The organism is Roseiconus nitratireducens, assembly GCF_008629675.1.
GTDB lineage: Bacteria > Planctomycetota > Planctomycetia > Pirellulales > Pirellulaceae > Stieleria > Stieleria nitratireducens.
The window spans coordinates 1-57,671 of the sequence record NZ_VWOX01000002.1; the positions used below are offsets into that span (position 1 = coordinate 1).

Sequence of the window (57,671 nt, forward strand, 5' to 3'; positions counted from 1 at the left end):
GGTGAGCGTGGGGTGGGGCGCGGGGCTCAGGCGAGTGCGCCGCGAATCCGGTCGACCAATCCGTTGTCGCGATCGCCGCTTCCGGGCAGCAAGAACGTCGACGCTGCGAGGTAGCTGTTTCGGAATTCCGGCGACAGCGCGTAGAAATCCTCCAGCACGGCCGAGCTGAATTTGTAGTCGTGTGAATCGTTGCCTTTCAGAAACACCAACTGACGGGCGGCATGGATCATGTCCTCCGCCTGCCCACCGGCATTCAGATAATTCAGCGCCTCACGCGAGGCTTCGCCGCGATTGCGGCTGACGGATTCAAAGATTGTTTGAACCGAAGCCGGATCGTCACCCGCCGCAGCGTTCCGGAACTCGTCAATTCGCGTCTCGGCCACTTTCCCACGTGATTGCATCGATTGACGGAAATGCGGGATGAAGGCGGCGTTTTGCAGCAACAATCGCAGCCGGGTCTTCCGGTTCTTTGCCGTGCGGTAGGCATACTGCATCGCGTTGGTGGTGGTCGATGAGTGGAGCGCGATGATGCCGGGTTGTTGCATCAGCATCTCACCGGCGGAAAGGAACAGGGCATCACTAATCGACTGGGGGTGGATTCCGGATTGGATCATGGCAGCCGTTTCTCGCACCGCCTCTTCCGGGCTGGCGTCTCGAAGTCGGCCAAGATGGTCCAACGCCGCGGTGGCATCGACGGATCCGCCGTTCCACGATTGATCGAACTCACCCATGATCGATTCGGTCACACGGCAGGCGGAATCGGCGGCCAAGTCACTCTGGGAGGGATTCGGTTCGCCGTGGTGGTTCAACAGGGCGTAGGTCAACGAGCGAAGGACCGGCTCGGCATATCGCCAACCGATGCAATTGAGCGTCCGAAAACCGTTGGCCACAAAAATCGCCTTGTGGCCGATGCTGCGAAAATCGCGACATCCATAATGGGCCATCAACTCGAAGACATCGTTTGCGCCAGCCGAGCGAACCAATCCGGCGACCGCGGCATCGGCCGCATCCACGTCCCAACGATCCATCGCCTGCTGAAACGCCTTGCGGGCACGGTGGGGCGGCGGGACGGATGATTCATCCACGGGCGCCATCGTCCAGTTGCCTTCCTCCACGTCACGCTGCTGCGAGGACTTGAAGTAATCGAGTGCCCAAAAGATTGGTAACCACCGATCCTGGTCCGATGAGGCAAGACTGGCCAGGTGGGCCGAATTGACAACCAGGACCGCGTGGAACTTGAACCCGACACTTGGTCGCGGTTGCACGTTCCGGACGCCGGCAAGCAGTAGCGCGGTCAATACTTCGCGATACGTCGTTCCGGATCGGATCTTTTGCGCAAAGGTTTCGACGACCTTTGACCGCGGCGTGTCCTCCAGCAACCGCACCAAGGGTTCGATGTCATCGTGAAATTGCACCGCATCCTGCTTCAGGGAGGCTTCGGCCGCACTGACCGACGGCAAGTGAGCGACAATCTCCAGTTCCTTGAGCGCTAAGACGGCTGTCGCTCCACCGCAGGTGCGTAAAAATCGGCGACGCGGCGTGGATGAATTCTGAAAATGCATGAGATCGCTCCGGTGCCAGGCGAAAGGGGGGGAATGGCAGCGTCTTGACGCAGCCATTCATTGTATCGCATGCGTCGGGACGACTTGCACCTTGTTCTGGACATGGTTGTCGACAGAAGTCACCTCACCCTCCCGTTTGCGGGAGGGTCGCGGAGGAGCTTGCGACGACGCGGGGAGGGCTGTCCCTACCTCATGAGTTATTGGCATTGGCTTTCGATTCTGCCCTCCCCGGAGCCTCGTTCCTCGCCTCCGACCCTCCCGCAAGCGGGAGGGTGAAGATGATTCTCTGCTTGTCTAAATTGGCGTCGCTATCAATGGGCTTCCGCGCGATCGGGATTAAATCGCCGCAAACGTTTTCCGCAGCATGGCCAGGCTTTTTGGGATCGCCGTTTCGTGCGATTCCTTCCCTTCAAACTCCAACGAAATGTAGCCGCGGTAGTCGACGTCGCGGAGAATCTTGGCGACGCGGTCGTAATCAATCTCCAACGTGTACCACGTGCCACCCCCGTAGTACGTCTTGGCTTGGACGTACACCGTTTCCGGAGCCATCTTCTGGTACTGCGCGTACTGGTCCTCCAAGAAATTCCCCGTGTCCAAAGTGGCTTTCAACCAGGGGGACGGGACGTCGCGCAACACCCGCAGCACGCCGTCGGCGGTGCGTCCAAGTCCCCAGTGGTTCTCCAGTCCCATCACTACGCCGCACTTCTCCGCCGCCGGCAAGCACTGCTCCAAGCCCTCCTTGACCCAACCGAATCCGTCCTCATCGGTATAGCCTTCCAACACCGGTTCGATGCCTTTGTTGGCCATCAGGGTGTCGAAATCACCGGACGTTCCCCAACGGCCCGTGTTGACTCGGATCGTCGGAATCCCCATTGCGTAGGCCAGTTCGATGCAATGGATCGTGTGTTCAACGTTTTTCTTGCGAACGTCCGGATCCGGCGAGACAAACGTTTGGTGCGTGGACAGACCACACAGGTCCATTCCCTGACGAAACGCCCGCTGTTTGATCCGTTGCAAAGTGGCATTGGATTCGTCTTCCATTTGCACATGCAGGACTTCGACCGCATCGAAGCCGGCATCTGCCGCCAGGTCCACACATTCTTCGATTTTCAATTTGCTGTCGTCTCGATAACGCCAATAAGAATAGGTGGAGACGGCGATCGGATTGGGGCGACGCGTCGCCGTGGCGTCGGATTCCGCCGCTTCACAACGGTCACGACCCGCATGAAGTAAACCGGCACCGCCCGCTGCCGCGGCGGCAATCACGGCACGTCTGGATAAGGATGCTCCCGCCGAAGACGGTGTTGAGTGGAGAGGGGGCTGGCGCATGGGGGCAATACTCTGTGTCAATGAAAAACGGCGTCACTGGAAAGAGGCCGCGGGGCAATAAAAATCGGCAGCGGAATCGAACGACCCTTCGCACGTCGGTGGCATCGACGATCCGACCCCAGGCCTGTCTGCGCCCAGCATACCTGTTTTGCTTCTGGCAAACCTCAACCGCGTACGGTGATTCACGTCGGACCGGAATCACGGACCGATCAGTCGCTCACGGTTCCGCGTTCCAAGGGAGAACACGGCCACACCATGCCGGCTTTCGGGAGTCAGCGGCCCCTCACCGGTCCGCTTGGAGGGGGGCCCGATGACGGGTTTTCAATCAGCGGACTATCATGACTTGAGCTTCCAGATCTGAGCGAAAAGCTGAGAAAACCGATGTATCGAAACTGTGCCCTTGTCTGTCTTTGTCTCGGGCTTCCCACCGTTGGCCGTTCGGCTGAACTGACCGTTCCCGCGTCGACCGCCTACCTTCAGCCCGACCCAGCCGCGGCGAAGGTGTCTCCGCGCGGAATCCGGCAATGGAGCGATCCCGGTACCACGGTTTGTTGGTACGGAGAATTTCGTGAGCCGGGAAAACTCAACGCGACGGTAACCATTGAGATTCCCAACGGACAGACCGAACGTTTGGAATTGACCATCGCCGGAACCACGCACGTCGCGAAGGTGACCGGAACAGGTGACGATCCGATCGACGCTGACTTCGGTGAGTTTGAGATTGCCGAATCGGGCTACCAGCAACTGACGTTAAAGTCGGACACCAAGCCGGGACAGAACATCGGAACCGTTCGATCGCTGAAGCTATCCGGCCCGGCAGTCGAGAACGCCCACTTCAACCTTGATCCACGACGCAACGCTTCATCCGTCCACTTGATGTATCCGGTGTCGGACGAGGTTGAAATCTCGGCGTTCTACTGCGAAGTCACCGCGGTGGAAGATCCGATCTGGACGTTCTACATGGCATGCGGCTGGCACCGAGGCTATTTCGGAATGCAGGTCAACAGTCCGACCGAGCGGCGGATCATCTTCAGCGTTTGGGACAGCGGCAACGAAGCGATCGACCGCGACAAGGTCGAAGACAAGGATCGCGTGACGTTGGTGGACAAGGGCGAGGATGTCTATACGGGCGACTTCGGCAACGAGGGGACTGGCGGACACAGCCACCTGAAGTTTTCCTGGAAGACGGGCCAGAAGCAACGGTTCCTGGTCACCGCTGAACCGGAAGACGAGACGTTCACGGTCTACTCCGGATACTACTACCGCAACGACCTGAATCGCTGGATGCTGATCTCCAGTTGGAAAGCACCTCACGAAGGCGGCTACCTCCGCCGGCCGCACAGCTTTAGCGAGAACTTCGTGGGTGCCAACGGCAACCTGCGTCGCAAGGCGCTCTACGGCAATCAGTGGATTCGGACATCCCGTGGCGACTGGATCGAGTTGAACGAGGCGCGTTTCTCACACGATCCGACCGGACGGGAAAACCGGCGGGACCGATTCATGGGTGTCGAAAAGGGCGATTTTTTCCTGTCTCAGGGCGGATTCGTGGAAGGCTTCACCGAGTTCGGGACCGCATTTGCCCGGCCGAAGGTCGGTGCGACGCCGGACGAAGCCACCTTGCCACCCCTGCCGGCGGCGATTCAGTGACCTGCCGGCGGCGATTCAGTGAACCGCTGAAGCTTGGGATTCAAACCCGCTTGCGTTTGCGCTGAACTTCGATTTCGGCCAGTGAGTAGACGCGGCCGGTGCCGGCTCCCGGGCAGACTTCGCAGGTCTCCTTCCATGCCTTTTTTGATTCCAAGTTGGAATCCCAAAACGGCCAGGTCCGACATTGGGTCGGCCGCCCCTGGTAGACCAGGCAGGTGCGTTTTTCAGGGTCCAACAGGATGCAATCGCCGTCGGGATATTCGCGGAGACTTTTCTTTGCCCCGACGCGTCTGACGAAGCGGCCTTCGAAGGCTTCCACCGTGATTTGCATCGATTCGGCCATGGCTTCGATTTCGGCCTGGTCAACCCAGACGTAGCCCGGTTCACCGCTGCAACAGGCACCGCACTGCGTGCACTCAAATTGCAGTCCGTCTCGGTACCAGGGACGCTTAGCGGAGGAACTCATCGGCGTGCGGCGGTGATAACGCGGCGGGGGCAGTCGAACGGAACCGTCCGCGATCGATGCGGAACGAGCGCTGATTGTATCGGCTGGACGCTTCCTGCGACCAGCTGGGCAACGGGAGAAGTAAAAACCGTTGGACAAACTTTGGCGACGTGGCAAAGTTTGACGAGTCCAATCTTTGCACCAGGAGGCCGTCTGCCCCTCCCTGCTTCGCGGGCGAGCCTCTCGGTGCGGTTTCGATGGACTGAATCACTGCCGTGTTGGCCTGGATGCCTGAACGGTTGACCTTCGCCGGGAAACTGCCCTGTGAAGGTGAACACCCACCCTTCCCGAAGCATCGCCAATGGAGCTGCGAGCCGTGAAGCTGTCTTTCCCGCTTGATCCCGTCGGCCCCTCGTTGATGACGCATAACCGAGCCCTTCACAATCCGCCGATCGCCGTCCCGCGTGCCGGACTCCCCTCCCACCGGCCGGGACCGATCGCCACGGATTACTTGCTGGTTTGCGAAGCCCATTCGACCACGCTTGATGATGGGCGATGGCGATTCACTCTCGAGGCGGCCGACGGGGAATTGATTCTGGACGCCGAAGATCATGACTACGGTGATCTGAACCGTCTGACGTTGTTGGCCGCGGTCCGCGGTCTGGAATCGTTGGAAGGTGCCTGCGGGGTGACGTTGCTAAGCAACAACCGGTACCTGATCCGATCGCTGTCGAACTCCTTGCCGCGGTGGCGGCAAAACAACTTCATGTGGGAACACTTCGGTCGCAGAATCGATGTCCAACATGCGGATCTGTGGCGACGCGTCGATCACGCCTTGGCGATTCACCGCGTGCAGGCCTGCCTGGTCAGCTCCTGTTTGGTGAGCAACGGCCAAGCCGACGCCGATGGTGGATCAGCAGCCAAGCCGGTCGCTGACCAGTCGGCTTGCTACCGTGTCGATCAACCGCACGGGTCCGGCGCGGGAGGCCCCAAAGCAGGAGGTCACGTGCCGTCACCAAGTGACCGGCTCCGCCGATTGCTGCTGGGCCGCCAGAGCACTCCCCGGCCCGAATCGATTCCCCGGCGTCGTGGACGGTTCACCGCCGAAGACCTGGAATCCCTCTGAACCGACAAAACGCTGCATGGACCGCACACTGCATGGACCGCTGTGAGACGCTTGATCGGAGCACGGCCCCGACAAAGCCCAGGATTTCCTGGCTCGCAGCATTCGCACCCTCAACGGCTGACGCCATTTCGCTTACGGATCGAACATGAAGACGGATATTTCTCTCGCGACACTAGGACAGCTGGTCGAGGGTCAATTGCGGGACCCCTCCTCCATTCTGGGTCCCCATTTGGTGGATTATCGCGGATCGCGTGCGACTTCGATCCGGAGTTTTCTGCCCGACGCGCGTGCCGCCTGGGTCATCGACCGTGTCAGCGGCAGCCGACGTCCGATGCGACGGCTGCATCCTGCCGGCTTTTTCGAGGCAATCTGTGATGCGTCTGTTATGGACTCGGCGAACCGTCATAATGGGGACGCCGCCTTACCGACACACTCGAGCTACCGAATTCAAATGGCAGATAAGAAGACTGGCACCCTGATTGACATGCATGATCCCTATGCCGTGCCATCGATCCTGAGCGACTACGACCGCTACCTGCTGGGCGAAGGCAAGAACTACAGGATGTATGACACCCTCGGAGCCCAGCTCCGCCGTGTCGACGAAACCGACGGAGTGAACTTTGCGGTGTGGGCCCCCAACGCCCGCATCGTGCAGATCGTGGGGGACTTCAACTCCTGGGACGGTCGCGGACACGTGGCCAAGTTGGACCAGTCGGTCGGAATCTGGGAACTGTTTGTGCCGGGCGCCAAAGCCGGACAGAAGTACAAGTTCCGCATCTTGGACCATCACGGTCAATGGACCGACAAAACCGATCCTGTGGGATTCGCCGCGGAACTGCCTCCGCTGACCGCTTCGATCGTCACCGACCTGAATCAGCACGTCTGGCAGGACGACCAGTGGATGCAGAAGCGGCGGCATGCCGATCCGATGCATTCGCCCATGAACGTTTACGAGTGCCACCTGGGAAGTTGGCAGAAGGGCCCGGGGCGGACGCACGGTTGGCTGGACTATCGCGAACTGGCTCATCGGCTGGCAGACTATTGCCGACGAATGAATTTCACGCACGTCGAACTGTTGCCCATCACCGAGCACCCGTTCACAGGTTCCTGGGGTTACCAAACCGTCGGTTACTTTGCGCCGACCAGCCGACATGGGACCCCCGAAGACTTCATGTACTTTGTCGACTACCTGCACCAACACGACATCGGCGTGCTGGTCGATTGGGTGCCGGCACACTTCCCCAAGGACGGTCACGGGCTGCGCCGCTTTGACGGAACGGCTCTGTACGAACACGCCGACCCGCGGCAGGGCGAGCACCCCGATTGGGGAACCATGATCTTCAATTTCGGGCGCACCGAGGTCCGAAACTTCCTGGTGGCGAACGCTCTGTTCTGGATGGACAAGTACCACATCGACGGCTTGCGCGTCGACGCGGTGGCGTCCATGCTGTACCTGGATTACAGCCGTGAAGACGGCCAATGGATTCCCAACCAGTACGGAGGTCGTGAAAACTTGGAAGCGATCGAATTCCTGCGGGAATTTAATGTGGCAGTCCACGAGAATCATCCGGGCGCCGTCACGATCGCGGAAGAATCAACGGCTTGGCCGGGCGTCTCCCGTCCGACCTATGACGGCGGTCTCGGATTCACCTACAAGTGGAACATGGGGTGGATGAATGACACCCTGACGTACATGCATCGTGAGCCGGTGCACCGTCGCTTTCATCAGAACGACTTGACGTTCAGCATGATCTACGCGTTCACCGAGAACTTCATGCTGCCGCTGTCACACGACGAAGTGGTCCACGGCAAAGGATCCCTGATCAGCCAGATGCCGGGCGACATGTGGCAAAAATTTGGCAACCTGCGGCTGCTGTACTCCTACATGTGGACGCACCCGGGCAAGAAGCTTCTGTTCATGGGCGGCGAACTGGGACAGTGGAACGAGTGGAATCACGATGACGGGCCCGACTGGTTGCTGTTGGATTTTGAAACTCACCGGGGCATCCAAGAACTGGTCGCGGATCTGAACCGATTGGTGATCCAGAACCCGGCCCTGCACGAGCTGGACTTTGACGGTCAAGGCTTCGAATGGGTCGATTGCATGAACGCCGATGCGAGCACCCTGGTGTTCCTGCGAAAAGGCAGGGAAGACGCCGATCCGTTGCTGGTGTGCTGCAACTTCACGCCCGTTGTGCGCCACGAGTATCAAGTCGGCGTTCCCGTCGGCGGATTCTGGAAAGAGATCTTCAACAGCGATAGTGACCGCTACGGCGGCAGCAACGTCGGGAACTACCCCGGCCGAGAATCGTTGGGCAGGGGACATCACGGCCGCCCCGACAGCATTTTGGTGGACATGCCGCCTTTGGGCGTGACGATCTTCCGTCCCCAGCACTAACGGAACAGCGCCGCTTTGAATCAGAAACACCGCGATTTGCGGTGCAGTGAACGGCAAGGCGCGAGCCGCCGGTTGCGACAAGAAGACCCGCGGCTAGCGCCACGCGGCTCACCCAAAGTGGCTCCCTCCAGCAAAGTTTTGTCAGACTCTCGAATTGGACAGCGCGCCACATTCAATCAGAAACACCGCGATTTGCAGTGCAATGAGCGGCAAGGCGCTAGCCGCCGGTTGCGGCCAGAAGACCCGCGGCTAGCGCCACGCGGCTCACCCAAAGTGGCTCTCTCCAGCAAAGTTCTGTCGGACTCTTGAACTGGATAGCGCTGCTTTGAATCAGAAACACCGCGATTTGCAGTGCAGTGAGCGGCAAGGCGCGAGCCGCCGGTTGCGGCCAGAAGACCCGCGGCTCAATCGCTTGCATTGTCCCTCTCGATCGTCGCGAATCTGAATCCACTCTCCCGCTTACGCGAGGCTGAAGGTTGTTTGCGAATGTTTGCACGTGTGTCGACGCAGATGCCCCGGTGACTGAAGAGTCACCTTCCCCCCCACGGGCTACCGGATCTGATTCGATCACGTCCTGCCGTCGGGACCGCGCAGTGGTAAACTGGAAGCATCTCGCTGCACGCCGATGCTTTGCTTGTCCGTCGGATTCCAAACATGCCCATTCAAATGCAACTCGCTCGGATCATCATTTCCGAGCTCACCGAAAGCCAGATCATCTACTTGCGCGAAGTCGACGGCGATCGCGAATTCCCCATCTTGATTGGAATTTTCGAAGCCACCAACATCGACCGTCGCGTCAAGGAGGATGGGTATCAACCGCCACGGCCCCTGACCCATGACTTGATCGTCAAAACGGCGGAAACTTTAGGGGCGACGGTGGAAAGCGTGATCATCAACGACCTGAGTGACCAAACGTATTTCGCAAAGCTGCGGCTGAAAACGGCAGACGACGAAACGATTGAGATCGATTCGCGCCCCAGCGATGCGATTGCCGTCGCGGTGACGTTCACGCCTCCGCTGCCCATCTACGTCGCCGAGCACGTTCTCGACGAAGCCGCCTCAAGCACCCCATGATCTCCTGCCGCGGTTGAATTCGCCCCCTTTCTTGTCACCCGGATGATGTCGTCCGCGGGACGCGTCAGCGAGCTTCATGAAAACGTTAGACAACATCGACCAAGCCAGGTTCTTCGTGACGCGTCTTCGCCGCGACCAGCAAACGGTCGGGCTGGTCCCGACGATGGGAGCGTTGCACGAAGGGCACCTTTCCCTGGTGGCCGAAAGTGTCCAGAAGTGTGACCGAACGGTCGCGACCATCTTCGTCAATCCGACGCAATTCTCTCCCGGAGAGGATCTGGACAAGTATCCGCGCACGCTTGCTGAGGATCTTCGCTTCCTGGAGGCTGCAGGCGCCGATGCCGTTTTCCTGCCGTCCACCGAGACGATGTACCCGCCGGGGTTCAGCACGATGGTGCGGCCGCCGCGCGTATCAGAACCGTTGGAAGGCCGACACCGGCCGACCCACTTCGAAGGCGTTGCCACCGTCGTGTTGAAGCTGTTCAACATTGTTCCGGCCTCCGACGCCTTCTTCGGACTGAAGGACTACCAGCAGTATCGTGTGATCGAAGCGATGGTGCGAGATTTCAACCTGCCGATCGTTCTTCATGGGTGTGAGATCGTTCGCGAACCGGACGGGTTGGCGATGAGCAGTCGGAATCGTTATCTGGACCCGGATCAACGCGTCCGCGCTCGGTGTGTTCCGAGGGCGCTTCGCGCGGCCGAACAAGCCTTGTCGGCAGGTGAACGAGATGCCGAAGCGATCAACCGGAAAATGCAAGCCATCCTGGACGGCGACGATGATTCTGAAGGAGTTGACGCGATCGACTATGCGATGCTGGCCGATCCAATCACTTTGGAACCACTGAAGACGGTCGGCGACCATGCGGTCGCGCTGATCGCGGCCCACGTCGGAACGACGCGGTTGATCGACAACCTCCGCTGGAAGGTTCCTGAGGAAGATGATTCCCAGCCAGCCACGCCAACTGCCAAACCATTGTCCGAGTGAACCACTCACTCGCCTTCCATTCATTCATTCCCAGTGATCACTCCATGATTGAACGTATTTTGGTGACCGGCGGCGCCGGATTTCTCGGATCCTACCTGTGCGAGCGATTGGTCGATCAGGGGCACGATGTGATCTGTCTGGACAATTTTTTCACCAGCCAGAAATCCAATGTCGCGGCGTTGCTCGACCGGCCAAACTTTGAACTGATCCGGCACGATATCACGCTGCCGATCTTTTTGGAGGTCGACCAGATCTACAACCTGGCCTGCCCGGCTGCACCCGGCCACTACCAATACAACCCCATCAAGACGATGAAGACCAGTGTGATGGGAGCCATCAACATGCTGGGCATCGCAAAACGCTGTGGGGCCAGGATTCTGCAGGCCAGTACGAGCGAAGTCTACGGCGACCCCGAAGTTCATCCGCAGGTCGAATCGTATCGGGGAAGCGTCAACCCGATCGGGATTCGCGCTTGCTACGACGAAGGGAAGCGGGCCGCGGAAACCCTGTTCATGGATTACCACCGCAGCAACAACGTGGACGTTCGCATCGTGCGGATTTTCAACACGTTCGGACCGCGCATGCACCCCTTCGATGGCCGGGTGGTTTCCAATTTCATCCGTCAGGCATTGGCCGATGAAGACATCACGCTGTTTGGCGACGGCTCGCAAACCCGATCGTTCTGCTACCGCGATGACCTGGTGGATGTGATCATCCGGATGATGAACCAGGACGATCTTGTGGGTCCCGTCAACATCGGCAATCCGGGCGAGTTCACGATCCGCGAGCTGGCCGAAAAGATCATCCAGCTGTCCGGTTCCTCCAGCCAACTGGTTCACCGCCCGCTACCGTCGGACGATCCGACGCGACGTCGACCGGACATTAGCCTGGCGAAAAAGGAGTTGGGTTGGGAACCCAAGGTGCCACTGGAAGAGGGCTTGAAGCACACGATCGCCTGGTTCAAGTCGATCGATTTGAGTGACTACCGGCCCCCGACTCCCAATTATGCATGACGCGTCGGTCTGGCGGCCGGAAGCTCGGCACGATCCGGCGGACGTTCCGCAATTTTGACTCTGGGGGTGTTGCTGTGGCGGCCGGTCGCTGTGGTTAGAATTGGCCTCACGAGGTCCCACCAAGCTTTCCCCAGCACTGCGGTCATCCGTCATGTCTCGATTTGTTGTCATCGGCCTTCTCTTCACACTCACACTCGCCGTGCAGGCGACGGCCGCGGAACGGCCGAACATCGTGCTGATGTTGTGTGACGACATTCGCTGGAACGCACTCTCGTGCGCCGGCCACCCCCACCTGAAAACCCCCAACATTGATCGGCTGGCTGACGAGGGGATCTATTTTGAGAACATGTTCTGCACCACCAGCCTGTGTTCTCCCAGCCGCGCGACAATCCTGAGCGGACTCTACGCCCACCAGCACGGCGTCACCAACAACTTCACCGATTACCCGGCAAACCTGGACAGTTTTCCCCGGCGGCTGCAGCAGTCCGGGTACCGAACCGGTTACATCGGCAAATGGCACATGGGCGAGAAGAGCGACGAACCTCGACCGGGATTCGACCACTTCGTCACTCACAAGGGCCAGGGCAAGTATTTCGATACAGAGTTCAATTTCAACGGCAAGGAGCGCCGCGTCGTTCCCGGATACTACACAACGGTCGTCACGGACATGGCGATCGAGTGGATGAAGCAGCAGCAAACCGACGACGAAGATCAACCGTTCATGCTGATGATCGGTCAGAAGGCCCCGCACAGCTTTTATTTTCCGGAACCGAAGTACGAGCACGTCTTCGACGACGTCGAAGTCAATTATCCCCATTCTTCATTCAAGCTGGACGACAAACCCGAATGGATCCAAAAGCGGTTGAGAACCTGGCACGGAATCTACGGCCCGATCTTTGATTGGCGAAAGGAGTTCCCCGACGATAAGGCTAGCGGGGTCATCGATTTCGCTCGCATGGTGCGTGCTTACTGGGGGACGATTCTGTCGGTCGATGACAGCGTCGGTCACCTGCTGGCGTTCCTGGAACAGCAAGAAGCCCTGGACAACACGATGTTCATTTTCATGGGTGACAACGGGCTGCTAGAAGGCGAACACGGGATGGTCGACAAACGCACGGCGCATGAAGCCAGTATCCGCGTCCCCATGATCATTCGTTATCCCGGCTGGACCAAGTGGTCTGGTCCGGTCCGCGTGCAACAGCAGGTGCTGACGACCGATGTTGCTCCCACGATTCTAGATGCCGCCGGCGCCGAAGCGATGAACGATCTGCATGGGGCATCGGTCAAACCCCTGATCGCCGGCGACGACCAGAAGTGGCGTCGCGAGTGGCTGTATTACTACAACTACGAAAAGCAGTTTCCCTACACGCCCAATGTGCGCGCGGTCCGCGGAGACCGTTTCAAATACATTCGCTATCCCCACGGTGACGGCTCGGACGATCGACACATGGCGGAGTTGTATGACATTGAAAACGATCCCGAAGAATCGACCAATTTGATCAACGACCCGGAATACGCTTCAACCGTCGCGGAGATGCAACAGCGTTTGATCAAGTCGATGCAGGCAGTGGGAATCGATCCTGCGAAAGACGAGATGCCGATCGATGCGGGCATCGGAACGAAGCTTCCCGACAAAGCGATTCGATAGCACCGTCGGGTCAGGCTGATCATCAATTGGGGCATGCCGTGCATGCCGGTGCGGCGAGCAACGAACCTGTCATGCACAGCATGACCTACTGGAGTTGGGTGTTGGCTCACCGGCCGCCGCCGCCGGTGAGCGGCATGTGGGTGTAGTCCGTGACGACCCATTGCTCATCAGGCTCTTTCTGAAACGTCAAGATGACTCGGCGCGTGACGGGGATATTTTGCATGCCGCCGCGGGCCTGGCTCAACCGCACGCTGGCGTCCAGATCGACCGTCGCCTCCGGAGGAAAACTGCCCTCCACCATCCGGATCTGAATGTTGCCGGCTCGAACACGGGTGAATTCGTACTTCGGTAGTTCGGCCAGCGCCCTTTGCCGCGTCTCCGGGTCGCCGATCACGCTGACCGCGGTTTGGTGATCGTTCGCCTCGACCGCTCGAGCCGTTGTTTCGATCAGCCTCAGGATCTGTTCCCGATCGGTCTCGATTTGTCCGGCGACGTAATAGGACAACGGAATCATCAAGACAAAGGGGATCGAGCCGAGCGCAAACCGGCGATCGCCTGATTGCAACCACGCGACGATCAGTGCCACGGCACAAATCCCCACCATGATCGCAAGCAGGGTGGGTTGTTCGGCAATGATGTTCCACATGGTGATCGTCTGAATCAGCTGGGGGAAAGCGAACGACAAACAATCGCGCCGGACATGCCCTCCCCGCGTCGTCGCAAGCTCCTCCGCGACCCTCCCGGAAGGAGGGTGAAGCAAAGCTGCACGACCTCCAAGCGGGAGGGTGAAGTGGCGAAACGCGGGTCACAATTTCTGGCTGGACGACCCAGCTAGCAGGATACCACGAATGAACCTGCGGAGCCGGTCAGGAGAGATCGCCGGCTTTGATCAGGCGGATCAAATCTTCGGTTTCCATCTTCGCGGCACGATCGGTTCCGTCCAGCACCCCCGCAACCAGTTCGCGTTTGTCCGCATGCATCTCCAGGATTTGTTCCTCGATGGTTCCTGACGCCACCAGACGGTAGACCGTGACGGGACGATCCTGACCGATGCGGTGGGCGCGGTCGGTCGCCTGATCTTCCACCGCGGGATTCCACCAGGGATCCAGGTGGATCACATAGTCGGCCGCCGTCAGATTCAACCCGGTCCCGCCCGCTTTCAACGAGATCAGGAACAGATCACCCTCACCGGCTTGAAATGCATCGACGCGCCGCTGGCGTTCCTTCGCGGGTGTTGCTCCGTCCAGGTATTGATAGGTGATCCCACGCTCATCCAGCAGTTCACGAATCAAACCTAAGTGTTTGACAAACTGACTGAAGATCAACGCTCGGTGATCCCCGTCGCGAAGCTCATCGATCAACGAACTCAGCAGCGTCAGCTTCGCACTTCCGCGGCTCCACATTCGGTCGACCAACCGCGGGTGACAGGCCAATTGACGCAATTTGGTCAACCAAGCCAAGGTTCGCATCCGGTGTTCGCCGGGCTGGTCGATCCCGCCGGAAAGTTCCGCCAACGCCTCCATTCGGGCGTCGTCGTAGCGCTGTCGCTCTTCCCCGCTGAGGTGCGCCTGCAGGGTAATCTCGGTCCGCGGTGGGAGTTCGCGAAGAACCTTTTCTTTGGTCCGGCGGAGGATGAATGGGCGAACCAAACGGGCCAAAGACTCGCGTCGTTCCGCATCCTTATGACGCTCAATCGGATCGGCGAACCGGTTGCGAAATCGGTCCCAGGATCCGAGTAAACCCGGGCTGATCGTCCGCATCAAACTCCACAGTTCGCCCAAATGGTTTTCCAGGGGCGTTCCAGAGAGGGCGATCCGCCAATCGGCATCGATGTCACGAATGGCCCGCGCCGTCTTCGTCTGCGCGTTCTTGATGAATTGGGCTTCGTCCAGCACCAGGGTGTGCCAGTGCCGCGACGCGAACCGCCGCGCGTCTCGTTGAACGAGTTGATAGCTGACGATCAACAAGTCACCGGGGCCGGCAGATTCGATCAAGTGTTGACGATTGCCTTCACGATACAGCTTTGGATTCAGCCCCGGAGAGAACCGCTCGGTTTCTCGAACCCAGTTGTCGCCGACACTGGTCGGGGCCACCACCAACGCGGGCCCCTCGGCCGCCCGTTCGACCAGCACGCCTAACGTTTGAACCGTTTTCCCCAACCCCATGTCATCGGCCAACACGCCACCGACGCCCCAGCGGCTCAACCGAGACAGCCAACGGAAACCTTCCAACTGATAGTCGCGAAAGCTGACATCCAGCGTGTCCGGCGGCTCGGGATGGAAATCCGCCAGCGACTCCAGTCGATGGATCGTTTCGTGCCACCGTGCGGTCGCTTCCAACGGAACATCGGCACCGATCAATTCCTGCACCGCCGGCACAGCGGCATCTGCCACTTTCAAGTTGCCGCGATCCGAAACCAGTGTGTCGCCAAGCTGTTCCAATCGTTTGCGGAAGGCATCGCTAATCTTGGCAAACTCTCGGTCACCCACGCGGACCAACGCCCGGCGCTCGGTCACCGCCGCCAGCAGGTCCGCCAACTTGATTTCACGACCATCCACCGACACCGTCCCGCTCAGACCAAACCAATCCTTCGAATCGTCGATTTGGACGCGTAATGCCGACGGCGTGATCTCTCCGCGAACGCGGATGGTTTCGCCTTCCGGCCAGATCATGCGGGGGGCCGAGTCGCCGGCTTCGTAAAGCCGAGCCAACAGGTCCAGGGCCTGATCATCGGTCTCAGCCACCCAGCTCCAAGGTTCGTCCGGCGACAGCGAGTCGATCCCGAACCGCGTTACAACTTCGTTGGCCCGCTGACGTTCCGATTTGGTATCGCGTCGCAATCGGATCGGCCCCTCCTCGGTGATGGCCGGAACAATCGCGGGCTCCTGACCGGGACGCAGCATGTCCTGCAAACGTGCGTCAAACACCGACAGCCGGACGAACATGCCGGCCCCACCGCGTGGCCGCATCTCAAAGACGAGCTCCGCCTCAACCTCCTCCAACGGTCCGGCCAATTGATCGGGCAATTCGACCCGCACCAGACTGCCGACCTCGCCGATCCGCATGGTCAGCTGGTGAGCGGTTTCATCGTCCAGCAAGACTTCTTCCAGATCACTCTTCAGCAGATAGGAAATCAGCCGCGTGGCGCGGCGATCGCGAAGCGCCGCGAGAACCAGGCGGTTCCCCTCGGTTTCGGCAATCAAAACGACTGGTTGAGCCGGATGCAGATTTCCCAACACCAATTCGCACCGGCGGATGTCCAAGTCGACTCCCGGGACGCGAATCCCGACGCGGTACAACGTCTGCCGCTGGGACGGTTCGGATTCCCTCTGGATTTGAAGCTCACCGGATCGCTCTTCATCGTCAAGCGAATCGATCTCCACCGGTTCCAGGACGATCGAAATCTCTCCCCGAACGACGTCGATCGGAGTCGCCGACGCGTCATCCCAGGCCACGTTGGGGTGCCCGACCAGCAGGTCGACCGCCTGGAACAGGTTGTAGTGTTCCCGGTTCATGTCGTAACCGGGCTGGGACGTCAGGGCTGCGACTTGACCGTCGATCGGATCCGTCTCGGTCTGCTGGCGCAACAGTTCGAATGCAGGCGTTTGTCGCCCCTTGGACCAGCCCTTGGAATTCTTCTTGGCTTTCTGAACGAACGGATTGATCGTCACGGGCCCGTAGAGCTGGCTGTTAGCGATCTTGATCCGCCACTGGACTCGCGACGTGGCGTCCTTTGATCGGCCGTGCGCCTCATCAGCCAACTTCAACAGCTGGCCAACCACCTCCCGTCCGGCGGCAACGGTGTCGGTTTTCAGCTCGCTCAGGAACAGCAACACTTCCTCGCTGGTCCGCCGCGACAACTGCTCATGCATCCACCAGGCAATCGCCAGCGTGCAGCTGCATTTGGCCCGCCCCGGCATCGACTTGGCGACCCGCTGGAACTGCTGGCAGTCACACCGCACCTCGGTCTGCAACGAAAGATCCAGTGCGGAATCCCGCGGCCCGTCATCATCCAAATCCGGTGTCACCGTCAAAGTCACCAGATAGGGAGGCTTCCGGTTGGGCCGCAGCCGGAACTCAAATGTCAACGTGCCGTCGACCTGTGAGAACTTGGGGGCATCCACCTTCAACATCGCGGCTCGCTTGTCCAACGACTCATCATGATCGTCGACCAGCCTTGATATTGCTTCTCCCAAGACCATCCCGAATGCGGTGGGCAGGTTGTCCGCAATCAAATCCATACTCAAATCCAGTTCCCCACTCCGCGGTCTCGTTTCCAATTCCAGTGACCTAGTGCCCGCCGGGTGTCATTCCAAAACCCGTGGCCAACCCGCTATTCTATCGATACCGTCGCCGACCGCGATGCCCTTGCGGCTGCCAGCAGCGGCCAGTCGGGAAATTCTTCATGGTCCCCTAACGAGTGGAAACGAATGCCCAAATTGACAGTTGAAGGCGTAGGAACGTTCGAGATCGAGGAAGGTAAACGCCTGGTCAAGGCACTCGTCGAAGATGCCGGAACCGATCAGCTTCACGCTTGCGGCGGTGTAGCGAAATGCACCACCTGCCGTGTCGAATTCGTCGAAGGTGAGCCCGAAAAAATGACGCAGGCGGAGAAAGACACTCTTCGGGCGCGTGAGGTGACCGGAGCGGGTGTCCGTTTGAGTTGTCAAATCGCCTGTGAGCAGGACATGTCGGTCAAGTTGATCAGCCGGCTGGAGGGCAGCGGCCGGAAAGATGCCGGATCGCCCGTCGCCGACCAGATCGAACCGCCGCCGGTCTGGACCGAGAAATGATTCCCTTGTCGGCTCCGGACGGCGGACAGGCTGCCACCGTTCCGCCAGCCGGTTGAACAAAACTCGCATCCGCCGAGAGCATCCGCCCGTGGGGGCCCAGCCACCACGCGCTGGTGAATCGAACGCTCTGATGGACAGCGGAACATTGCGTGAGCCGCGTTGCGTTAGCGGCGGGTTCTTCGCACCAACCGGCGGCGAGCGCCTCGCCGCTCAGTGCACAACGGAGTCTTCACACGGCACGCTCATGCCCCGTTCGATAAGGACCGTGGTGACGAGGCCCCTGCTCAGTAGGTGCCCAGGGGACGGCGTTCGACGCCTGCCAGCACGTGCATCAGGGCCGCGCGTAGTTCGCGGACTTTCAGGGGCAGCGCCAGCATCTTTCGGCGTGGGCCGCGCTTTGCTTCCGAAATGATCCGCGTTTGCCGCCGGTCGGCCAACAGGATCGAAGGGATTTCGCAGGTGTGCTCGTCGCTGGCAAACTTGTTGTAGGCCTCCAAGGCCAATGATCCGAGTTCCGCAGCGCTGAAAATCACGCAATCGGCGGGCGGCTCTTCCCCCGGTTCGAATCGTGCCAGGGCACGGTTGGGATCCTGGATGATCAGCACGCGGTAGCCGCGAGATTTCAGCCGCTCGCGAATCGCATTTTGCAATCCCGCCTTGGACTCTACCAGCATCACGACGTAACCCTCCCCCTCATCGGTCGGAATGTCGTCGTCCTCGTATTGCGCGCCGATGCCTTCTTTGTTATCCGCCGCCGCAGCGCTGCTGGGGCCCTTCTCCAAAATGTCCATCGTCCGTTTGACTTCCGCCTGCAGCGCCGCAGCCGACTGGATCCGCTTTTGCGGATTGAACTCCATTGACCGCTGGATCAGTTGGTTGACGACACCGGGGACGTCGGGAACCAGTTCGTGGATGGGTTTGATCTGTTGGAATCGCGAAACGTTCAATCGCGCCAGTCGGTCCCGCGTTTCTGTCAATGCGGGCTCGCCGGCAATCATGTGGTACAGCATGTTGCCCGCAAAAAAGACGTCGCTGCGGGGGTCGTCCTTGCGAACACCGGTTCCCCGTTCCAAGGCGGCGTAGTCGATGGCCCGGGCGTTGGGACAGTCCGCGATTTGATCGGGATTCTTCCGGTCACTCAGTGACGCCAATCCAAAGTCGACCAACTTGGCTTTTCCGTCAGAGGAGATCAACACGTTGGAGAGCTTCAAGTCGCGGTGCGAGATTCCCTGGCCGGCGGCATGCGCCAAGCCTCCCGCGATCTCGTGCATCAACCTCAACGCCAGGTCGACCGGAAGCTTTCCACGGATTCGAACCAGATCCCGAAGCGTCTGGCCTTCGACGAACTCCATCACCAAAAAAGGATTTCTCGCGTCGGCAACCACTTCGAAAATGCTGACGATGTTCGGATGCCGCAATTTCAAGCCCATCTGGCCTTCACGAAGGAACTGTTCCATTTCCTTCGGTTCGTCACGAAACCGCTTTCGCAAGACTTTGACGGCGAAAACTTCTCCATCCTTGCTGGCCCGATAGACCCGGGCAAAGGTCCCTGCACCGATCAGGTACAGCACCTTGTAGTCACCGTAGAAGTAACCGCTGCGGTCACCCTTCAAGATTTTTTCGGTCTGCAGCGTCGAGACGAAGCCGCGTCGCTGCATCAGCTTCACCACATCCTCCATGGTGGTGTTTTCGCCTCCGCTCAGCTCGCCATAGGCGCGCTCCACCTCCTGCCGAGAGGCGAGACCAAGGTCCACGATACGGCGAGCGAAGCCTTCGGGAGTGAGGTTTTCCATATCCGAACAGCAGTTGCAGAAAATTGGGCGAAGGTGCAGATGATATTTGCCCGCAAATGATCATTCCGCTCTGGTCACGAGGCAACGCACTATTTTGCAACAATTTACCCGAAAAGACATCGGCATTTGCGGCCAAATGCGATGCTCCGCGGCGGGAACGCACCCCATCCCCGCCGGTTGAGGATCAAGTCGTGCTCGGCGCACGTGCGACGCCGGCGTCCGACCGCGAACGCCGCGGGACTGCCAAGCCGCCATCCCCGAAGATGGGGGGCTACTTTGCCAGCTGTTCCAGCGTGGTCAATGCCGCCTTGGCCTCTTCGATGCTACCGATCTCCTCGACCACCTTCTTCAATTTGATCAACGATTCAACCGAGACGGTGTCACCGGACTTCTTGGTCGCGGGACGCGTCATCGAAGTGGTCTTATTCTTGGAACCGGCCGGACGGCCACGACGGCGTGCTGGCCCCTTCTTTTTCTTGCTGGTGGACTTCACGGTGCTGACGAATTGAGCACTGACGTCAACGCCTTTGGATTTCATCGCGTCGACGATCTCACGAGGTTTTGCCCCGGGGTGGTCCTTCAAATAATCACGGATTTCTTTGGACTTGTTGGGGGTGCTCTTCTTTTTGGCCATAATCTGTTTGTCTCCGATTCTGCCGGATGATCCATCATCCACAGCAAAATAACCCTTTAAGGAAATTCAAAGCCGTCCGCGACCAGAGACCAAATCTCTCTTGATGACATCATCGGATAGTCACAGCATCGAATGTGCTGACCAAGAAAAGCGCGAGTTGCCCCCAAGTCTCACCGTAGTCGGTCGAACGGCAACTTCACGTAAAATAGGGCTAAGTGTTGCACTGTCAATCGTAGTAGACGCCCTGCTTGGGAACATGTGCGAAGATTATGCGAATGTGCGGTCATACCTACACTTTTTTGCGATCCGTGAACGCTTCCGAGACGCAAGTTACATCCGCTGGACCACGTCGATCCCCAGTAGTTGCAATGCCTGCCTGATCACGCGTCCCGTGAGCACGACCAGGGCCAACCGGGTGGTTTGTACCTCGGCGGATTCCGCATTCATCACGTGGCACTGGTCGTTGAACTTGGAGAAGGCCTCGGCCGTTGCATAAACATATTCGACCAGATGGTTGGGGCCGTAGTCGGCGTACACGCTGTGCAACGCGTCATCAAACTGCAGTAGTTTTAGCGCCAGAGCACGTTCCGCGGGGTGATTCAGGTTGATCCCATCGGTTTGAACCCGCTGTGAGACATCCGATTCGTCCACACCAACTCGGTTCAGGATGCTGACGGTTCTGGCGAAACTGTACTGCGCGTACGTTGCCGTGTTACCGGACAGTGCCACCATCTTGGCCAGGTTGAACCGATAGTCACTCGCCCGGTCGTGTCCCAAGTCCGCGTACTTGATGGCTCCGATTCCGACAGCCTCCGCGACGCTTTTCTGCTCGGCTTCGTCCATCGGCGGTTCCAACTTCACAAGACGGTCGGGGTCGCACACCACCTGATAGGCGGCGTCGACGGCATCATCCAACAGACTTTCCAATCCGATCAATGAGCCGCTCCGCGTTTTCATCGGTCGGCCGTCCTCGCCCAGGACGGTACCGAAATTCACATGCACCAACTTGACCTGATCCAATCCGGTCAATCGGGCAACGGCGAACAGCTTCTCGAAATGCTCACCCTGCCGGGTATCGACAACGTACAGGATCTCGTCCGGATCAAACGTTTTGAGTCGAAATCGGAGTGTTGCCAAATCGGTGGTTGCATAGAGATAGGCGCCATCGCTTTTGCGAATGATCATCGGCGCATCAAAGTCATCCAGGAAGACGCAGATCGCTCCGTCACTTTCGGTTGCCAGCCCGTTCGCTTGAAGGTCTTCGACAACGTCCGCAAGCATCGGATGGTAGTAAGATTCACCATAGGTATGATCGAAACTGACATGCAGGCGGTCATACACGCGCTCGATTTCGTCTTTGCAGAATGGCAGAAACTCGTTCCATAGCTGTAGGTTCTCTGCATCGCCACGATGCAGCTTGGACGTCTCATCCAAGACCGCTTGATTGATGTTCGGATGCGCACTCGCCTGCTGTCCAACCACCGGATCCGATTCGACGGCAGCGATGGACTCCTGCGCCGCGCGGAGGGCCGCTTCCGCGGCAGAAAGTTTCTTTCCTGCCGCATCGGCCAATTTGCGTTTCTTTTTTGCGTCTTTTCCTTCCGCCTGTTCCGCCTCCGCGACCGCGGCGGCCCGTTCGGCCTTCAGCTTTTCGATTTCCGCCTTCAGCTTAGGCAAACCGGCAACCGATTTCTGGTAGCCCATCAACTGATGCACAATGCGGTAAAGCTTTGCCAACTCTGGGACCGGGTTTTGGCTAACCGTCTCCGGGTCTCCGAAATGTTTGTACCCGTAGATGATGATCCCGAACTGGGTTCCCCAGTCTCCCAAATGGTTGTCCGTGATCACCTCGTGCCCCAGAAATCGGAGCACCCGCGCTAGTGAGTCCCCGATCACCGTGCTGCGAATGTGCCCCACGTGCATCGGCTTGGCGACATTGGGAGACGAGTAGTCGATGATGATTTTTTGCGGCGATGCGGCACGCTCCACCAGGCAGCGCGGATCATCCAGCATGCGCACCATGTGATCATTCAGGAATTTGTCCGCCAGTCGCAGGTTGATGAACCCGGGACCGGCGATGGTGGGCGGATCACAAAGATCATCAATCCTCAAATGATCGACGATCTGTTGGGCCAACTCCCGCGGGTTGAACCCAGAAACCAGCTTTGCCAGCGGCATCGCACAGTTTGCCTGGTAGTCACCAAACTTGGGGTTTCCCGCTGGCCGGATCAGAGCGGCGTAGTTAGCCAGATCGTCAACCGCCGAAAGGCAGTCGCACGATTCAAGTGCGGAGCGGAATCGAGACTGAAGAAGGGCTAGGACCTGCATTGTTTTTCCTAAACATCGTCACCGACAACCGGCGGTGATCGGAAGCATCCAAACGGTCAACACCTTCCCGTTTGCGGTGGCACGGGGACGACGGGCTGTCGGGGCGGTGCCGAAGTGAAGTCATCGATCGAATCACCGGGGCACCCAACGGACCTCCTCCGGGGCGGCAACCGGACAGCCCGGGTGTGATCCCGCCGGGGCTACTCGCCCGGAACCTCGATCCCCAACTCAGTCAGAGGAATCGTCTTGGCATCCGCCCACAAAGACTCCAGATCATAGAATTCGCGCGTCTCCTCATCGAACAGATGAATCACGACGCTTCCATAATCAAGGACAATCCAGCGGCTCTCCTCGTAGCCTTCGATGCCGAAGCGTTGGTCGCCCAACTGCTTTTGCAAGGCATCGTCGATCTGCTCGCTGATCGCATGCAATTGCCGGCGACTCTGTCCGGTGGCGATGACAAACAGGTCAAACTCGGACGACTGGCCGCACACGTCCAGCACCGTCACGTCCTTGGCCTTGTTGTCCAACGCGACGCGGGCAGCAGCAGCGGCCAGCTTGCGACTGTATTCGGTGCCGTGGGGGCGGATGGTCCGCGAAGCGGCGACCATCGGATTGGTAGTGGCATCTGCCGCGGGGGAAGGAGAATTCTCGCGGAGAGACTCGCTATCATTTGGGTGGTTCATGGACAAAGTCTATCAGTTTTGGATTTTCTGTCACGGGTCACACGTCGTTGCGAGCAGACAGGCATCGCAATGCCGAGTAAACTGGCGGTTTCGACTCTCTGGTCGCGTCACCGAAGCGGACGCTCCTGCCGCGGTCGCCATGTTCCGGTCGGCCCGGCATCGACGGTCCGGTCTTCGGTTTGGCAGCCAGTTAGCCGTTCCCACCGTCACCGGGCACCCGCCATCAGGCGATGCTGTCCGCCCGCCAAACAGCCCTAAACCACCCGAAGCGATGAAAAAAACCGATCGAACCTCGCCCGCGGAATCCGCCTCGCGCCAGCCGAACAGTGAGTCGTCTTCCCGACAACCTTCTCGACGCGAATTCTTGTCCAAAGGATCGGCCGCTTCCGCGGGATTGGCCGGGGCAGCTGTGCTGGGACGAGCGGTCCGAGGCGCCGAGCCGGAGGCCGGATCATCCGAGCCGGTTCGGCTGGGAATCATCGGACTGGGCGGACGCGGAACCGGCGCTCTGAACGATACCCTCTCGATCAACGACAACGTCCGCCTGGTGGCGACCGCCGATTTGGATCCCAAGAAGCACCAGGTGCTGAAACGGCTGGATAAATACGGAGACAAGGTGGCGGTTCCCGAGAACAAACAGCATTCGGGTATCGATTCCTACAAACACATCCTGGACGATGCCGACGTGGATCTGGTGCTGCTGACCACCCCACCCGGATTCCGCCCGCAGTACCTGCTGGAAGCAGTCATGTCCGGCAAACACGTGTTCGCCGAAAAGCCGACGTGCGTTGACCCGGTCGGGTACCGCATGTGCCTGGATGCGCATCAAAAAGCGTTGGACAACAACACGGCCATCGTGACCGGTACCCAGTACCGCCGACAAACCAACTATGTGGAAGCGATCCGACGGATCCACGAAGGTGCCATCGGTGACTTGATCAACATGACGGCCCGGTATTGCAGCCGTGGCATCTGGTACCGTGCCCGCAAGGAGGAAATGACCGATACGGAGTACCAGCTTTACAACTGGATGCACTTCATCTGGCTTTCGGGCGACCAGATCGTCGAGCAAGCGGTCCACAACATTGACACCATGAACTGGGTCATGAATGCCAACCCGGTCTCGGCGTTCGGCGGCGGCGGCCGTTTCACCCGTCCGGAAGACAGCGAGATGTGGGACAGCATGGCGATCGACTACACCTACCCGGGAAACCGCCAAGTCTCGTTCATGTGCCGCCAGATTCCCGGAGCCGCCGCCGACAACAGCAACGTGATCTACGGCAGCGAGGGCATCGCCACGATCCTGGGCGGCAACGGAGGGGCGACCATCACGGACCGCGACGGCAAAGAAATCTGGTCGATGAAAGGCGACATCGGTGCCGCCTACAAACAGGAACACAAGGATCTGGTCGATTCGATTCGATCCGGAAAGCCGATCGTCGAACTGAAGCAAACCGCCGACAGCTCCATGACAGCCGTGCTCGGTCGCATTGCGGCCTACACCGGACAGAATGTCAGCTGGGACTTTCTGGTCAAGGATTCGGAATTGGGCCTGTTCCCCGAAGACTTCAACGTCAAAAACAGCCGTCCGGAACCTCAATTCGCCATCCCCGGAAAGACCGAACTGATCTGATCGCGTTCAGCAGATCCGCTTCACCCTCCCTCCGGGAGGGTCGCGGAGGAGCTCGCAACGACGCCTTTGACTGGCTTGGAACGCTGCAAGACCCAAGCGAGCTCGCCCGCTAATTCTCGGGTTCCGTGTCGTCTCCGGCCGTGTCGTCTCCGGCCGTGTCGTCTCCGGCCGTGTCGTCTCCGGCCGTGTCGTCTCCGGCCGTGTCGTCTCCGGCGGTCTTGTCTTCGCTCTCGTCTGCCTCAGGCCGCTCCTCCGCCTGCGGCTGCCGGGCGGATTCGTACAGTTGCGCCAACTGCACCAGGATGGGTAGCGCCTGGCGACGCAACTGCTCACGATCGCCGTCGGCGTTGTCGATGACAAGCTGCTCCAAGCTCCGTTCCAACTCGTCTCTGCGGGCGATCTGTTCGGCATCCAGTTCAGGCACATCGGCTCCGCTGCGAATCGTAATCCGGTCGGCCAGTTTGCCGTCAACTTCTTCTTCGCCGCCCACCGACGCGGTGCCCAGCACCAAGTTCAGGTTCGAACCTTTCCGATCCCCGTTGTCTTCCAACAAGGCGTGCTCGGTCGCGATCCGCCCCTGCTGCTGATAGAAACTTGCGGTGTCTGAAGCGGCCTTTAAGAACGCCTCGCGAACGCTGACCGAATCATCGTGATCCAAATCGGATCCCGGGTTGCCGATGGCGGAGGAAAAGTAATCGCCGAACCGGGCGAAGTTTTGTTCGTTACCGCTCTTGGTCGCCGTGATCACGACCCGATCCTCGCCTCCCAAACGGTCGATGAACGGACCGCTGGACGACGCACAATTCACCAGCACCAACGGTCGCCGGATGCCATTGAGCCACTCGGCAAGCGTGCGCGCATCCACATCGGGCCCCTCCAAATTGAATTTCGCCGAAGCGCCGTTCCAGGTTCCGTGTCCGATCAGGATCAACCACAGGGGCGAAGAGGACTCACTGGCCGCCTGTTCCTTCAGCAAACGTTGCAGTCGATCGCGATCGGTTTCCCGCCCGTCATCTGCCGCCTCCGAATCAGGGCCGATCCGATCGCAAGACAGCGATGCTCGTTCACACGTCGCTGACCAGCGATCCGCCCACTCGGCGAACTCCTGGCCGTATTCCGGTTTTCCGGCCGCTCCGGTGACAATGATGATGTGGCCTGAGGCCGCCACCGGTGTCCACGATTGCAAACACCCGAGCAACAAACCGACGGCCAGCAACATGTTCCGAATCACGCCAAGCCTCCCAGCCTTCGCAGACCCCATTCGCCACACAAACACGCCAACGCGAGGGTGATGACCCAGCCCCGATGCCACAGCGGATACACCCAAGTCTCCGTGACGGGGACCTTGGTGCTTTCCAGCTGGCGAGAAAAATCTGACAAGTCCTGTTCGCGAATCATCCGCCCTCCGCTGCTCTGGGCGATCTGTTCCAGCAGTGCATGATTGATTCCGACCTGATCAAATTCACGCCCCGCGATTTGTCGCGTCCAGCCCGTCTCGGGAACCCCGACGACCGAACCGTCCTGCGATCGGACTTCGGCGGTGACCTGGTACTTGCCGGGCAAATCCCCGTAGTAGGACGCCAAGACCGTCCCCGGTTCGGACGCAAGCACCTTCGCATCCACCTGCACGCTTTGACCGCTCGGATCGGACACGGTCAATTTGACGTTCGGGTTTTCCATCGGCAAGAAAGCTTCGTCTCGGGCCCGAACGCGTATCTCGACTTGATCCTCATCCGTTTCCGACGTCGCGACCGAGATGTCGGCACGCTTGGGAACCTCACCGACCAGCCAACGAGTCATCTGACGCCACATCTGCGCCGCGTCATCGGGATTCTCCTGTTCGCGACGCATGAACCAACGCCACACGTCTGCGATCATCACCGCTCCAACGCGGCCTTTGCCGAATCGCTGAACGGCCACCGCGGGGCGCAACTGCGCTTCGCTTCCTGCCACGGTGGCCATTTGGTAGGCACCGGGTTTCAGCTCCCCGACCGGATTGACGGACGAAAACTTTGGCATCGCTCGAAGACGTCGACTCTCCGCATCCGCGCTTTCTCGCAACCGCATCCACGGTTGCAGCATGCCCTCGCGGGTCAGCCCCAACGCATGCGACCCGGGAGCCGACTGGTCACTTCGCGACGGGTACACCGGAGACAATTCTCCCAGGACGGACTGCGAAAACGAACGGCCGGAAAACATCTCTTGGCCACCCAACATCAACAGTCCGCCGCCGCGACTGGCAACGAATCGACGCACCATGGCCAATTGATCCTGGCTAAAGAACTCCGGTTCCAAGTCATCCAGGATCAACGCGTCAAATGCAAACAACTCCTCGGGTGTTTTTGGAAAGCCCGAAGCCAACTCTTCGGCTCCTTTCACTCCCAAACGGATCATGACCGGTTCGTCGTACTGTTCGGCCGTCTCCTCGGTGTCCTCACCCAGACCTTGAAACAGGGGATTGGTCGTTGAGACGCCTCGGTCGCGGAAGCTGAATTTCGGCTCCTTGTTGGCCATCCGCAGCAAACCGGTCAGCTCCACTTCGGCATCGGCGGAAACAGCGCGGCGGAGAAACTTGAATTCCCAGTTGGGCCGGCCGGCCACGTAGAGCACGCGGTACGGCCCACCTTCGCGGTCCACCGCAATCAACCGGGTGTTGTTGACCAACGTGGTTTCGGTCGTCGCCGCTTCCAGCAGAGAATCGACATCGTCGAAAGCCGCCCGGTCGGCCTCGCGAAACAGGCTGACTCGGTAAAACTGCAACCCCACATCACTGGGGCGGAAACGAAACGAGACGGATTGGGTTTCCTTGTCGGGATCCAACTTCAGTTTCTGCTCGGAAACGACCGTTTGATCCGCAACGTTTGTCAGCCGAGCAAAAACTTCTCCGCCCATTGCGCCGTTGCTCGCGAACCGTGCGGCGATCGTGATGGGTGAAATCTCAAAGTTGGTTTGCCGAACGGTGGTCCCAATGATTCGGAGATCGCTCGCCACCGGCGGCCGGGAAGGCAAGACCGGATAGACGGGAAAAGGCAGGTCGCTGAAATCCTGGGTTGCATCGGCGACCGAGCCGGTGTTGCCGTCGGTCAACAACAAGGCTCCGGCAACGGGTCGGTCGGACAGACGCACGCCAAGCTCAAGAAGATTCTCCGACAGCCGGCTGGCCCCGCCACCACGTCGCAGTTGGGTGACGTCACCGGCGCTCGAGAGCCGTTTGTCAAAACCATACAGCCGCGTTTGGAACTTTTGTGCCATCGACGCAAACATTGGCGACTCGGTCGCCAGATCGGCATCAATCCGATCTCTCCACGAGGTTCGCGACTGACCGATCGACAAATCCATGCTCTGGCTGGTGTCGACCAGGATGGGCAACAGGTTGGCCTGGGGACGGGGGCGTTTCGCCCGACGCATCGGCTGCAACAGGCACACTGCCAACAAGGCGATCGCTGACAGTTTCAACAGCATGCCGACCCACAGCAGGCGGTTCGAGCCCACACCGGCCTGCACATAGTTTCGAATCACCAGAAACGTCAGCAAGGTACCGACCACGACGACCGGGATCAGCCACTGTGGCGAACCAAGCAGAAACTCACCATACAAAGCAGGAATCGAGATCAAGGCGAATTCCTCCCCTCGGATTCTCCCGAGCCAACACTACCCAGGTTCTCGTAGTATCGCTGGACGGCGTCGCTGAATTGTTCGGGTACCGGATCGCGGTCGATCGGGACGAGTGCGTTCTTGTTCGCCGTTCGTCGCAGCAGTTCCGCTTTGACATCGGCCTGAAGTTCACGCAGCGGTTCCGCGACCAGATCTTCGACCAGATTCCACTGCGGACTGTCACCGTGACGCTTCATCTCGACACGCATTTGACGAACACGATCGCGGATCGCCCCCGCTCGAGCTCGCAGGTCGGGATCGTTGACCATTTCCTCGACGTCTCGCATTCGATCCGACCAAGACCGAAAGTCGCCGGTCATTGGCCCGATGGGACCGCCCGTCGAAGGGGAATCCGCCGCCCGGTTATTGGGCTGCGTCGATTCCTCCCGACGCTCATCCCCGGATTGCCCCCCGCCCCCACGCAACCCCGGCGAAGGCCGGTCGGCTTGCGATGACGGCTGGCCCTCGCCTCCCTGTTGCTGAGAACCCTGCTGCTGAGAACCCTGCTGCTGAGAACCTTGCTGCTGGGAACCCTGCTGCTGGGAACCCTGCTGCTGAGAGCCCTGCTGTTGAGAGCCCTGTTGTTGAGAGCCCTGTCGTTGAGAGCCCTGTTGTTGAGAGCCCTGTTGTTGAGAGCCCTGTTGTTGAGAGCCCTGCTGCTGAGAACCCTGCTGCTGAGAACCCTGCTGCTGAGAACCCTGTTGCTGAGAACCCTGTTGCTGAGAACCCTGCTGCTGAGAACCCTGCTGCTGGGAACCTTGCTGCTGAGAGTCCTGTTGTTGGGAACCCTGCTGTTGGGAACCGCTTTGTTGATCGTCGGTTTCCCGTTGTTGACCTGGCCCCGAGTCGCGGCCGGTCTCCTGATTGATCTCTCGTTCAACCCCTTCGGCAAGCTGCTCCAACTGAGCTGCCGCACGGCGCAGCCCCTCTTCCGAATCGCCCAGCACCGCATCGGCTGCCGAATCGATCTTTTCGCGAAGATTCCGGATCCCTTCTGCCGCCTGTTGTTCAAACGGATCAGCTTGCGGGGTGAATCCGCGGCGGACGAGTTCGGCGGCATTCCGCAGTTGCTGTTCCACGTCCGCCTGCCGGGTTTCTCGGAAAGCATCGTACAGTCGTTCGGCCAGCAACGGTTCGGACTCTTCGGCTTCGCGAACCGTTTCCTCCATTTGATTCAGCAACTGTTCGACACGCTCTGCCTGCTGTTGCAACTGGTCCGGCGAGGATGCCTTGGATTCGTCGCCGCGTAATCCAGGTGAGGCTTGTTCCGTTTCTTCTCGCATCGCACGACCAATCTCCTCCTGTTGGTCCTGCAATCGCTGAGCCTCCTGTTGCATCTGGCGAACCGTTTCGTCAAAAGCCCCCGCCGCGCGGCGGCGAAACTCCTGCTGCAATTCGTCGAACTGCGACTCGGCACGGCGTCCGGCGGCCAAAGCCGACGACGGATCTTCGTTCTCAGTCGCCTGGGCAGCTTGCCGGAGGTCTTCCCGGGACTGCTGCAACTGATCGGCCTGCTCGCTCATCCGTTCGCTATTCTCCGGAGATCGCATCCGCGATTCCAGCTCGTCGGATTCTCGCAGCAATTCCTGCTGCTGTTCACGCAATCGCTTTAATTGCCGCTGGACTTCTTCCTTTTCTTCTTCGGTCTTCGCTTGCTGGAGGGCCGTCTGGAGCTTTGCAAGTTCTTCGTTCAAATCCTCCGTCCGCTGTGCCAACTCGCGGAGCCGGCTGAGAACTTGCCGATCCTCCGCTGCCGCCTGCTGTTGGGCGGACTGCTGCGCCGCCTGCTGCTGCGTCTCGTAGCGGCTTTCGTCTTCATCCAGTTCCAACTCATCAAGCTGTTGCTGGCGGTTCTGGTTTCCGCCGCCGGAAGAGCTTTGCTGCGACTGGCGTGATCGAGTGACTTCAAACTCGCGAGACCGCAGCTTCATCAGCCCGGAAAAACTGGCTTTGGCAGACTTCAATGCGGGATCCAGATCGGCGTCGGCTAATTCGTCAATCGTTTGCTGCATCGTTCCGGCGATACCTTTTGCGATCTCGATTGAACCGGCATCTTGCAACTCGCTTGCCAACTCGCCCAATTGGTCCAGCCCCGCCTGCTGGGACTCTGCAATCGTCGTCAAATCTTTCTCATCGATCGACTCTCCCCGTTGTTCCTTTCGGATCTGGTTCCAAATCGCGGTGATGATCTGCTTTTGCGTCCCGGCCAATTCCTCCGCTTGCTGCGCTTGTCCGGATGGCTGCCCGCCCGGAGGCGGTTGCGACTGCCCGGCCCGAAAGATCTGCTCGAAGGGACGAACATCAGCAAAAAACAGGTCGCTCTCGGTCCTACGTACCTGACCGTCGGGCCCGACGTCTTCGGCCCAAAAATAGAACGACAACACATCGTCGGGTTCCGCCTGCAGTTCTTCAAAATCGATCGTGTGCTGGACCTGCTTTTTCTGGTTGCGTTCGACGGAGGAAATCAATTCGACTTCAATTCCCGGATTCATCTCCAAGGTGTACGACACGCCGGATCGGAGCACACCAAAATCGTCTTGGACCGCGGCTCCCACCTCCAACTCTTCCAGCGGAGAGACGGTGACGTCCCGAGCCGGGTCCAGCTTCAAGCTGGGTGGTTGATTCGGCAACACCTTGACGGTCAGTTGTGGCGGGAACTTGTTCTGTCGACCGTCGGCATCTTCCAACATCAGCGTGTAGGAAGCGGAAACATCGGTCGGCATTTCCGCCCGGTAGCAGACCGCGTCTTGCCTCGAAAAGTCGATCGGCTCATCGGGATCGCATGAAATCACCGTCTCCGGTTGGTCGACCCGCACCAGGTCGCAACGCGTCACCGATTTGTTCAGGATCAGCCGCCACTGCAACTCCGTGCCCTCGACCACAGTGACCTTCACCGTATCCTCAACCGTCCTGGGGTTCATTCCGGTGTATTCGGGAAACCTCAATTCCGCATCACTCCTCAGAAGCTCCGGGAATTCAAAGACTTCGACCGAGAATCGTTCGCTGCTCCAGTCGTTCGAAACGATCTGGTATTGCATCGCTTGGTCGACCGACGACACGAACCCGCCCAGAATCGGATCGCCCAAGTTGCGTTTCATCTGTAACTCCGACTCGCCGCCGTCCGCGGTGATCGTGAGCAGCTTCGCGGTCTCTGGAACATCGCGCGAGAACTCGGCCGTGACCACCAGGCTGCTTCCGCGTTCGAGCAACACGTTCCCGGGCTGGACCAGAACCTGACGCTCGACACGCATCGGGGAAGGGCCAATCAACGAGGCCGGTCCCGTTTCACGCCCGCTGAATCCGAGCAGGGCGACGCCGATCGCAGCCAAGCAAGCCGCGATCCCCAAACTGCGGGAAATCCAAAGGGCTCCCGTGGAAACGACGCGACGCCAATCGTGAGAACGAAAATGTTCATGCGTTTCGCGAATCAGACGCTGCGTCAACGAACTGCCCGTCTGCTGGCGAGACAGCCCCGCGGTCGTCAACAGCCTTTGTCCCAACCCCGGATATTGACGTTCAATCGTTGTTGCGGTGTCCCCGGAGCGACCGGCAAGCCGCCTGGAGAGAATCGCCGCGACCAGCCCCGATAGAAACAAACCGGCCGCGACCCAAATGACGACCCAGATCCGATCGATTTGTCCGCTTGTCGCCGCACCGCGCAGCATGATGCCGAACAAGGCGGAGACCGACGCCAAGACGGCCAACAGCGTCCAAAAATGCTTGGCACGGATCCGGCTGGAAACCTGCTCGATCTCGTAAAGCACGCGGTCCAATTGGCGATCCGCGACTCCGACTTGGGAATCGAAACGCAGTTGGTCCGGATTCATCTTCGGTTCAATCATGCCACCATCACCTAGTTAGTCTCATGCCAATCCGAGGCCCATGGAATCCCGTCATCGATCACGCGGCTTCGGCCTGGCGCGATGTTCGGGCGCTGAGCCATGTTTCAGCCGCCAAAAAAGCAATGGTGCCCAGAATCAACCATTGCCACCATCCTTGCCGCGACTCCAGTTCCACGTCCCGGAGGGCGCGTTGAGCTTGCTTGTCCTGTTGCTGGGATTCCAGCGAGGAGACGCGAACGCCCAACTGGGAAAACCGGTCAATGTCGATGGGATCGGTCTCACTTTCCCTCGGATCGACGTTGACCGCTACCAATGTCTCATCCTGACCGCGTGCAAATCCGGGCTCCTCCGCGACGGTTTGATCGTCGATCGTTTCGCCGACCACGAATGCGCGATTGACCAGCGCGCGGTTGCGTCCCAACATGCCCAGCATGATGGGAACGAACTTGGTCGACAGCCCGAACTGACTTTGCGCGGGTTGCCAACCGGATGTCAGAACCCAAACCCGACCGGCACCGGAGCTTTTCGCGTCCGCGACCGCGGTTGCGACCATCAGGGGTGCCCCATCATCCAAACGGAGGATCGTGGAGACCGAATCACTGAGTCCGCGAATCACTTGATGGTTCCAGACTCGAATGTTGCTGAAGTCGTTGACTCCCGGATCCGAAAGCGGCGCAATCAACGGATCTTCGAAACGGACCGATTCGATCAAATGAAATTCGGCCGGCTGATCGTCGCTTTGCTCTTTTGAGGCCGCTTGGACGGTCAAGTTCGGTGAATCCAATAACGTCGCGAGTGAGGCGACCTGGTCTTCATCCGGCGTCTGATCCAAAACCAACAACACATTTCCGCCTGCGGCGACGTAACGCCTGAGTGCGTTGGTTTGTTGGTCGCCCTTCGGTGGGCGGGCAAACATCATCAGCGGCACATCGGCGGCGGCGAGCGTGTTTTGCCACTGCGCCGGTCCCACAATATCCAGTTGGACCTCTCGGGTCGGGTCAGACCAAGGGACCTGTTGGACGTAGAACGACAGTGCTTCGCGCCGGGGCGTCTCGCTGCCGGGGCTATCAGCCTCACTCTGATCCGGCCGGACAAACAGCACTCGCTGGTCATTTCGCTTGGAACGGACAAAGTAGAAGGCATTGTCGAAACCGTCGTCGTCGCCATAAAGACGCAAGCAGAACGGTTGCAAATCCGATTCAGAAGCCGCTTCCTGACGGGGCACGTCCAAATTGACGATGCGGCTCTGGCCTGGAGGCACCTGAATGGTCGCCGCCGGCCCGTTCTGACCATCAAACTTCAATGTCAACGCCTTGCCGGTCGCCCCACCTGACGCTTGCTCTTCGCCACGCGCGACGTGGACCCGCACTGTGTCTCCGAACAGCTCGCGAGCCTGGCTTGCGTCTCCTTCTCCGGTCGTATCCGGCAGGACCTGCAACGACGCATTGGCCCCACCGTGCGGGCCAGCGGTTTGGATATCAGCCCACACTCGGTCAGGCCACTGGTATCCCTGAAGTGACTCCAGTGAAGCCCCCGACTGCAGATCGCTCAGCACGACGATCCGCGTTTCAATCTGTGCCAAAGCTGGAATGGCTTCGGACTCTGATTCTTCGGGTGATTGTTGGTCGATGATTGCCGCCTGGTCCGCGGCGAATCGGATGGCGGCTCCCAGATCCGTCGCTCCCCACCCGGGCTGCAGATTTGCCAGCGTCTCCCGGGCCGTCTCGGATCGACTCTCCGGCCCAATCTGTGCCGATTCGGCCAGTGTCAAAACGTTTCGTGGAACTTGGTCGAAACCGACCACGGAAATCAACGTGTCAGGATCCGCCGCCTCGATGATATTCTGGGCCTTGCTGATCGCGTCGTCCCATACGCCTTGCCGACGCATGCTGGCGCTCTGATCCATCACCAAAATGACGGCTCGCCGATTCTGGTCCACCAGGGTGGAGTCGGTGCTGGAAAAAAACGGACGGGCGAACGCCAACGCCAGCAACAAGATCGCTGCACACCGCAACAGCAGCAACCACCAATTCTCCAACCGGCTTCGACGGGTCAATCGCGGCGGCGTCGATTCCAGGAACATCAGGGAGCTGAACTCGACTTCCCCGCGCGGTTGGCGTCGAATCAGGTGAAACAGGATCGGACCGATGACGGCCAATGCCCCCAGAAAATAAAGCGGTGCCAAAAAGCTCATCGTGCCCCTCCGCGGTTGGTGCGTCGGGCCGATTTACCCATCCGATTCTTGGCGTCGATCAGACTGGACAACGCTCGATCCAGGGGCTGGTCGGTTCGCATTTCGTAAAACCCGACCCCAGTCGCCTCGCACGTTTTCTCCATTTCGCGCCGATGAGAGTTGAAGCGTTCGGTGTAGCGAGCTTTCGCCACCGCCGGGTCGACATAAATCTGACGTCCCGTTTCCGAGTCGACGATCATCGCGGGATCCGGGAGCGAGAATTCGATCTCCGCGGGATCAATGATCCGCAGCAAAACCACTTCGTGCCCTCGCGCGCGGAGCGCCGACAACTGGGTTTGCAGCGTCTCCGCGGGGGCCAACAAATCACTCATCAAGATCATCAAACCGCGACGCGGAACCACCGACACGATTTGGCGGAGCGGGGCCTCCAAATCCGTCCCCCGTCCCTCCGCCGGACGTGACAGTTCGACCAGAATCTGGTGAAACTGTTTGGGCCCCAGCTTTGCGGGTACGAAGTCGCCAAGCTCCTGATCAAACGTCAGCACTCCGACCGCGTCGCGTTGCAGCGTCAGAAAGTAGGCCAGCGTGGCGGCGACGGTGCGGGCGTATTCCATCTTGCTGTAGCCAGTCGTTCCATAATTCATCGAACGACTCTGATCGACGATCAGGTAGCACCGCCGGTTGGTTTCGTCCTCAAACTTTTTGATGAAATAACGGTCACTGCGCGCGTAAAGTTTCCAATCCAAATTCCGCAGGTCATCGCCCGGCACGTAGGCTCGGTATTCACTGAATTCGATCGACGACCCGTGAGTCGGACTTCGGTGCAGCCCCGCGAAGAACCCTTCCACCACCGTTTTGGCTCGCAGCTTCAAACTCTTGATCCGCATCAGCGCAGCGGGATCCACCGACGCCTGCGATGACGCCTCTCCGGGGACCGTGGTACCGGACCGTTCGGGAGCAGATCCGCGGCTCACGGCTTGGGCACCTCTTCCAGCACGCGGTCGATGATTTTCTCGATGGTCACGCCTTCGGCCTCGGCCTTGTAGGTGGGCAGCACTCGGTGTCGCAGCGTCGGGTGGGCCAGCGCGACGATGTCCTCCGTTTGGACGTGCGCTCGTCCCTTCAACAACGCCCTGGCTTTCGCACCCAATACCAACGTCTGGCTTGCCCGTGTGCCAGCCCCCCAGCCCACCCACTCGTTGATGAACTCCGGGGAAGCTTCGCGAGCCGGTCGAGTGATACCGACCAGGCGCACGGCGTACTCACCGATTTCACGTGCGATCGGCACCTCGCGGACGGCCTGCTGGAAACGCAACACGTCGTCACCCGAGAACAGTGGTTCGATCGGTGCGGGTTTGGACGAAGTCGTTCGCAAGACCACATCCAATTCGTCACTGGCCGGCAGGTAGTCGATTTTGACGTTGAATAGAAACCGGTCCAATTGGGCCTCGGGCAGCGGATACGTGCCCTCCATTTCGATGGGATTTTGCGTGGCCAAAACGAAAAACGGCTCGGGCAGTTCGTAGCGCGTCCCCGCTGCGGTGACCTGATGCTCCTGCATCGCTTCGAGCATCGCAGCTTGCGTCTTGGGCGGTGTGCGGTTGATCTCGTCGGCCAAGATCACGTTGGCAAAGACAGGCCCTTTCACAAACGTCATGCCGCGATGGCCGTCACCGGTCTCTTCCAAAATCTCGGTCCCGACGATGTCCACCGGCATCAAGTCCGGGGTGAATTGGATCCGGCTGAATTTCAGGTGAAACACTTGAGCGACACTGCGCACCAGCAACGTCTTCGCCAGCCCCGGCGGGCCGGTGATCAAACAGTGCCCCCCGGCAAGCAGACTGATCAGCAACTGTTCGATGACCTCATGTTGGCCAACAATCGTTTTTGCCAATTCGCCGACAATCTGCTCGCGGGCCGATCGAATTTGTTCCACCAAGTCGGATTCAACCACGTCACTTGTGCTCATCGATATCCTTTGTTCAGGGTGCTCGGAGTGTGCCAGATTTCGGATGTCAGGTTCCGGGTGATTTGATCGGAATGCCCCGCAGAGTCATCCGCCGGGATTCCGTCGACGGGACGTTTCAGTGGCGGACTCGCCGACGTCCCACGCGTCCGACGCCCGCGCGGTTCCGCATCGGTCAAGGTCAGTGCGTCATCGCGTAGGTCACAATATTGATTCCCATGGGATAGGCCTTCTTGACCGAGTACTCGCGGAAATATTGCTCGTTCTCGCCTTCCCGCTCCCAGCCGTCACCCAAGTCGGTGTTGTGACAGATGAAAACCATGATTCGATCTTCGTCATCGGTGATGGCACGGAAATGCGGCACGCTGGTGTCGCTTCCGTCGCGGGACCATTCCCAAGAGACACCGCTGGCGGCCGCATTGATCGCGGGAACCTGCGGTTTCTCTTTCAGATCGTAGACGTTGTGAAAGATCTCGTGTTCCAACGGAACTTCGAAGGGCTTCCGATCCGGAAAGACTCGGCTGAGCTCGTATTCCAAATTCTGATATTGCGAATCGCCCCAAAAGTCGTCGACCATCAGGAAGCCGCCACTGAGACAGTAGTCGCGGAGCGCCACGGTCTCCTGCTCGCTGAACACCAACCCGCCGGGTTCGATCATGTACAGGAAGGGGTAGTCGCGCAGCTTCGGATCGGTCAGCTCCACGATGACGGGTACCGGGTCGACTTTGATCGTCGTCAGTTGCTGCAAACGCAGTGAAAAATTCAGGTCGCTGTCGGGGTAATCCGTTGACCATCCCCCGCCGCCGCCACGGCCGTAATATGAGTCGTAGCGAACCCGTGCGAAGGTGAAGAGATCACCGGGAAATCGACGATCGACTTCCCACATCGGAACTCCACGGCGATCTTCCTCGATCGAACGCCCGCGACCGCGACGCCCCCACTGGGCCAGCGCCAATTGGCTGACGCCGACGCCGGCCAACAACAGCAGCGTCACCGCAAGCAGTTTCTTGCGATCCTTCATTGCTGTTCCTCTTTGGTATCTGGTTGCTGTTCACCACCGGGTCCGGAATCCGAACCGGCTTCCTCTTTCGTTGACTTTTCATCATTCGGATCGGCCGGTTGCGAGGCACCCGGCTCGGGCGATACCGACTTTGGTTTCTCCGCGTCTTCCGAGCTGTCCGACTTTTCAGGTGCTTCGTCGTTTCCGGCGGGTTCGACGGCCGACTCCTTTTGGGACCCGTCCGACGCTTTCTGCGAATCCTCGTCTTCCTGCGAACTTTCGTCCTTTTCAGATTCCTTCGCCCTGCTCACGGTCAACAACAACCGGTGGGCGTTGCGAAAACGGGGAGCAATCAACAACGCCTCGACCAGGTGTTCTTCCGCGGCGACATGGTCACCGGCGGCAACATGGGCCTGAGCCATTTCGAACTCCAGGCCGGCGACATCCACGGGATTCATCGCTCGTCGGGCGCGGAGCGCCGGCAGAGCCAGCTCGGCTTTGCCCAAGCGTTGGTAAGCTTCCGACAGGGTTTGTTGCAGCTCCAACGAGAGCGGCTGAATCCCCAGAGACCGTTCGCACAGTTCGCGGACTGCATCCCAGTTTTCTCGCTCGCGTTCGATCTCGATCATCCGCTCCAGGGCCGGCAGGGCGTCGGAGGAGCGTTCCAAGAGCTTGGTCAAGGTCTGTGTTTCCAGCGGCCGGTCGTCCTGCTTCCGGTAGCACTGGGCCAGTAGTTCCAGCACACCTTCGCGCTCTCCGGTTGCCGCGCCCTGTGCGACCAATTCCTCCAACAACTTCGTTGCCCCGGCAAAGTCGTTCTGTTTCATCCGGTCTCGGGCAACGGCGATTTTGCCCCAATAATTGTCCGGGTGTGACTTGGCCCACGTGATCACATCGCCGGGCGTGGGCGGATCCGGGTAATCTTCCCGGTCGAATTCCAAGTCAGGCGCAAAGCTGTTCGCGAGCTCGTGTGCGTATTCAGCAAACTGAAGCTCCAATCGCTCCAGCGGCGCGATGTTCATCGCGATGGCGTCGTTGGCAGCCACCCCATCGGCGAGGGAATCCAAAACGGCGTTGAAGGATTCTTCGCCGTACTGTTCGATCAAGAATTCGACGACCAGAGAGGATTCGTAATAGGCGAACTGCAGGTGAGTCGGCGACGGCGGCGCCAGGAACGCGCTACTCAGTCGCCCGATCGGCGTCAGGTCTTCGCCCAGAATCATCTCGCGGTAGCGCGGCGTCATCGATTGGCCCCACGTCGGATCTCGCAACCGTTCCTCGTAAACCGAAATCCCTTCGCTCAACCACCGCGGCATCCGGTTGTTGGTTTTGGTCAGCGTGACCACGTGGCAGAATTCGTGCCACAGGACGCTCTTCCAATTGGACGGACGTGGGCCCTGGGAAGCCGGGCTGTTGGCGGTCACGACGTTGCCGAAACAGACGCCCAGGAATCCTTCTCCGCCGGGCAGCCCGAACGTGCGGATGGCGAAGTCCCCTTGCTTCGGATAGATCTCCACCAACACTGGGCGACGCAGCGTCAGATCGTATTTTTCGCATAAAACGTTTCTGGCTTCGACCAGCAGGTCGGCGACCGCCTGGCCGTAAATCTTGTCTTCGGTGGGACTCATCCGAACCAGCAGGTCTCCCACCTCCACCCGCACCGGGTCGGCGATCCGCCGCGTGACGAATCCATCGACACGATCTTTCAGGGTCATCAGGTTGTAGGCGACGACGTTGTAGGGGTCAGCCGTGTTGACCTGTTCGGCCAACTCCCAGCCCACTTTTTCGTCACCTAGACGCAACAGATCCTGGGCAAGTTGGAACGTGGCGGCCAAATGCGTCGGATCAGCCGTCAGGGCGCGACGTTGGTACTCGGCTCCTTCGGCAAAGCGATACTTGTCGGAAAGCTTCCGACCGATCAGGTGATCGACTTCGGGATTGTCCGGGTAGTGCTCCAGAGCTCGCCGGCGAAGTTCATTTTCTTTGGCATAGTCTCCCTTCAAATGAGCGAGCACGGCCTGCAATGCGAACGCCGATTCGTCCTTGGGATTGATCGCCAGAATCTTGTCGATCGTCTGAGCGGCCTGTTCGTAAAGTTCACGATCGATTTCATTTTCCGCTTGCAGGACCAACGACGGCACATACACCGGGTTGGCCTGCAGGGCCGCCGAGAGGGCTTGGGAAGCGGCTTCGGCATCGGTGGGTTGCAAGGCGACGGCAAGCAGGTAGTCCAACCGGGCGTCTTCCAAGCCCCGTTGTTTGGCCCGCTGCACTGAGTCGGCAGCGACCTTGTAGTCCCCTTTCTCAACCGCCAGCTCTGCAGTCGCGATCAACGCCTCCAGATTCAGCGGATCGTTTTCGAGGACGCGGTCGTAAAACGACTTCAGGATGATCCGAGCATCGATCCCGTTCTTTGAAAAGAATCGGCCGGCGGCGACCAGCGTGTCCGCGGTGGCGTAGCGTAGCCGACCCGTTTGCAGGTCACGCTCGATCCTGGCCTTTTCAAGGGCGACGCGGTCGGGCAAGTCGTTGTAACGTGCCACGCGAATTCCCAACACGCGCAGCGGCAAACTGGTTGGGTACCGATCGATTGCCGCCTCATAGGTTGCCAGCGCTTCGGAGTAGTCGCCGGTATCCAGTTGACACTGAATCAACAACTCCGACCAACGACGATTCCAGATCCCCCGCTCGACCTCCTCGGCAGCAATCTTTTTTGCCTCCTCCAGGCTGCCACGTCGATAAAGTGACTCTGCCTCAGAAAAATTCGCCGCTTCGCTCAGTGACGGCGAGATACCGGAGAGACCGATCGTGATCGCAAACCAGATCAGAGCCAGACGCACACTGGCGAGAACCGATGGGGATGGCAAATGCAACAGCACAGTGAATCGTCGTCCGTGGGAAGGAGATTCGGCGGGCGCGTCCATTGTAGCGGACCCGACAATGCTCGATGAACAATTGCCGCAAGCGACAACATCCCGCCACTATCGCCCCGCTTGGGGCGTCCGGCCGGGAATCCCGCTGCGGAAGCCACTGCGGAGGAAGCCACTGCGGAGGAAGCCACTGCGGAGGAAGCCACTGCGGAGGAAGCCACTGCGACCCGGCAACAAACTGACAATCACGCCAAGCTCATCGCTTACCGAACGGACCGGGACGTTCATTGACTGTCGATCGTTCGTCGTGGATTCGCGTTTGATGGCCGTGACATACCGCTTCGCAACGATGGAACCCCAATCTCCGTCGCAGGTTCCGCCATGGACCGATTTGCCTACCGACATCCCGAGATACGAACCAACCTTGCGGGACATCGGAGTGCGGCGGGCCCCCGTCAACCGGTGGTCCGGAGACCCTGGTGCCTGCTGCTTCAACCAAGCCTCATCGGCCCATCGTGTGGACCCCACGCTCACGCGATTGTTCCTCGCCCGTTGGATGGGCCCGGTAGGATGGGCCCGGTAGGATGGATTGTGACCAGATCAAAAGCATCTATTCTTTGACGACGACACAACTTTCTATCGCTTGCAGGAATCAAACGTGCTTTCAATTCGACTGTCTGTTCTGGATGGCAAAGGCGGGGCCTTTTACGCTGCGTTGATCGCCCTGCTTTTCTTTTCGTCCCAGATTCACGCCGCCGACTCCCCTGACAATGGGGAAACCGATCGACCCAAGCAGCGAAGCCGCACCATCAATCAGCGGCTCGCCCCCGATTGGATTGACGACCACCATTTTACGTTTCGGAGAGAGGATTCGGACGGTGACATCGACACCGTGCTGGTCGATGCGCTCAGTGGCGAGATGTCCGTGCAGAATGATCCGGAGAACGACGAATCGAATGCCGGACTTTCTGGGGGGCCTCCGCCTCGGTCGCAGAACAGCAGCGACCATACCGAGATCGAATTCATCAACCAGGCGGACCAGCCGGTGGAGATTCTGTGGGTGGAAGATTCCGGTCGCCCTCGGGGATACGGAGAATTGGCTGTCGGGCAAACGCGACGGCAACACACTTTCGTGGGACACGCGTGGATGGTGCGAGGACGCGACGGCACCTATTACGGAAGCCTGGTCGCCAACGCCCTGGGAAATACCGCCCGCATAGAAAAGGCCTTTGATGCGCCCCCGGAACGTCGGACGCCCCGCCGCCGCTGGTCGAATCGCCGCCGTGATGGTTCTGGCCGATCGCCCGACGGTTCACGCGAGCTGCGTGCCACCGACAGCGGTCTTCAAATTCGGACGCTCGAATCAGATGACGCCTGGAGAGATCTGCCCGTGGGACCGCTGGACGGCGCCGAACTGCGTTCCCCCCAATGGTCGCCTGACGGCAAGGTCGTCGCGGTCTGGAAAGTGGACGAGCATCCCGCCGAGGAAGTCTTCACCATTGAATCCTCACCCGATGAGGGCGGCCGCGCGGTCCTGCACCGCCACGACTATCGGCTGCCCGGTGACCCGATGGACGAACATCACCTGCTGGTGTTCGACGCTGAAACCGAAAACCCGCTGGCGGTTGACCTACCGGTGTTTGATTTCGGTCGACCTCGGATTCATTGGTTCGACGGTCACAAGATGGCAATCGAGAAGGTGGACCGCGGACACGGCCGATTCCGTTTGTTTGTCGTCGATCCGATCCAGGGCGAGTGGTTCAATGCGATCGACGAGCGACCGGACACGTTCGTGTGGACCCAACACGGGCCGCCCGTCTCTCCGGTCACCTACCTGCAGGATTCCGATCGGGTGATCTATTCTAGTGAGAAGTCGGGCTACCGCCATCTGTACCTGGTCGACCTGGCCGCGCAATCACCGATGACTCCAATCACTCAAGGCGATTGGCTGGTCCGCGAGATCGTCGAGATCGACGAGTCCAACCAGACGGTGGACTTGCTGGTCGGCGAGTATTTCGATGACCAAGATCCCTACCACCGTCACCTGGTCCGCGCGAGCCTGCAGGGCGGTGACGTCGTTCCGATCACCGAGGGCGACGGAGACCATGAAGTTCAGTTTTCACCGGACCGCCAATACGTGGTGGTGACCTACAGTCGCGCCGACGCCCCGCCCGTTCACGAACTGCGTCGCACCACGGACGGTTCCCTGGTCACTGAGTTGATGCGAGCCGAGCGGATCAATGATTCTGACGCTGGCGATTGGGAGCTGCCTCGCGTTTTTCACGCGGCCGGTCGAGACGGGTCGACCGAGATCTGGGGATTGATTCACTTTCCCGAAGATTTTGATCCGTCCCTGGCCGATCACTATCCGATCATCGAAGCGATCTATGCGGGCCCCCACGGATCGCATGTCCCCAAACGCTACCGGCACGGCAGATCCTATGAAGACCTCACGTCGATGGGTTTTGTCGTGGTACAGATCGACGGCATGGGAACTGCCAATCGATCCAAAGCGTTCCACGACGTCTGTTGGCAAAATCTGAAAGACGCCGGTTTCCCGGACCGCGTCGCATGGATCAAAGCCGCCGCCGAAAAGTATCCCGCGCTTGACCCATCGCGGGTCGGCGTGTTTGGGACATCCGCCGGCGGTCAAAACGCGTGCGGTGCACTGCTCTTCCACGGTGACTTCTACAAAGCCGCTGTGGCCTCCTGCGGTTGTCACGACAATCGGATGGACAAGGCGTCTTGGAACGAACAGTGGATGGGCTACCCGGTCGACCAACACTATTCCGACAGCAGCAATATCGACAATGCCCATCGCTTGCAGGGCGATCTATTCCTGATCGTCGGAGAACTGGATGAAAATGTTCCGCCGGAGTCGACGTACCGGTTGGTCGATGCATTGATCGATCACCGAAAGCGGTTCGACTTCCTGATGGTCCCGGGAATGGGCCACAGTGACGGAGGCACCTACGGCCGAGACCGCATGCGCGAGTTCTTCCGGCGCACCTTGAAGCCCTGACGCGAGCCCGTCTTGCCCGTTAACGACACCCCCCCCTGCGAAGCCTTGCACGCCGCTTCGCACCCTTTCTCAGGATTCACTTATGCGCGGGTTGATCATCACCGTCCTTATCGTGGCGCTCCTCTTCTTCGCCGGCTGGCTCCAATACTCCACCACCGACGGTGATCCCACCATTCGCGTGGATACCGAAGAGGTGAAGGAAGATACGGCAAAGATGGTGGAGAAGGCCAACCAGTTGGCCGGGAAAGTCGGCGAATCCATTGACGCCAAACCGAACGAAGAAGAAGACTCGGCGGAATGAGTGGATGCCGTCCGCGACATCGCCACCGCCGCCGGGCGATGGTGAACGGTGGCAGAGATGCTATTCCTGCATCGACAACTGGCGACGTTAGCTAAAAATCAAGCCGAACCGGCTACGCGGCCACGATGATTCCCAGACAGAGTGCCAGAATCAGGAAGATCGCCTTGCCGATTTGTTCAATGATGGACATCTCGCGTGACCCAAATGCAAGGAAGTGATTCGTTGACGCCGCACTGGACTTCCGTCCGACCAGCCGCGGGGTTGCAAACCCGGTACCGCAACCCGGCCGACTTTCAAAGATTCTAATTACGGGAAACCGCGGATGAGCGTTTTTTCCCGGTTTCTGCCGATCGGCGGCGAGTAGCCCGGCTGTCGAATGTCACGTCTGGCTGCCCCGCGCGTGCTCATTTCTTGACCATCCCTGCCTCCAATCGAGCGGCGGGTGTGCTCCGTCTGCCGGCTGTGATTCAATGGGGCGAGCACCACCAGACCTCACACTGCCCCAGGATTTCCCGATGAAAAGCTATCAGATCACCGGCCCCAATGGATTGGATGCACTGGTTCCGGTGGACCGGCCCGAGCCGGAAATCGGGCCGCACGAGGTCTTAGTCGAGATGCGAGCCTGGTCGCTGAACTACCGCGATTTGGGGATGCCGCACGGCGGTTATTACCGCAACGACAAGGTCAAACGCGATCCACCGATGGTTCCGCTGTCCGATGGCGCCGGTGAGGTGATCGCCGTCGGAGACCAGGTGACGCGTTTTCGCCCGGGAGATCGGGTGGCCGGAATCTTCTTTCAAACCTGGTTGGCAGGCGACCTGACCGATGCGCAGATCGGATCCGCCCTCGGCGGAGCGATCGATGGCGTCCTTTCCGAACGCGTGGCGTTTCACCAGGACGGTCTGGTCCGCTTGCCGGAATCGTACTCCTTCGCCCAAGGAGCCACGCTCCCCTGCGCGGCGGTGACCGCCTGGCAGGCGCTGACGCTGGGGAACTTGCAAGCCGGGCAGACCGTGCTGATGCTCGGTACCGGCGGTGTTTCCATTTTTGCCTTGCAGTTCGCCAAAGCCTTTGGGGCGCGCGCCATCATCACCTCCAGCAGTGATAAGAAATTGCAAACCGCCAAGGAACTGGGGGCCGATGTCGGCATCAACTACGGCAACCATCCTGAATGGCAAAAGGAGGTGCTGGAAGCCACCGATGGCGTTGGTGTCGACAACGTCATCGAAGTCGGCGGCGCCGGGACCTTCGAACGCTCCTTGGCATCGGCCAAAGTCAGCGGACGCGTCAGCTTGATCGGCGTGTTGACGGGACAACCCGATCAGAATCCGTCACCGATGATGACCCTGTTCAAACGACTAACGGTTCAGGGGATTTACGTCGGCAGTCGAGAGATGTTTGAAGCCATGGTCCGGGCGATTGAGGTCAATTCGATCGAACCGGTGATCGATCAAGTGTTCGGGTTTGATCAGGTCAAAGAAGCGTACCAGTCGATGCAACAAGCCGGACACGTCGGAAAGATTGTGATCGAACGCTGAACGACCACTGCCTGCCGCGTACTTGCTGGACCGGCGGTCGGACGGGTTTTGTCGATGACCAGCCCGATGGGTTAGAATCTTGTCGAAGCGACCTTCTCGCCTGCTCCAATGCGTTGATTCTTGCCTTGCATCCCTCCGATTCGCACCCTTCTCCCTCCCCACGACGAATCCACCATGTTCCATCTCGCTCGAACCTTTCTGTGGTTACCGCTGGTCGTCTACGCGTTGACGGCCGCCGCATCGGAAAACGGCTCCGAACAGCCTCCGAATATCATCATCGTGATGCCGGACGACATGGGGTACGGCGACCTTGGATTCACCGGCAACCCCGTCGTTCGGACGCCCAACCTGGATCGGTTCGCTTCCGAGAGCGCCCGATTGACGGAGTTCTACGTCAGCCCCGTCTGTTCGCCGACGCGGGCCTGTCTGATGACGGGACATTACAATTACCGAACCCGCGTGATCGATACGTTCAAGGGCCGATCCATGATGGATCCTGACGAGGTGACGCTGGCTGAGCGACTGGGCGACGCCGGATACGCGACCGGGATCTTTGGAAAATGGCATCTGGGCGACAATTACCCGCTGCGCCCGATGGATCAAGGTTTCGATGAATCGCTGATCCACCGTGGCGGCGGACTCGCCCAGCCGTCGGAACCGATTGAGAACGACCGCCGTTACACCAATCCGATCCTGTTCCACAACGGCGAGCAGGTGCAAACCGAAGGCTATTGCACCGATGTCTATTTCGATGCCGCGATGGACTTCATGAAGTCCGCGGTCCAGCGCCAGCAACCCTTTTTCGTGTACCTGCCACCCAACGCGCCGCACGGGCCTTTCCACGACGTCCCCGAAGACCTGCTGGCGTACTATCAATCGGTCGACCTGACGCCGGTGCTGGGCAAGAATCAATCAAAGAAGCACCAGGACACGGTCGCCCGCGTTTTCGCCATGGTTGAGAACATCGACCAGAATTTTGGAAGACTCGACCGGTTTCTCCAGTCCAACGGGCTGAAAGAGAACACGTTGGTTTTGTTCTTGACTGACAACGGCCCCAACACGAACCGTTACGTCGGTCCATTCCGGGAAATGAAATCACATGTCCACGAAGGCGGCATCCGTACGGTGTTCTTTGCTCGCTGGCCGGCAAGCCTGACGCCCGGAGTCACCAGCGATCGAATTGCTGCCCACATCGACATCTTCCCCACGGTGGCGGCGGCGGCCGGAGTCAGTACAGAATCGGGCAACAAGTTGGATGGAAAAAACTTGTTGCCATTGCTTCGCGGCGAGGCCGATGGTTGGCCGGACCGGGCGTTATTCTTCCAGTCGCACCGCGGCAACCGCCCGGTCGAATTCCATCACTTCGGCGTACGAACGCAAAACTGGAAACTGGTCCGTTCAACGGGATTTGGCCGCGAAACCATCGTCAACGATGCACCCTTTGAGTTGTACCGGATCACCGGTGATCCGGGCGAGCGACAAGACGTCTCGGACCAGTATCCGGACAAGCTGAAGGAATTGAAGTCGCGCTACCAGGATTGGTTTCATGACGTTTCACAGACGCGCGACGACAATTACGCCCCACCACGGATCGTGATCGGATCCGATCAGGAGCCCACGTCGGTCTTATCGATTCAAGACTGGCGGGTGGGCGAGTCGTCTGGTTGGGGAAACGACGGCCGCTGGAAAGTTCGCATTGTGGACGCGGGCCCCTACCGGGCAACGGTTCGCTGGGATTCTCCGATCGGAAATCGAAATGTGACACTCTCGGTTGGCGACCAACAATTTCGGGCCTCGCTGGAGCCAGGGCAGACCAGCGTGACCCTCCCGTCGATCGAACTGCCGCTCGGGGCGGTCGACATCGGTGTCGAAGTGACTCCGGCGAAAGGTGCAGAACGCGTCCGATTTGTGACCCTGGAACGCCATTCGACGCCTTGAAGCTTCCCGCCCGTTCCAGTGGAGATCCAAGGCGATGGGGGTGACGCCTTTTGCCAGGTGACCACCGTGCCGGCATTCTGGAAGATGAACGAATCGCACTTCCGGAATCCACTCAGCTCGAGTCGCGGTGAGCTTCCCGTCGTCCGATCGATCACGTGAGTATGATGGCATTGTGAGCGCACGACCGACAGAAACTCTCGATGCTTCCAGAGCCATAGCCGAACGGAGTGTAGCTGGACAGCGCCACTTTCAATCAAAAACACGGTGATTTGCAGTGCAATGAGCGGCAAGGCGCTAGCCGCCGGTCGAGGCGAGAAAACCCGCGGCTAGCGCCACGCGGCTCACCCAAAGTGGCGCTGTCCACGTAGGCTCCCACCGGATGATCTGTAGGTAATGTCAAATTCGCCTGGAACAAAGAATCTTCCACTTCCTCTTTGGTCGACGACCACCTCTTCGATCGCAGCAAGGAGGATTTGGTGTACTTGGTCCAGCCGAAGTCCAATGGAAACAAAGGCAAGAAATCGCGAATGGATCCAGAGTTGTTCTCGAGCAATTGAAACGTGAATCCCGTTTTTTTGCGGGAAATCGCCGCGTGTGCCAGGACAACAGGGAATACCCGCCGGCATTCTTCTCATCGAAAAGCATTTCATTCTTTGAGAGCGAAGGCCACTTGGGACGGTTCGACCAGCCGTGCCAAAGCAAGGCAACAGAAGTCGCCACAGACAATGCGAAGCCGGTCATCAGAAGAATGACAAGGAACCACAACACCAATCCTGAAACAGCTCTCTCACCGTTGTAGTTTGAGATGAGCGCAACAAAGAACCCAACACTCATGGCCGCAAAGATCCCGAACCAGACAGCGGTCATCCAGACGATCGATCGCGGTGAACGGATTGTCGACACCGATTGCGATGGTTTTCTCGGCTCGTACGGATCTGGGGCCATTCTTCAAGCGACCATCTCAACCGGTGATTTGAAGCTCAGCCGTTTCTTCAATCGCCGCTTAGATATCGTTGTAGCTTCCGGTGGAGTCGCCAAATTGGTTCACACCCTGGACTCCGAATTTCTCGAGCAGGCTAACATAGAGGTTTGACATCGGGATGCCACCGGCATCGGTCACCCTTCCCGGCTGCAGCATTCCTCCACCGCCACCAACTAAGATCGCAGGGCAGTTGTCATGCTTGTGCCGATTGCCATCGGAGATCGCACTGCCGTAGAGCATCGCCACATTGTCAATCAGTCGGCTGCCATCGACATCCTGGGTATCACGCATTTTTCGGATGAACTTCGCGAAGTGTTCCATCCAATAGACTTCGATCTTCCCGACTTTCTCCTTGTACTCTGGCACGCGGAGGTTGTGTGTTAACCAATGGTGGCCCTCTGAAATCCCAAGCTGCGGGTAGGGCAGATTGCTGCCGTCATAAGCGAGCAACAACGTCGCGATCCTGGTTTGATCGGTCTGAAATGCGAGCACAAGCAGGTCGTACATCAAATCCATGTGTTCGCCAATTTCGTCCGGAATCCCGGCTGGCGTTGGCACCTTCGGATCGTGGATCTTGGCGATCTGCTCGGTATCGGAGATGCGCCGTTCAATTTCCCGGACGTTCGTCAGGTACTCGTCGAGCTTGAGCTGGTCTTCATGTCCCATATCGCGGATCAACGAACGCGTATCCTCCATCACAAAATCAAGAATCGATTTCTGACGTTCACGGCGAATTTCAAACGACCGTTTTCGCTCGCCGTGATTCCCGATTCCAAACAGCCGCTCAAACACCAATCGCGGATTGGGTTCTGGAGTCACGGGAGTCATCGGAGAGCTCCAGGACATGTTGTACTGATAGGCGCAGGCATAGCCGGTATCACAACTACCGGTATTCCGGATGGCGTCGCAGGTTAGCTCCAAGGATGGGAAACGGGTCAAGTGTCCGAGCTGCTGCGCGGCGACTTGATCAACCGAGATTCCGCATCGAATGTCTTTGCCACCTGTTTTCTTCGCTCGCATCCCCGTTAGATACGTCGCACCAGCGCGGGCATGGTCCCCACCGCCATCGTTTCCGGGAGTTGCGTTAAGTTGGTCGAGCCCCGTGATGACCTGGACATGCTCTCTCAAGTCCTCCAACGGTTTCATCGTCCGATTGAATTCGAAGTTGTCTCCGCTCACTTTGGGAAACCAGTAGTCTTGCACCACGCCGTTGGGATGAATGAAGTAAGCCATCCGCAAAGGTGCCGCACCTCCAACACTGGAAAGATTCGCACCGTCGGTTGCTGATTTTTCTGCGGCTCGCGCGACGGAAGAAAACATCGGCACGGCGACAGCTGCGCCTAACCCACGCAAAAATCGGCGGCGATGTAAGGAAGCGGAGCGTTCGGCCCGTTTTGACGGATTGAATTGGTATTGCATGTCCGGCTACTCTTACAGTCGAGAACGCAAAAAGTTGATTCGCGCGTCGGCGACGCACCGTGTTCATCAATTTATCGGCATCAACGCTCGCCGAGAGCCGACAAACGCTCCGCGTCGGTGAGCGGGAGCCGACGGCGTTGAAATTGGGGGGAATGGAGGATTCCATTCAACAATACCGAAAAACGTCCTTCAGATGCCAGCAAGCGATCCACCAGACCATCGATCGTCGCGGTATCTTTCACATCGATACCGCGTCCCATCGCGTAGATGAGCAGCTTTTCTGTTAGGCAACGATAGAACTCGGCTTGTTTGGTTTCTCGCAGGATACGTTTCAAACCACGAATGTCTTGGAAAGTTTCGCCGGAGAGCAGTTCCCCGGACGCATCAATTGGTTGCCCGCCGTCGCGGTCTCGCCAAACTCCTAAGGCATTGAAGTTTTCTAGCGCGAAGCCCAGTGGGTCCATTCGACCGTGACACGACATACAGACCGCGTTTTCACGATGAGCCGCGAGGACTTCGCGTAGGGTCGGCGTCCGTCCGTCAAAGCGATCCTTCGACTCTTCTAACTCAGGCACGTCGGGTGGTGGAGCGGAGGGGGGTGTGCCGAGGATATTTTCCAGAACGTATAGCCCGCGTTTCACCGGAGAAGTCCGGTTTGGGTTCGAAGTGACCGTCAACAGCGTTCCCTGGGTCAACACACCGCCCCGAGGACTGTCTTCGGGCAGTTCGACGCGGCGCATCTCGTCTCCGGAGACGCCTTCGATTCCGTAGTGCTCCGCCAGGTCTTCGTTGAGAAAGGTGTAGTCGGCGTCGATGAGTTCCAGCACGCTGCGATCCTGTTCCATGATGTAACCGAAGCACAATTCGGTTTCCTGTTGCATCGCACGTTGGATCTCTGCATTGAAGCGAAACGGTGGTCGGCGAAAGCCGGGAAAACCGCGAAACCGTCTGCCCCGCTGTTCATGCTGCCGCTGTTCCTCGGCCAACTGTTCGGCGGACTTATCACCGTCGGCAATCGCCCGCGGGTCAAGCATCAAGTTTTCGATCTCCCGTGATCGCAACCATTGCCCGACAAAGTTGGAAAGGAAGTGACGTGAACGGCGATCACGAAGCATTCGTTCGACCTGGGTATCCAGGTTGTCACGCAACCGGCCTTCTGACGCGTGCGCGAGCAACTCCTCATCGGGCATCGTCGACCAAAGAAAATACGATAGACGTGACGCCAGCGTGTACTCGTCGACCGGTGCGGAAATGGAAATGCCCGATGTTGACGCCGATTCGTCGTTGGATGACTCGGGCTGTTGCACTTGCTCGGTCAGGTAGAGAAATCGCGGCGATGCCAAGATCGCCACCATCGCGCGGCTGATTCCTTCTTCGAACGTATGTGCTGGTTGAGAGTAGGTGTCGGCCGCGATTGCAACCAAGCCATCGACGGTCCGCTGGTCGACGGGTCGACGAAACGCTTTGCCAGCGAATCGCCCCAGTATTTCACTGGCGTAATCTTCCCTTTCTTGAGGATCCGTCGGCGGCGAACTGCGATCGAAATAGCGTTCGTAATTCTCCGGCGGCACCCAATCGTCAACCGCTCGTGGACCCTCCAATGTGACATGGTCGACTTGGATGTAGAGTTCAGCCTCCCGTTCACGCGGCGCCGCATCTTTCGCGTCCGGCAACGGGGTCATTTGAATTTCAAAGTCGTAGTCGCCCGGTTCCAACTCGTAATCGAATTGGAACGGATACTCAACACGTTCTTCCCAGACAAATTTTTGACGGTGGATCTCTTCTCCATCAAAGCGAATCACGAGTTCGGTTCTACCCGGGTCAAAGAAGAAATGCCCGCGAACCCAGAACGATAGGTCCAGCTTGTAATGACCCGATTTGGCAACTTCGAACGTCGTGCCGACTCGAGCGGCGTTCTTGAAATCCAGACGGTCGGTCCTGCCACGGTCTTGTGATGGTTCCTCCTCTGAAACCTCGGATTCCGCGCCCTTGGTCGTCGAAGGCAACGTTAGATGGTCCAACTCCTTGCCGGAGATTCGAACGCGTTTCACTGTTCTTGACACCATCGGAACCGTAGCGGCCACGATCTCTTCGGCGGCCTTTAAATATTTCTCGATCAGGATCTGAGAAACGTTCAGCGCCGCGGCATTGTTGTCGAATCCGTATCCGGTATCGTCGGCCGGGAATAGCTCGTCGGCTTGAAAGTCATATCCCATCAAATCGCGAATGGTGTTTTGATACTCATTTCGGTTGATCCTGCGAATGAGAGCCGGGCCTGGATCGTGGTTGGACTCATCGATACGAAACACGTCCGATTTGATCCAATTGGCGAAACGTGCCACCTCTTCCTTGGACGGCTGTTCCGCGTCGGCGGGTGGCATCACGTCAGCACGGATGTTTCGCAACAACTTGTCCCAAAACGGTGTGTCTTGTCGAAATTCGCCGCGTTGCAAGAACGTACCGATATCGACATTTCCCTCGTTCGCCCCGTCGCCGTGACAATCGAAGCAATACCTGGTCAGAAAGCCTAGGACGTCGCGTTCATAGGTCACTTCGTCAGCCGAAACAGCCAAAGCTTCACCCAACAAAGTCACGACGAAAAGGAGAAGATATCGAGTCATGGGCCGTTCACTTTGGAAAGGAACTGTGACAGCGTTTTAAAGGTGCGGTTCAGTTGGTCATGGTGAAGGTTGTGTCCCGCGTCATCAAGATGCACGAGCTTGCAGTTCGGCATGGCGTCGGCTGACGTTTGGTGGGCTTCGCGGTCTTCATCGGATGCGTCGGCTTTCAAGATCAGCGCCGGAACCTCAATATTCTTCAATGCATCGCCGATTTGCATCGCCCCCGTCATGACTGCGAATGACTCGCCTGAGTAGGCACCGTGGTACTGCTTTTTCGACAAAGCCCAGTATTGACAATCGATCAGGTCCCATTTGGGACTATCACGACGACATTTAGCGACCAGATCATCAAAGGAGTAGTTGTTTTGAGCAACGAGATCTTTAGGGGAACCGAACATGCTGACGGACAATCGCTTCGCCGCCGGTCGGTCGCTGGACCTCTCGTTCGATTCTGGTGAGGTGGGATGCTCTCCTGGTTCTCCACGGCTTCTTTCACGACCTCGAAATTCATCGCGGCCTGATCTCGGCGGCCCACCGCGGTTTCCCGCGCCCGGAAGCAGAGGGTCAAGCATGACGACCGCTTTCGGCAACTGCGGGTACTCTGCCGCAATACGCATCACGGTGTGAGCCCCCATCGAGTGTCCCATCAAGATCGGCCGCTTCAATTCTAGCGTTTCAACCGCGGCAACGACGTCTTTTATCAGAGTGTCCGCGTCATCGTTGGCGGTGAAGGGATCGGACAGGCCATGCCCGCGAGCGTCTAACAGGGTGATATTGAATTGGTCTTGCAGCTTCAACGCCAACGTTGTCCAGCAGAGCCCGTTGTCGGTGATCCCGTGCACCATCACCAGCGGCGGTTTCTCCGCCAACGAAGGCGTCTGGTAATAGTGCAGACGCACCCCGTTTGCATAGAGAAAACCCTCGGACCAACCTTCCGGGGCAGCCGGCGGTTTGACGGCATGACCAATTTCTCCTTCGGTCGGGACTGGCACTGCTTTTGAGTGCTCAACCGCAAAGTTTTTGGCCTCGACCGTCCAATCAGGGTCCTTCGCAAGCTTGCCGTCTTCCCCGAGAAAAACTTGGGAGTTCTCAGTCTTCCCTTTAAGTTGCCAGTCGAGCCAATCGAGCGCTACTTGAGTGAACTCTCCCCCGTGAGGTCGGGCATAGGTTCCCGCATGTCCCACGTCGAAGTTTGTCATCACGATCGGCACGTGGGCCACTCTGGAAAAGTCGTCCATCGCATTGTTGTACGCGATGTCCTTCGGGCCACCCATGATGTAGAGCACCGGTCCGTGCAGCTTTGTCAGGATGTCTTTCTTGAGCGCGGGCATCCCTGGCATAGGAGACGGACTGGGAAGGACGCCGCTATTGCACACGACCGTTGTACTGATGCGTGGATCGTGAGAAACCTCGATCGCTTGCAACCCTCCGCATGACATGCCCATCGCGGCAACTTTCGATGTGTCGATCTTGCGGTCAAACTGACTGCCGCTGCGCTCGCTTTCAGCGATGGCCCAATCGAGTGCAGCGAGCAGTTGGCTGGACAGTGTCTTTTGACGCGAGGTCTCGTCGCGTTCTTCGATTTGATCGAGCAGACCAATTGCCAACACCAAGTAACCATGCGAAGCGATTTCGCTGAGAAAGTTCTTGTGTTCTTCGGTCGTGTTAGCGCACGCACCATTTCCCCACAGCAAAACCGGCAGTTTCTGCTTCTCGCCGAATGGCGATAGATCACGCGGCCGAAAAATGGTCATTCCAGAGAGCGACTCGTCTTCCGTGGCAATTGCCGAATAGGGACCGGTCCCTCCATCTTCGATGATGACTGCCGCGGGCTCCGTAGCGTCGTTCGCGGCCGCGCCGTCAGGCAATTTGGGTTTGAGATGTTTTGCGAAAAATTCTTCGATTGCCGGATCCGTCAACTCCAGTCTTTCGTTGTACGCGAGTCCGTGCTGCGCACCATCGACTCGCAGGTACTTGATGTCCGCGCCTGCGGCTTTCATCTTTTCGACGAAGTCGTCGGTCAACGCGGCACGGACAATTCGATCTTCGCTTCCTTGGATCAAGAACAGCGGGGGATGATCGGCTGCGACATAGCCGATCGGCCACCACTGGGATTCCGCCATCGGAACGTCGCGTCCCAATTCGGTGGGTGGCGAACCGGCGGCAGCAACGTTCACAATGCTGGAGAACTCATCCCAGCCTCCGTCGCCCTCGAGTCCGGCGGACTTTGGTGCCATCGCGAGCATCAAAGCCAGGTGCGCACCGGCCGAATGGCCGTAGGCGCCGATTCGATCAGGATCAACGTGATACTCTTTCGCATGGGCTCGCAACCATCGCACCGCGCACTTGACGTCTTCGATGCACGCCGGAAAAGGGGCTTCGCCAATCAATCGGTACTCGACATTGACGGTCACGTAACCCTTCCTGGCATACTCCGTCATCATTTTTTGGTAGACGTCGACCGATTTTGAACCGCCACGCCAACCGCCGCCATGAACGATCACCAGAGCTGGTCGCAGGTCTTTGGTTTGTTTCGCCGGCATCGCCAAGTCCAATCGCCAGGCTTGACTGTCACCTTTGCGATAAGCAATGTCTCGGATGATCTTTAGATCGCTCGCTTCGTCTTCCGGCTTCGGTTCACTCGGAGTGTCAGCGGACGGTTTTGATTTGGCTTCTCGGACGATCAGCTTTCTGTCACCCGCCCAGTCGATAAATCGATCGACCCACCTCATGACCGATCCAGACTTCCCTTCGCGCAGTCCGAACCCGTGCCCGGCGTTGGAGTAGATGTGCAACTCCGTGGGAACTCCGGCTCGTTTGTATTTCAGATACACGTTCGCCATCCCTTCCGAGATATCTCGACGGTCGCCATAGCCAGCCACGATAAACGTGGGCGGTGATTCGGGCTGAGGCTCGTAGCGATGTGAACGGCCCGGATAGATCAACGCAACGAAATCAGGACGCGACGACTGCTTGGCGATCGAATCGTCGGCGTCTTGATCTCCCGCATCGAATCGCATGCCTGAAAGGGCGGCTATCTCGCCGCCCGCCGAGAACCCCATCACGCCAACACGATTTGGATCAACGTTCCAGTCTTTTGCGCGGGCCCGAACGAGACGAATCGCGCGTTGCATGTCTCCCAATGCGTGTTCGTCGACGGTGTATTTCGAGTCTCTTTCTTCAGCCAGTCGATACTCCAAGACAAACGCGGCGATACCGTGATCGGCAAAGTATTTGGCCGGGGTGTGACCTTCATGCGTCGACCAAAGCGAATTGTGACCACCGCCCGGCGCGACGATGACTGCCATTCGGGTTTCGGCACCCTCGGCGGGTAAGTACGGATAAAGCAAAGGGCGATGAACCTGAGTGACCACGCGGTCGTCACCCGGTCGGATTTGCTTGGGAATGTCCGACATGCCTTCCGAGCCAGGAGCATCGCCTTCGTACAAGTACACCGCCTGCGGTAGCTCGCTATCTGACTGAGCCATCGAGGACCGGCAGACACAGAACAACGCGGCGAAAACAAGGAACGCGATCAATGGTTGTTTGTTCATTTCTGTCTCCACCCTTCAGTCACGGTTTCAGGGACAACCGAATTCGGATCAAGTGATTCAGTAAATTGTTTCAGCAGTTGTACGAGCTTGCACGCGTCATCCGAACTCATTTCGGCGACCGCCCTCCCTCGGATCGAATCTCCAGCCTTCCAAAGCTGCCCGAACTTGCGTCGCCCCACTTTCGTTAAGGCTGCCATTCGAGCTCTGCCGTCGGTGGGGTGACGCTCCCGGCGCACGAGTCCCCGCCCTTCCAGCAGGACCAGCATCGCGCGAACCGTGCTCGGGTCAGACGGCATCCGATTAGCCAGCTCTTTTTGCGTCATCGCACCGCCCTCGGACAGCCTGGCCATCAGCACGAATTGGTCCGCCGTGACTCCGTAAGGTGCGAACGCCGCGTCAGATTGGCGATGAAGCATCAGGTAGGCGGCGCGCAACGCCAGCGGAATCTCTTCCTGGGGGTCCAAAACACGGCTCCTCTTCAAAGTAATGCGTACACGCACTAAGATAAGCGGTGGGATCTCGGAAGTACAATTGTCAGTTTGAGGAAATCTAAAGAAGAAATGGGCTTCCTAGGCATCTACACCCTCAAAGGTCGCTTCAAAAGGCAAACCGAGTGATTCCCTGTGTGGTGTTAGGACTCGACTCAGTTGATTCCGATGCGATCGACATGCCTCGGCGATCGATAAAAATTGGGAGGGTGGAAACTTCGTGAGGTCCAAGGACGTCTGGCCGGCGTTGCCTGTCAAACCCAGCCTGAAAGCCGTCATCCGACGAGTTGCTGGGAAAGGAAACAGTAAGACGATTTTCTGCTTCGGACTTATCACCGCCGGTGCACAACGCAACGGCAGGCCACTGAAGACGACTTGGCTGCGTGAACGTGCCGAAGAACTTAAGAACCGCTATCCTGAAATGCCGGGCGTTGCTTTCGTCCAACGGGGCAACGATGACACACCCGAGTTTCGCGAGTTGATTCGATTTTGTGACCAACTCAGCGGCGAAATGTGGCCGGACGACCATGCTGCGGTCGCCCCGGATGCGCAATCGCAAGATTAAATCTGCCGCCCGTGACACAGGATCTTGGTTCGGCAGGTGAGGGGGATGATCCCCAGGCAGCTTCTGCTTGTGTCTGTGGAAAAGAGCTCGCAAGTTCTCTTTCATCCACACCCCCAGGAGGGAACGCCATGCTTCCGTTTTCCAAGCTGCTTTTTCAGTGATTTAAGGGCGTTTGTCGCCGAGTCGCAGATTCTTTTCGACGAAGACGCGGCCATCGGACCACACGCTCACTTCACTCTTCTTGAGAGAGCGTCCGAGGTAATCGACCAGCTTGTCCAAAGTTCGTCGCAGGCGTTTCGGGGCCGGATACTTTTTGTGTCCTCCGTACCACAGGACTTCGTAGCTACGCGATGTCAGCGTCACTTGTAGGTCGATGATATCGACGAGGTCTTCGTCTTCCTTGTCGAAATGCCGGTCCATTAACTCAACCAGCTCACGGCGAATGCCTTCGGATACATCATCGGTACCCGCTGTCGGTTGTTTGGGCTGCTTTGAATTCAACCATTTCTTGAATTCACGTCGTTCTTTCGCCAGCGGCATCACGTTGCCACGCATTCCCCGAATCGCAGGAAGCACGGCCACTTCACGATCGTCCAGATCAGGAACGCCCGTTCGCTTCT

Annotated in this window: 37 protein-coding genes (1 of these 37 running past the window's edge); 14 read left to right on the forward strand and 23 right to left on the reverse strand. The window is 58.8% G+C overall.

Going from position 1 to position 57,671, the window contains the following annotated elements:
* Nucleotides 1-26: 26 nt before the first annotated feature.
* The gene (locus tag FYK55_RS02685; protein WP_150074648.1) at nt 27-1,562 is read right to left on the reverse strand and encodes a hypothetical protein; all 1,536 of its coding nucleotides are present in this window, start codon (nt 1,560-1,562) and stop codon (nt 27-29) included.
* Nucleotides 1,563-1,898: 336 nt separating this feature from the next.
* Nucleotides 1,899-2,891, reverse strand: a complete 993-nt coding sequence (locus tag FYK55_RS02690) for a sugar phosphate isomerase/epimerase family protein (protein WP_150074650.1) — start codon at nt 2,889-2,891, stop codon at nt 1,899-1,901.
* Nucleotides 2,892-3,272: 381 nt separating this feature from the next.
* On the opposite strand from FYK55_RS02690, the gene FYK55_RS02695 reads away from it, so the two are divergent.
* Entirely contained in the window at nt 3,273-4,538 is a 1,266-nt protein-coding gene (locus FYK55_RS02695) for a DUF3472 domain-containing protein (protein WP_150074652.1), read from the forward strand.
* A gap of 40 nt (nt 4,539-4,578) precedes the next feature.
* Here the strand turns inward: FYK55_RS02695 and FYK55_RS02700 are convergent, their stop codons facing one another.
* Nucleotides 4,579-5,004: a YkgJ family cysteine cluster protein gene (locus FYK55_RS02700; RefSeq protein WP_150074654.1), complete on the reverse strand. Its 426-nt coding sequence runs from the start codon at nt 5,002-5,004 to the stop codon at nt 4,579-4,581.
* Between the two features lie 355 nt (nt 5,005-5,359).
* On the opposite strand from FYK55_RS02700, the gene FYK55_RS29410 reads away from it, so the two are divergent.
* The 6 genes from FYK55_RS29410 (at nt 5,360) to FYK55_RS02730 (ending at nt 13,230) form a co-directional block, all read left to right on the forward strand.
* Nucleotides 5,360-6,109: a ribonuclease HI gene (locus FYK55_RS29410; RefSeq protein WP_201743606.1), complete on the forward strand. Its 750-nt coding sequence runs from the start codon at nt 5,360-5,362 to the stop codon at nt 6,107-6,109.
* Nucleotides 6,110-6,254: 145 nt separating this feature from the next.
* Nucleotides 6,255-8,507 (forward strand): 1,4-alpha-glucan branching protein GlgB, encoded by a 2,253-nt coding sequence (glgB, locus tag FYK55_RS02710; RefSeq protein WP_150074656.1) that lies wholly within the window; start codon nt 6,255-6,257, stop codon nt 8,505-8,507.
* 654 nt (nt 8,508-9,161) lie between these two features.
* Nucleotides 9,162-9,581 (forward strand): bifunctional nuclease family protein, encoded by a 420-nt coding sequence (locus FYK55_RS02715; protein ID WP_150074658.1) that lies wholly within the window; start codon nt 9,162-9,164, stop codon nt 9,579-9,581.
* A 76-nt stretch (nt 9,582-9,657) separates the two neighbouring features.
* Entirely contained in the window at nt 9,658-10,569 is a 912-nt protein-coding gene (gene panC / locus FYK55_RS02720) for a pantoate--beta-alanine ligase (RefSeq protein ID WP_150074660.1), read from the forward strand.
* Between the two features lie 44 nt (nt 10,570-10,613).
* Complete coding sequence (locus FYK55_RS02725) at nt 10,614-11,582, forward strand: UDP-glucuronic acid decarboxylase family protein (protein ID WP_150074662.1); 969 nt, start codon at nt 10,614-10,616, stop codon at nt 11,580-11,582.
* Nucleotides 11,583-11,733: 151 nt separating this feature from the next.
* On the forward strand, nt 11,734-13,230 hold the full coding sequence (locus FYK55_RS02730) for a sulfatase family protein (protein ID WP_150074664.1): 1,497 nt from the start codon (nt 11,734-11,736) through the stop codon (nt 13,228-13,230).
* 106 nt (nt 13,231-13,336) lie between these two features.
* Here FYK55_RS02730 and FYK55_RS02735 read toward each other — a convergent pair whose 3' ends face one another.
* Together FYK55_RS02735 and FYK55_RS02740 are read right to left on the reverse strand one after the other, a co-directional pair.
* Nucleotides 13,337-13,915, reverse strand: coding sequence for a hypothetical protein (locus tag FYK55_RS02735; RefSeq protein WP_150074666.1), 579 nt, complete (start codon nt 13,913-13,915; stop codon nt 13,337-13,339).
* A 181-nt stretch (nt 13,916-14,096) separates the two neighbouring features.
* Nucleotides 14,097-17,471 (reverse strand): DEAD/DEAH box helicase, encoded by a 3,375-nt coding sequence (locus FYK55_RS02740; RefSeq protein WP_150074668.1) that lies wholly within the window; start codon nt 17,469-17,471, stop codon nt 14,097-14,099.
* 189 nt (nt 17,472-17,660) lie between these two features.
* Here FYK55_RS02740 and FYK55_RS02745 point away from each other — a divergent pair, with 189 nt between their 5' ends.
* Nucleotides 17,661-18,023, forward strand: coding sequence for a 2Fe-2S iron-sulfur cluster-binding protein (locus FYK55_RS02745; RefSeq protein ID WP_150074670.1), 363 nt, complete (start codon nt 17,661-17,663; stop codon nt 18,021-18,023).
* Nucleotides 18,024-18,307: 284 nt separating this feature from the next.
* On the opposite strand, the gene FYK55_RS02750 is transcribed toward FYK55_RS02745, so the two are convergent.
* The 4 genes from FYK55_RS02750 to rsfS form a co-directional block, all read right to left on the reverse strand.
* Nucleotides 18,308-19,816, reverse strand: a complete 1,509-nt coding sequence (locus FYK55_RS02750) for a serine/threonine-protein kinase (RefSeq protein WP_150074672.1) — start codon at nt 19,814-19,816, stop codon at nt 18,308-18,310.
* 271 nt (nt 19,817-20,087) lie between these two features.
* The gene (locus FYK55_RS02755; RefSeq protein ID WP_150074674.1) at nt 20,088-20,450 is read right to left on the reverse strand and encodes a hypothetical protein; all 363 of its coding nucleotides are present in this window, start codon (nt 20,448-20,450) and stop codon (nt 20,088-20,090) included.
* Between the two features lie 330 nt (nt 20,451-20,780).
* Nucleotides 20,781-22,778 (reverse strand): arginine--tRNA ligase, encoded by a 1,998-nt coding sequence (gene argS, locus FYK55_RS02760; RefSeq protein ID WP_150074676.1) that lies wholly within the window; start codon nt 22,776-22,778, stop codon nt 20,781-20,783.
* Between the two features lie 200 nt (nt 22,779-22,978).
* Nucleotides 22,979-23,464, reverse strand: a complete 486-nt coding sequence (rsfS, locus tag FYK55_RS02765; protein ID WP_235908378.1) for a ribosome silencing factor — start codon at nt 23,462-23,464, stop codon at nt 22,979-22,981.
* 271 nt (nt 23,465-23,735) lie between these two features.
* Here rsfS and FYK55_RS02770 point away from each other — a divergent pair, with 271 nt between their 5' ends.
* A complete protein-coding gene (locus FYK55_RS02770; protein ID WP_150074678.1) occupies nt 23,736-25,097 on the forward strand; it encodes a Gfo/Idh/MocA family protein in 1,362 nt (453 codons plus the stop codon).
* A 109-nt stretch (nt 25,098-25,206) separates the two neighbouring features.
* Here the strand turns inward: FYK55_RS02770 and FYK55_RS28890 are convergent, their stop codons facing one another.
* The 9 genes from FYK55_RS28890 to FYK55_RS28895 all read right to left on the reverse strand — a co-directional run bounded on the left by FYK55_RS28890 (nt 25,207) and on the right by FYK55_RS28895 (nt 41,058).
* Nucleotides 25,207-26,328 (reverse strand): hypothetical protein, encoded by a 1,122-nt coding sequence (locus FYK55_RS28890; RefSeq protein ID WP_161604266.1) that lies wholly within the window; start codon nt 26,326-26,328, stop codon nt 25,207-25,209.
* The gene (locus FYK55_RS02780; RefSeq protein WP_150074679.1) at nt 26,325-28,712 is read right to left on the reverse strand and encodes a hypothetical protein; all 2,388 of its coding nucleotides are present in this window, start codon (nt 28,710-28,712) and stop codon (nt 26,325-26,327) included. Before FYK55_RS02780 ends, FYK55_RS28890 begins: the two co-directional genes overlap by 4 nt.
* The gene (locus FYK55_RS02785) at nt 28,709-32,593 is read right to left on the reverse strand and encodes a DUF4175 family protein (protein WP_150074681.1); all 3,885 of its coding nucleotides are present in this window, start codon (nt 32,591-32,593) and stop codon (nt 28,709-28,711) included. The genes FYK55_RS02780 and FYK55_RS02785 overlap by 4 nt, the downstream gene beginning before the upstream one ends.
* Nucleotides 32,594-32,651: 58 nt before the next feature.
* Nucleotides 32,652-34,787 (reverse strand): BatA domain-containing protein, encoded by a 2,136-nt coding sequence (locus tag FYK55_RS02790; RefSeq protein WP_150074683.1) that lies wholly within the window; start codon nt 34,785-34,787, stop codon nt 32,652-32,654.
* A complete protein-coding gene (locus tag FYK55_RS02795; protein ID WP_235908379.1) occupies nt 34,784-35,761 on the reverse strand; it encodes a DUF58 domain-containing protein in 978 nt (325 codons plus the stop codon). The genes FYK55_RS02790 and FYK55_RS02795 overlap by 4 nt, the downstream gene beginning before the upstream one ends.
* Entirely contained in the window at nt 35,758-36,756 is a 999-nt protein-coding gene (locus tag FYK55_RS02800; protein WP_150074685.1) for an AAA family ATPase, read from the reverse strand. The genes FYK55_RS02795 and FYK55_RS02800 overlap by 4 nt, the downstream gene beginning before the upstream one ends.
* A gap of 178 nt (nt 36,757-36,934) precedes the next feature.
* Nucleotides 36,935-37,774, reverse strand: coding sequence for a DUF4159 domain-containing protein (locus FYK55_RS02805; RefSeq protein WP_150074687.1), 840 nt, complete (start codon nt 37,772-37,774; stop codon nt 36,935-36,937).
* Nucleotides 37,771-40,626, reverse strand: coding sequence for a peptidase MA family metallohydrolase (locus tag FYK55_RS02810; protein WP_235908380.1), 2,856 nt, complete (start codon nt 40,624-40,626; stop codon nt 37,771-37,773). The genes FYK55_RS02805 and FYK55_RS02810 overlap by 4 nt, the downstream gene beginning before the upstream one ends.
* Nucleotides 40,627-40,734: 108 nt before the next feature.
* The gene (locus FYK55_RS28895) at nt 40,735-41,058 is read right to left on the reverse strand and encodes a hypothetical protein (RefSeq protein WP_161604267.1); all 324 of its coding nucleotides are present in this window, start codon (nt 41,056-41,058) and stop codon (nt 40,735-40,737) included.
* A gap of 223 nt (nt 41,059-41,281) precedes the next feature.
* Here FYK55_RS28895 and FYK55_RS02820 point away from each other — a divergent pair, with 223 nt between their 5' ends.
* From FYK55_RS02820 to FYK55_RS02835, 4 genes are all read left to right on the forward strand, one after another.
* Nucleotides 41,282-43,645, forward strand: coding sequence for a prolyl oligopeptidase family serine peptidase (locus FYK55_RS02820; RefSeq protein WP_235908381.1), 2,364 nt, complete (start codon nt 41,282-41,284; stop codon nt 43,643-43,645).
* Nucleotides 43,646-43,727: 82 nt separating this feature from the next.
* Nucleotides 43,728-43,946, forward strand: coding sequence for a DUF3810 domain-containing protein (locus FYK55_RS02825; protein ID WP_150074691.1), 219 nt, complete (start codon nt 43,728-43,730; stop codon nt 43,944-43,946).
* Nucleotides 43,947-44,461: 515 nt separating this feature from the next.
* The gene (locus tag FYK55_RS02830; protein ID WP_150074693.1) at nt 44,462-45,484 is read left to right on the forward strand and encodes a zinc-dependent alcohol dehydrogenase family protein; all 1,023 of its coding nucleotides are present in this window, start codon (nt 44,462-44,464) and stop codon (nt 45,482-45,484) included.
* 174 nt (nt 45,485-45,658) lie between these two features.
* Nucleotides 45,659-47,422 (forward strand): arylsulfatase, encoded by a 1,764-nt coding sequence (locus FYK55_RS02835; protein WP_150074695.1) that lies wholly within the window; start codon nt 45,659-45,661, stop codon nt 47,420-47,422.
* A gap of 1,003 nt (nt 47,423-48,425) precedes the next feature.
* Here the strand turns inward: FYK55_RS02835 and FYK55_RS02840 are convergent.
* The 4 genes from FYK55_RS02840 to FYK55_RS02855 form a co-directional block, all read right to left on the reverse strand.
* On the reverse strand, nt 48,426-49,637 hold the full coding sequence (locus FYK55_RS02840) for a DUF1552 domain-containing protein (protein ID WP_201743607.1): 1,212 nt from the start codon (nt 49,635-49,637) through the stop codon (nt 48,426-48,428).
* A 266-nt stretch (nt 49,638-49,903) separates the two neighbouring features.
* The gene (locus FYK55_RS02845; RefSeq protein WP_150074699.1) at nt 49,904-52,444 is read right to left on the reverse strand and encodes a DUF1592 domain-containing protein; all 2,541 of its coding nucleotides are present in this window, start codon (nt 52,442-52,444) and stop codon (nt 49,904-49,906) included.
* Nucleotides 52,441-55,998 (reverse strand): alpha/beta fold hydrolase, encoded by a 3,558-nt coding sequence (locus FYK55_RS02850; RefSeq protein WP_150074701.1) that lies wholly within the window; start codon nt 55,996-55,998, stop codon nt 52,441-52,443. Before FYK55_RS02850 ends, FYK55_RS02845 begins: the two co-directional genes overlap by 4 nt.
* On the reverse strand, nt 55,995-56,462 hold the full coding sequence (locus FYK55_RS02855) for a MarR family winged helix-turn-helix transcriptional regulator (RefSeq protein ID WP_201743608.1): 468 nt from the start codon (nt 56,460-56,462) through the stop codon (nt 55,995-55,997). Before FYK55_RS02855 ends, FYK55_RS02850 begins: the two co-directional genes overlap by 4 nt.
* A 244-nt stretch (nt 56,463-56,706) precedes the next feature.
* On the opposite strand from FYK55_RS02855, the gene FYK55_RS02860 reads away from it, so the two are divergent.
* A complete protein-coding gene (locus FYK55_RS02860) occupies nt 56,707-57,051 on the forward strand; it encodes a hypothetical protein (RefSeq protein WP_150074703.1) in 345 nt (114 codons plus the stop codon).
* A gap of 162 nt (nt 57,052-57,213) precedes the next feature.
* Here the strand turns inward: FYK55_RS02860 and FYK55_RS02865 are convergent, their stop codons facing one another.
* Nucleotides 57,214-57,671: the 3' portion of a hypothetical protein gene (locus FYK55_RS02865; protein WP_150074705.1), read on the reverse strand. It continues 328 nt past the right edge of the window; only the last 458 of its 786 coding nucleotides appear in the window; its start codon lies beyond the right edge, outside the window; its stop codon occupies nt 57,214-57,216.

Bases quoted from the DNA above. Each gene is read 5' to 3' on its own strand.
- FYK55_RS02685 (WP_150074648.1), bottom strand. From the start codon at position 1,562: ATGCATTTTCAGAATTCATCCACGCCGCGTCGCCGATTTTTACGCACC.
- FYK55_RS02690 (WP_150074650.1), bottom strand. From the start codon at position 2,891: ATGCGCCAGCCCCCTCTCCACTCAACACCGTCTTCGGCGGGAGCATCC.
- FYK55_RS02695 (WP_150074652.1), top strand. From the start codon at position 3,273: ATGTATCGAAACTGTGCCCTTGTCTGTCTTTGTCTCGGGCTTCCCACC.
- FYK55_RS02700 (WP_150074654.1), bottom strand. From the start codon at position 5,004: ATGAGTTCCTCCGCTAAGCGTCCCTGGTACCGAGACGGACTGCAATTT.
- glgB (WP_150074656.1), top strand. From the start codon at position 6,255: ATGAAGACGGATATTTCTCTCGCGACACTAGGACAGCTGGTCGAGGGT.
- FYK55_RS02715 (WP_150074658.1), top strand. From the start codon at position 9,162: ATGCCCATTCAAATGCAACTCGCTCGGATCATCATTTCCGAGCTCACC.
- panC (WP_150074660.1), top strand. From the start codon at position 9,658: ATGAAAACGTTAGACAACATCGACCAAGCCAGGTTCTTCGTGACGCGT.
- FYK55_RS02725 (WP_150074662.1), top strand. From the start codon at position 10,614: ATGATTGAACGTATTTTGGTGACCGGCGGCGCCGGATTTCTCGGATCC.
- FYK55_RS02730 (WP_150074664.1), top strand. From the start codon at position 11,734: ATGTCTCGATTTGTTGTCATCGGCCTTCTCTTCACACTCACACTCGCC.
- FYK55_RS02740 (WP_150074668.1), bottom strand. From the start codon at position 17,471: ATGGATTTGATTGCGGACAACCTGCCCACCGCATTCGGGATGGTCTTG.
- FYK55_RS02745 (WP_150074670.1), top strand. From the start codon at position 17,661: ATGCCCAAATTGACAGTTGAAGGCGTAGGAACGTTCGAGATCGAGGAA.
- FYK55_RS02750 (WP_150074672.1), bottom strand. From the start codon at position 19,816: ATGGAAAACCTCACTCCCGAAGGCTTCGCTCGCCGTATCGTGGACCTT.
- FYK55_RS02755 (WP_150074674.1), bottom strand. From the start codon at position 20,450: ATGGCCAAAAAGAAGAGCACCCCCAACAAGTCCAAAGAAATCCGTGAT.
- argS (WP_150074676.1), bottom strand. From the start codon at position 22,778: ATGCAGGTCCTAGCCCTTCTTCAGTCTCGATTCCGCTCCGCACTTGAA.
- rsfS (WP_235908378.1), bottom strand. From the start codon at position 23,464: ATGAACCACCCAAATGATAGCGAGTCTCTCCGCGAGAATTCTCCTTCC.
- FYK55_RS02770 (WP_150074678.1), top strand. From the start codon at position 23,736: ATGAAAAAAACCGATCGAACCTCGCCCGCGGAATCCGCCTCGCGCCAG.
- FYK55_RS02785 (WP_150074681.1), bottom strand. From the start codon at position 32,593: ATGATTGAACCGAAGATGAATCCGGACCAACTGCGTTTCGATTCCCAA.
- FYK55_RS02790 (WP_150074683.1), bottom strand. From the start codon at position 34,787: ATGAGCTTTTTGGCACCGCTTTATTTTCTGGGGGCATTGGCCGTCATC.
- FYK55_RS02800 (WP_150074685.1), bottom strand. From the start codon at position 36,756: ATGAGCACAAGTGACGTGGTTGAATCCGACTTGGTGGAACAAATTCGA.
- FYK55_RS02805 (WP_150074687.1), bottom strand. From the start codon at position 37,774: ATGAAGGATCGCAAGAAACTGCTTGCGGTGACGCTGCTGTTGTTGGCC.
- FYK55_RS28895 (WP_161604267.1), bottom strand. From the start codon at position 41,058: ATGTCCCGCAAGGTTGGTTCGTATCTCGGGATGTCGGTAGGCAAATCG.
- FYK55_RS02825 (WP_150074691.1), top strand. From the start codon at position 43,728: ATGCGCGGGTTGATCATCACCGTCCTTATCGTGGCGCTCCTCTTCTTC.
- FYK55_RS02830 (WP_150074693.1), top strand. From the start codon at position 44,462: ATGAAAAGCTATCAGATCACCGGCCCCAATGGATTGGATGCACTGGTT.
- FYK55_RS02835 (WP_150074695.1), top strand. From the start codon at position 45,659: ATGTTCCATCTCGCTCGAACCTTTCTGTGGTTACCGCTGGTCGTCTAC.
- FYK55_RS02840 (WP_201743607.1), bottom strand. From the start codon at position 49,637: ATGGCTTACTTCATTCATCCCAACGGCGTGGTGCAAGACTACTGGTTT.
- FYK55_RS02845 (WP_150074699.1), bottom strand. From the start codon at position 52,444: ATGACTCGATATCTTCTCCTTTTCGTCGTGACTTTGTTGGGTGAAGCT.
- FYK55_RS02850 (WP_150074701.1), bottom strand. From the start codon at position 55,998: ATGAACAAACAACCATTGATCGCGTTCCTTGTTTTCGCCGCGTTGTTC.